34 protein-coding genes are annotated in these 43051 nt (G+C 73.1%); 20 read left to right on the forward strand and 14 right to left on the reverse strand.

The genetic code is table 11. The features are described 5' to 3' along the window. Positions 1-108: 108 nt before the first annotated feature. Positions 109-438, reverse strand: a complete 330-nt coding sequence (locus ACFWW9_RS24385; protein WP_390382160.1) for a hypothetical protein — start codon at positions 436-438, stop codon at positions 109-111. Between the two features lie 150 nt (positions 439-588). Between ACFWW9_RS24385 and ACFWW9_RS24390 the strand changes: the two genes are divergently transcribed. Beyond that, positions 589-3465 carry a hypothetical protein gene (locus ACFWW9_RS24390; protein ID WP_390382163.1) on the forward strand — a complete coding sequence of 959 codons (2877 nt, stop codon included), beginning with the start codon at positions 589-591 and terminating at the stop codon, positions 3463-3465. Here the strand turns inward: ACFWW9_RS24390 and ACFWW9_RS24395 are convergent. Continuing rightward, on the reverse strand, positions 3435-4427 hold the full coding sequence (locus tag ACFWW9_RS24395; RefSeq protein WP_390382166.1) for a threonine/serine dehydratase: 993 nt from the start codon (positions 4425-4427) through the stop codon (positions 3435-3437). The genes ACFWW9_RS24390 and ACFWW9_RS24395 overlap by 31 nt on opposite strands. 10 nt (positions 4428-4437) lie before the next feature. Beyond that, positions 4438-4878, reverse strand: coding sequence for a MarR family winged helix-turn-helix transcriptional regulator (locus ACFWW9_RS24400; protein WP_390382169.1), 441 nt, complete (start codon positions 4876-4878; stop codon positions 4438-4440). A 98-nt stretch (positions 4879-4976) separates the two neighbouring features. On the opposite strand from ACFWW9_RS24400, the gene ACFWW9_RS24405 reads away from it, so the two are divergent. The 3 genes from ACFWW9_RS24405 to ACFWW9_RS24415 all read left to right on the forward strand — a co-directional run bounded on the left by ACFWW9_RS24405 (position 4977) and on the right by ACFWW9_RS24415 (position 10470). Then, a complete protein-coding gene (locus tag ACFWW9_RS24405; protein WP_390382172.1) occupies positions 4977-5960 on the forward strand; it encodes a MucR family transcriptional regulator in 984 nt (327 codons plus the stop codon). Between the two features lie 61 nt (positions 5961-6021). Then, a complete protein-coding gene (locus ACFWW9_RS24410; protein ID WP_390382175.1) occupies positions 6022-10185 on the forward strand; it encodes a TIR domain-containing protein in 4164 nt (1387 codons plus the stop codon). Positions 10186-10194: 9 nt separating this feature from the next. After that, positions 10195-10470 (forward strand): hypothetical protein, encoded by a 276-nt coding sequence (locus tag ACFWW9_RS24415; protein ID WP_390382178.1) that lies wholly within the window; start codon positions 10195-10197, stop codon positions 10468-10470. Here ACFWW9_RS24415 and ACFWW9_RS24420 read toward each other — a convergent pair. Continuing rightward, a complete protein-coding gene (locus ACFWW9_RS24420; protein ID WP_390382181.1) occupies positions 10461-12032 on the reverse strand; it encodes an alpha/beta fold hydrolase in 1572 nt (523 codons plus the stop codon). The two genes, ACFWW9_RS24415 and ACFWW9_RS24420, sit on opposite strands and share 10 nt — an antisense overlap. A gap of 308 nt (positions 12033-12340) precedes the next feature. Between ACFWW9_RS24420 and ACFWW9_RS24425 the strand changes: the two genes are divergently transcribed. Next, the gene (locus tag ACFWW9_RS24425) at positions 12341-13510 is read left to right on the forward strand and encodes a phosphotransferase family protein (RefSeq protein ID WP_390382184.1); all 1170 of its coding nucleotides are present in this window, start codon (positions 12341-12343) and stop codon (positions 13508-13510) included. Here the strand turns inward: ACFWW9_RS24425 and ACFWW9_RS24430 are convergent. Next, the gene (locus ACFWW9_RS24430; RefSeq protein WP_390382188.1) at positions 13496-14044 is read right to left on the reverse strand and encodes a flavin reductase family protein; all 549 of its coding nucleotides are present in this window, start codon (positions 14042-14044) and stop codon (positions 13496-13498) included. The two genes, ACFWW9_RS24425 and ACFWW9_RS24430, sit on opposite strands and share 15 nt — an antisense overlap. A 166-nt stretch (positions 14045-14210) precedes the next feature. Between ACFWW9_RS24430 and ACFWW9_RS24435 the strand changes: the two genes are divergently transcribed. The 3 genes from ACFWW9_RS24435 (at position 14211) to ACFWW9_RS24445 (ending at position 17585) form a co-directional block, all read left to right on the forward strand. Beyond that, positions 14211-15101 (forward strand): LysR family transcriptional regulator, encoded by an 891-nt coding sequence (locus tag ACFWW9_RS24435; RefSeq protein ID WP_390382191.1) that lies wholly within the window; start codon positions 14211-14213, stop codon positions 15099-15101. 82 nt (positions 15102-15183) lie between these two features. Further along, positions 15184-16404 (forward strand): LLM class flavin-dependent oxidoreductase, encoded by a 1221-nt coding sequence (locus ACFWW9_RS24440; RefSeq protein WP_390382194.1) that lies wholly within the window; start codon positions 15184-15186, stop codon positions 16402-16404. Next, positions 16401-17585, forward strand: a complete 1185-nt coding sequence (locus ACFWW9_RS24445; RefSeq protein WP_390382197.1) for an acyl-CoA dehydrogenase family protein — start codon at positions 16401-16403, stop codon at positions 17583-17585. Before ACFWW9_RS24440 ends, ACFWW9_RS24445 begins: the two co-directional genes overlap by 4 nt. Here the strand turns inward: ACFWW9_RS24445 and ACFWW9_RS24450 are convergent. Next, positions 17575-19857, reverse strand: coding sequence for a molybdopterin-dependent oxidoreductase (locus ACFWW9_RS24450; protein WP_390382200.1), 2283 nt, complete (start codon positions 19855-19857; stop codon positions 17575-17577). The genes ACFWW9_RS24445 and ACFWW9_RS24450 overlap by 11 nt on opposite strands. Before the next feature lie 151 nt (positions 19858-20008). On the opposite strand from ACFWW9_RS24450, the gene ACFWW9_RS24455 reads away from it, so the two are divergent. The 6 genes from ACFWW9_RS24455 (at position 20009) to ACFWW9_RS24480 (ending at position 27161) form a co-directional block, all read left to right on the forward strand. Continuing rightward, positions 20009-21676, forward strand: coding sequence for an ABC transporter substrate-binding protein (locus tag ACFWW9_RS24455; protein WP_390382203.1), 1668 nt, complete (start codon positions 20009-20011; stop codon positions 21674-21676). A gap of 10 nt (positions 21677-21686) precedes the next feature. After that, entirely contained in the window at positions 21687-22661 is a 975-nt protein-coding gene (locus ACFWW9_RS24460) for an ABC transporter permease (protein ID WP_390382206.1), read from the forward strand. After that, entirely contained in the window at positions 22658-23500 is an 843-nt protein-coding gene (locus tag ACFWW9_RS24465) for an ABC transporter permease (protein ID WP_390382209.1), read from the forward strand. The genes ACFWW9_RS24460 and ACFWW9_RS24465 overlap by 4 nt, the downstream gene beginning before the upstream one ends. Next, complete coding sequence (locus tag ACFWW9_RS24470; RefSeq protein WP_390382212.1) at positions 23479-25089, forward strand: dipeptide ABC transporter ATP-binding protein; 1611 nt, start codon at positions 23479-23481, stop codon at positions 25087-25089. The genes ACFWW9_RS24465 and ACFWW9_RS24470 overlap by 22 nt, the downstream gene beginning before the upstream one ends. Then, positions 25086-26201 carry an LLM class flavin-dependent oxidoreductase gene (locus ACFWW9_RS24475; protein ID WP_390382215.1) on the forward strand — a complete coding sequence of 372 codons (1116 nt, stop codon included), beginning with the start codon at positions 25086-25088 and terminating at the stop codon, positions 26199-26201. Before ACFWW9_RS24470 ends, ACFWW9_RS24475 begins: the two co-directional genes overlap by 4 nt. Positions 26202-26414: 213 nt before the next feature. After that, a complete protein-coding gene (locus tag ACFWW9_RS24480) occupies positions 26415-27161 on the forward strand; it encodes a glycosyltransferase family 2 protein (RefSeq protein WP_390382218.1) in 747 nt (248 codons plus the stop codon). Here the strand turns inward: ACFWW9_RS24480 and ACFWW9_RS24485 are convergent. After that, positions 27136-27522 (reverse strand): nuclear transport factor 2 family protein, encoded by a 387-nt coding sequence (locus ACFWW9_RS24485; protein ID WP_390382221.1) that lies wholly within the window; start codon positions 27520-27522, stop codon positions 27136-27138. The genes ACFWW9_RS24480 and ACFWW9_RS24485 overlap by 26 nt on opposite strands. Before the next feature lie 69 nt (positions 27523-27591). Here ACFWW9_RS24485 and ACFWW9_RS24490 point away from each other — a divergent pair, with 69 nt between their 5' ends. The 5 genes from ACFWW9_RS24490 (at position 27592) to ACFWW9_RS24510 (ending at position 32437) form a co-directional block, all read left to right on the forward strand. Beyond that, positions 27592-28200: a PadR family transcriptional regulator gene (locus ACFWW9_RS24490; RefSeq protein WP_390382224.1), complete on the forward strand. Its 609-nt coding sequence runs from the start codon at positions 27592-27594 to the stop codon at positions 28198-28200. Between the two features lie 105 nt (positions 28201-28305). Next, entirely contained in the window at positions 28306-28515 is a 210-nt protein-coding gene (locus ACFWW9_RS24495; RefSeq protein WP_315929596.1) for a TOBE domain-containing protein, read from the forward strand. Positions 28516-28561: 46 nt separating this feature from the next. Next, entirely contained in the window at positions 28562-29374 is an 813-nt protein-coding gene (locus ACFWW9_RS24500; RefSeq protein WP_390382228.1) for an MBL fold metallo-hydrolase, read from the forward strand. A gap of 415 nt (positions 29375-29789) precedes the next feature. Next, positions 29790-30359, forward strand: coding sequence for a DedA family protein (locus ACFWW9_RS24505; RefSeq protein WP_390382255.1), 570 nt, complete (start codon positions 29790-29792; stop codon positions 30357-30359). After that, entirely contained in the window at positions 30356-32437 is a 2082-nt protein-coding gene (locus ACFWW9_RS24510; RefSeq protein WP_390382231.1) for a phage holin family protein, read from the forward strand. The genes ACFWW9_RS24505 and ACFWW9_RS24510 overlap by 4 nt, the downstream gene beginning before the upstream one ends. Here ACFWW9_RS24510 and ACFWW9_RS24515 read toward each other — a convergent pair. The 5 genes from ACFWW9_RS24515 to ACFWW9_RS24535 all read right to left on the reverse strand — a co-directional run bounded on the left by ACFWW9_RS24515 (position 32424) and on the right by ACFWW9_RS24535 (position 41010). Then, positions 32424-33956 carry an alkaline phosphatase D family protein gene (locus tag ACFWW9_RS24515; protein WP_390382234.1) on the reverse strand — a complete coding sequence of 511 codons (1533 nt, stop codon included), beginning with the start codon at positions 33954-33956 and terminating at the stop codon, positions 32424-32426. The two genes, ACFWW9_RS24510 and ACFWW9_RS24515, sit on opposite strands and share 14 nt — an antisense overlap. Before the next feature lie 68 nt (positions 33957-34024). Further along, positions 34025-35599, reverse strand: coding sequence for a S8 family peptidase (locus ACFWW9_RS24520; protein ID WP_390382237.1), 1575 nt, complete (start codon positions 35597-35599; stop codon positions 34025-34027). A 321-nt stretch (positions 35600-35920) separates the two neighbouring features. Continuing rightward, complete coding sequence (locus ACFWW9_RS24525; protein ID WP_390382240.1) at positions 35921-36823, reverse strand: DUF4231 domain-containing protein; 903 nt, start codon at positions 36821-36823, stop codon at positions 35921-35923. 93 nt (positions 36824-36916) lie between these two features. After that, positions 36917-39898: a TIR domain-containing protein gene (locus tag ACFWW9_RS24530; RefSeq protein WP_390382243.1), complete on the reverse strand. Its 2982-nt coding sequence runs from the start codon at positions 39896-39898 to the stop codon at positions 36917-36919. After that, the gene (locus ACFWW9_RS24535) at positions 39895-41010 is read right to left on the reverse strand and encodes a hypothetical protein (protein WP_390382246.1); all 1116 of its coding nucleotides are present in this window, start codon (positions 41008-41010) and stop codon (positions 39895-39897) included. Before ACFWW9_RS24535 ends, ACFWW9_RS24530 begins: the two co-directional genes overlap by 4 nt. 161 nt (positions 41011-41171) lie before the next feature. On the opposite strand from ACFWW9_RS24535, the gene ACFWW9_RS24540 reads away from it, so the two are divergent. Next, positions 41172-42026 (forward strand): toll/interleukin-1 receptor domain-containing protein, encoded by an 855-nt coding sequence (locus ACFWW9_RS24540; RefSeq protein ID WP_390382249.1) that lies wholly within the window; start codon positions 41172-41174, stop codon positions 42024-42026. On the opposite strand, the gene ACFWW9_RS24545 is transcribed toward ACFWW9_RS24540, so the two are convergent. Both ACFWW9_RS24545 and ACFWW9_RS24550 read right to left on the reverse strand, forming a co-directional pair. After that, positions 41950-42336 (reverse strand): hypothetical protein, encoded by a 387-nt coding sequence (locus ACFWW9_RS24545; protein WP_390382252.1) that lies wholly within the window; start codon positions 42334-42336, stop codon positions 41950-41952. The genes ACFWW9_RS24540 and ACFWW9_RS24545 overlap by 77 nt on opposite strands. An 11-nt stretch (positions 42337-42347) precedes the next feature. After that, entirely contained in the window at positions 42348-42971 is a 624-nt protein-coding gene (locus ACFWW9_RS24550; protein ID WP_390382258.1) for an NUDIX hydrolase, read from the reverse strand. Positions 42972-43051 lie beyond the last annotated feature (80 nt).

Consider the following 43051-nt stretch of genomic DNA (forward strand, 5'->3'; position numbering starts at 1 on the left):
TCTGTTTGGCCCGGCCCTTTTTTTGTTCCGGGGTGGTTTCTCTTGGGGGTGGCGGTGTTCCGTGGGGGGCTTCCAACCAGCGCCGGAGGAGCCGCGTCGACTCGGCGATTAGACCGGGGTGTAGGTCTTGAAGCTGATGTACGCGCCGAGGTCGCAGTAGACGGTCGACGTGCCGCCGGAACCCGACACGGGCCCGTAGTGCCAGTACTCGAAGCCGTTGTCGAACCGGTGGCACAGGATCGTTCCCTTGAACCAGCCGCCGGTGCAGGTCACGTCCTCGCCCCAGTGCCCGCCACTGCCCTGGAACTCGTGGTAGGAGCAGCTCCGGGAAGCGGCCGCTGACGGTTCGGCGGACGCGGGTGAGACGACGGCGAGCATTCCGCAGGCCGCGACGGCGAGTGACGCGATGCTCACGGCCGCGCGCTTGAGGTTGTGCACTTGAACCCTCCAGAGATTTTTCAGTGCTCGGTCCGACGAGACGTCGGGCCGATGTCGTCCTGTCTAGTCGAGTGCGGTTGTTCGGGGTCAGCGCGGTGACACCGAACAACGGAAGCCGAACAACGGAAACGGTCGAGGGGGAGAAACACCGTGCCCAGGGGGGAGCGTCCGCTGGACGCCGAGGACACCGCCTTGCTGCGCTTCGCGGGGGATCTGCGGAGGCTGCGCGAGAAGGCGGGGAGTCCGACGTACCGGCAGCTCAGCACATGCGCCAACTACTCGGTGAGCGTGCTGTCGGAGGCCGCGGCCGGGCGCAAGCTGCCGAGTCTCGCGGTGGCGTTGGCCTACGTCGAAGCGTGCGAGGGCGACACCGCGGAATGGGAAGGCCGGTGGCGTGAGGTCGCGTGTGGTGTGACTGGCCGAACGGTCGAGGATGAATCGGATGCGGGGGCGCCCTACGTGGGTTTGTCCGCTTTCCAAGAAGCGGACGCGGACAGGTTCTTCGGTCGTGAGGCGTTGGTCGCCGAGTTGTCGAAGAGAATGGCCGACCACCGTTTCCTCGGCGTTTTCGGTGATTCCGGATCGGGGAAGTCGTCGGTTCTTCGAGCGGGTTTGGTGGCCGCGCTGCCACCGTCCTGTCCGACGGTGGTGTTCACGCCGGGAGCGCGTCCGTTCGAGGAGTGCGCGGTCCGGTTGGCGGCGTTGACCGGCGAATCGCCCGCGGTGCTCCGGGAGGAGTTCCTGGCCGATTCGCGGAACCTGCACCTGCGACTCCGGCAGGTGGTGGTGGACCGGCCCGCAGACACCGACGCCGTGCTCGTCGTGGACCAGTTCGAGGAGCTGTTCACGGTGTGCGCGGATCCGGACGAGCGGACGCGGTTCATCGACGCCCTGGTGGTCGCGGCGAGCGCGGACACCAGTCGGGCCAGGGTGGTCATCGCGGTGAGGGCGGATTTCTACGGTCGGTGCGGGCGGTACCCGCGGTTGGTCGACGCCTTGCGCGACGCGCAGGTCCTGGTGGGGCCGATGACGCCGGACGAGTTGCGGGCCGCCGTCACCCGGCCCGCGGTCCTGGCGGGCAACAAGGTGGAGACCGCGCTGGTGGCCAGGCTCGCCTCGGACGCGGCCGGGCAGCCCGCGGCGCTGCCGCTGGTCTCGCACGCGTTGCTGGAGACGTGGCGGCGCAGGCGCGGCGTCCTGCTCACCGTCGCCGGGTACGAGGCCGCGGGCGGCATCCGGGACGCCGTCGCGCGCACCGCCGAGGCCGCGTACACCGCGCTGCGGTCTGATCGGCGGGAGATCGCCCGGCAGTTGTTCCTGCGGCTGACCGCTCTCGGCGACGAGGGCGCGGACACCAAGCGCCGCGTCGGGTGCGACGAGGTGGACCGCGACGACCCCGAGACCGCGCTGGTGCTCGACCACCTGGCGCGGGCCCGGCTGCTCACCCTCGGCCGGGAGGGCGTCGAGATCACCCACGAGGCCCTGATCCGCAACTGGCCAAGGCTGCGCGACTGGCTGGACGAGGACCGTGAGGGGCTGCGGATCCACCGCCAGCTCACGGAGGCCTCCCTGGTGTGGGAGTCGCTGCGTCACGATCACGGGTCGCTCTACCGCGGCACGCGGCTGGCGGTGGCGCGTGCCTGGGCGGACACCGGGAGGACCGCGCTCACCCCGCGGGAGCGGGCGTTCCTCGACGCCTGCGTGGCGGCCGAGGCCGACGAGCACGCGGTGGCCCGCCGTCGCACCCGGCGGTTGCGGCAGCTCGTCGCGCTGCTCGCCGTGCTGGTCGTGCTCGCCACGACCACGACGGTGCTGGCGGTCCGCGTGCAGCGGGACGCCACCCGTCAGCGGGACGTGGCCCTGTCGGAGAAGGTCGCCGGGGAGGCCGTCGCGCTGCGCCTCGGCGATCCGGCGCTGGCCGCCCAGCTGAGCCTCGCGAGCTACCGCCTCGCGCCGACCACCGCGGCGCGGGACGGCGTGCTCAGCACGTTCGCGACGCGGTTGGCGGGCCACACCCGCGAGGTCTACTCGTTGGCGTTCACCCCGGACGGCACCGTTCTCGCCACCGCCAGCGGCGACCGGACCGTGCGGTTGTGGGACGTCCACGACCGGCGGAACCCCGTCGTGCTCGGGTCGCTCACCGGGAACGAGGACTCGGTCACGTACGTGCGGTTCAGCCCGGACGGTCGGGTCCTCGCGACCGCGGGCCGCGACCGCACCGTGCGGCTGTGGGCCGTCGCCGATCCCCGGTACGCCTCGCCGTTGGCGACGCTGACCGGGCACGAGGACACGGTGTTCTCGGTCGCGTTCAGCTCCGACGGACGCCTCCTCGCGTCGGGGAGCTACGACCACACCGTGCGGTTGTGGGACATCGCGGATCCGGCCGCGCCCAAGGCGTTCCCGGTGCTGACGCGGTTGTCGGCCAGCGTCAAGCCGGTGGTGTTCAGCGGGCACGTGCTGGCCGTGGGCGGTGACGACCACCTGGTCCGGCTCTGGGACGTGGAGGACCCGTGGCACCCCGCGCTCCTGTCGACGCTCACCGGGCACACCTACTCCGTCGACGCCCTGGCGTTCAGCCCGGACGGCCGCGTGCTGGCGTCCGGCAGCGACGACCACACCGCGCGGCTGTGGGACGTCGGCGATCCCCGGCGGCCCGCTCCGTTCGCGGTCGTCACCGGGCACACCGACATCGTGGGCTCGGTGGCGTTCAGCGGCGACGGGCACGTGCTGGCTTCCGGTGGGTACGACCACACCGTGCGGTTGTGGGACGTCGGTGATCCGCGACGGCCCGCGCCGGTGGCCACGTTGACCGGTCACGACAGCTCGGTCGAGTCGGTCGCGCTGAGCCCGGACGGCCGGGTGGTGGCGGGCGCGAGCGCCGACCGCACCGCCGAACTGTGGGACACGGACTTCCGGGACGTCGTCGAGCACGCGTGCGACCGCGGTCCGGCCACGATCAGCCGAGCCGACTGGGAGCGCTTCTTCCCGGACGTGGCCTACGAGCCGCCGTGCTCGGGGGCCGGGTGAGGCGGGCGGACCCACTCGTGGAAGGCCGTCGGGTCGACGTTGGCGCCGCAGACGACCGTGACGACGTGGCGGTCGGCGAAGCGGGCGGGGGCCTCCAGGATCGCGGCCACGCCCAACGCCGCCGAGGGTTCGACGACCAGGCCCGCGTGCTCCAGGAGCAGGCGCATGGCCGTGGTGATCGAGGACTCGCGGACCAGGACGGCGTCGTCGGCGACGGCCAGGAGGTCGGTCAGGACCTCGGGGATGGGGTGGCGGCCCGCCACGCCGTCGGCGATGGTGTCGGTCGAGTCGGTGGTGACGACCCGGCGTGCGCGCCACGAGAGGGTGAGGGCGGGCGCGCCCGCGGGCTGCACGCAGACCACCTCGACGGCGGGGGTCAGGGTTTTCAGGACGTGGCCGATGCCGGTGGCCATGGCGCCACCGCCCAGGGCGATCAGGACGGTGTCGAACGCGGGGGTCGCGGCGGCCAGTTCCAGCCCGATGGTGGCCGCGCCTTCGCAGGTCTCGAGGTCGAGGCTGTCCTCCACCAGGCGGACGCCCCGTTCGTGGGCGATCCGCGACGCCAGGTCGCGGGCCGTCTCGATGTCGCCGTCGACGAGGATCAGTTCCGCGCCCAGCGCGCGGATGCGGTCCAGTTTGGTGGCGGGTGCCCGCTTCGACGCCACGACCGTCACGGCCAGGCCGCGGCGGCCACCGGACCACGCCAGTGCTTGGCCGAGGTTGCCCGCGCTGGCGCACACGACGGCGGTCTCGCCGCGGTCGACGAGGTTGCTGGTCACGAGTTCCGTGCCCCGCGCCTTGAAGCTGCGGACCGGGTTCGCCGTCTCCAGCTTGACGCTGACCGTGCAGCCCAGTTCTCGTCCCAGCGCGTCGCACGGGGTGAGCGGGGTGTCGAGGAACCGCTGGTCGATCACGGCGCGGGACGCGCGGATCCGGTCGAGGTCGAGGCGCGTCCTGGGCACGGCGGGAAGCCTACGGGCGGACCGGCTCGGGGAGTTCCGCGGTGATCTTCACGAGCAGGGCGTGCAGGGTGGCGCGCTCGGTCTCGTCCAGCGGGGCCAGGATCGTCCGCTCGACGGCGGTCATCGCGGTGTCGAAGCCCGAGATGAGGTCCGCGCCTGCCGGGGTCGCGTGGACGCGCTTGCTGCGCTCGTCACCGGGTTCCGTGCGGCGCTCGACCAGGCCGCGGCGTTCGAGGCCTTGGAGGAGGCTGGAGACGCTCGCGGGGCTGGTGCGGCTCACGCGGGCGATGTCGCGCTGGATCGCGCCGGGGTTCCGGACGAGGTAGCCGAGCACGAAGCTCTGCTCGTGGCTGAGGTCGCGTTCGCGGATCCAGTCCTCGCCCGCCTTGCGCTGGGCCCACATGATCCAGCGGAGCAGGCCCAGGCTGGTGCCGGGTTCGGCGTCGTCCATGATGAGAACGCTAACTGTTAGATATCTAACTGTCAATGATGACCTTTACCGTGGTCGATCGCTGTTCTAGTCTCAGTGTGACTAGCGGAGGTGGCACCGTGACGCTCACCGACCACGCCCCGATCGGGACGGTCGTGCACGAGGGCGACCGGGTCCTCTGCCACCTGTGCGGCCGCTGGTTCAAGTCCGTCCTGGCCCACCTGCGCGCCCACGGCCTGGACGACCTCGCCTACCGCGAGGCGTTCGGGTTGGAGCGGAACGCGCCGCTGGAGGGCGTGACCACCCGACGGCGTCGGGCCGACTCGCTGCGCCGCCGCCGTGCGACCGACCCCGTGGTCCGAGCGTGGTGCGAACTGGGCGAGCAACGGGCCCGCTCCGGCGCGCTGACCGAGGCCGCCGCCCGTGCCGCGCGCGGCCGCAAGCACCCCGAGCAGCGGCGGCGGAAGACGTTGCGGGCGCTCGCCGCGATCTCCCCCGAGGCCCGCGCCGACGGCGTCCGACGGCACTCCCTCCTCCGGCTGCGGACCGTCGCGGCCAAGGCCGCCGCCGAACTCGGGTTCCCGGACCTCGGCGCGCTGGTCGTCGACCGGGTGCTGGCCGGGCACAGCCTCGCCGCGGTCAGCCGTGAGGCCGGGTTGCACAAGGACTGGCTGTCCCGCCACCTCAGGGCCGTCGACCCCGCGACCGCCGACGCTATCGCCGACCACGCCCGCGCCGCGCGGCTCGACGCCCCGTGGCTGCCTGTCCTCGCCGACCTCGGGTTCACGACCGTGCCGGACTACCTGCGCGACCGGCACGTCGACCAGGCCTTGTCGGTGCAGGCCATCGCGACGGAGACCGGGCTGAGCCGCACCTCCGTGCGCACGGCGCTGGCCCGGCACGGCCTCGACCACGTCTCGCACGCGACCTCGCGCCGCCACGTCCAGGACCGCGCGGCCGAGGTGGCGACGCGGTTCGGCTTCCCGGACGTCGCCGCGTACCTCGCCGACCGCCGTGCCGCGGGCCTGAGTTGGAAGACCATCGCGGCCGAGTGCGGGCAGTCGCAGTCCTGGGTCCGCAGGCGGGCCGGGCTGATCCGCTGAGCGGGGTAACACGGCCCCTCCGAGCGTCGATGGATTCGTAGGCGTTAGGGGGGAGGTCCCCGTGGCGAACGTGTTCGTCAGCCACGCGGGCGAGGACCTGCGGGTGGCGGCCGAGGTGCGGGAGTGGCTCGTCGCGGACGGGCACCGGGTGTTCCTCGACCGGGACCTGCGGGACGGCATCGCGGTCGGCGAGGAGTGGGAGAAGCGGCTGCACGAGCGGCTGCGGTGGGCCGACGCCGTGGTCTGCGTCGTCACCGAGGCCTACGTGAGGTCCGCCTGGTGCGCGGCGGAAGTCGGTATCGCGCGGTCACGGGGGAGCAGGCTGCTGCCGCTGCACGCCGAGGCCGGGGTGGAGCACCCGCTGCTCACGTCGGTGCAGCACGCGGACCTGGCCCCGGATCCCGCCGCCGCCAGGCAGGCGTTGGCCGCGGCGCTCGGGCGCGTCGACCGGACCGGCGGGCTCGGCTGGGTCGACGGCCGGTCCCCGTTCCCCGGTCTGCGGGCGTTCGAGGCGGACCTGCACCAGGCGTTCTTCGGCCGCGACGAGGACGTCGAGGCGCTGGCCGGGCTGCTCCGCTCACCCGCCGAACGGGCGGACAACGCGCTGCTGCTGGTCGTCGGACCGTCCGGCTGCGGCAAGTCGTCGCTGGTCCGGGCGGGGCTGCTGCCCAGGATGGCCGACGAGCCCGGCGTGTGGACGGTGGCCGCGTTCACGCCCGGCGTGGACCCGCGGGCGACCCTGGCACGGGAACTCGCCGCCGCGGGCGGCCGGGACGTCGCCGGGATCCGGGACGACCTGGAGCGCGGTCGGGTCGTCGAGGTCGTGGACGACCTCCTCCAGGCGAACCGCGGCAGGCGGTTGCTGGTCGTCATCGACCAGTTCGAGGAACTGCTGACCCAGACGCCCCCCGAGCGCCTCGCCCCGTTCGCGGCGCTGCTCCGGACTGCGCTGGGCGGGCCGGTGGACGTGGTGGCCACCCTGCGGCCGGAGTTCCTGGACCGGCTGCTGCTCGACCCGGACCTCGGGTCGCTGCCGATGCGCACGCACGTGCTGCGGCCGTTGCGCCGGGAGACCCTGCGGACGGTCGTGGAAGGGCCCGCGCGACTGGCCGGGATCGAGGTGTCCGACGAGCTGGTCGCCCGGCTCGTCGACGACACCGGCAGCGGGGAAGCGTTGCCGCTGCTGGCTTTCACGCTCGCGGAACTGGCCGAGGGCGTCGGGGTCGGCGGGGAGCTGTCGATGGCGCGCTACGACGCGCTCGACGGCGTTCGGGGGGCGTTGATCCGGCAGGCCCATGCCGCTCTCGCCGAGGCCATCGCCGCGGGCGGGCGGGGCCGGGACGACGTGATCGCCGGGTTGCTGCGGGTCGTGACGGTCGACGAGCAGGGCCACCCCACCCGGTGGCACGTCAAGCGGGCCGACCTCCCGGCACCCGTCGTGGCCGAGTTGGACGCGTTCGTCGCGCGCAGGCTGCTGACGATCGACACCGTCGACGGCGAGGCCGTGGTCGGGGCGTCGCACGAGATGTTCTTCACCGCGTGGCCGCCGCTCGCCGAGGCGATCACGAAGACCGCGTCGGCCCTCCGCGCCCGCCGCTCGGTCGAGGAGGCCGCCGCGGGGTGGCGGGCGGCCGACCGGAGCGCGGAAGCCTTGTGGGAGCGGGGAAGGCTCGGCGCCGCGCTCAACGCGACAGGCGTGCGGGTCCGGGGTCGCGCGACCGTCGACGGGCTGGTGGACCTCGGCCCGGACGCCCGCGACTTCCTCGTCGCGAGCGTCCGCCACGACCGGTCGCGGCGGCGTCGGATCGTCGTCGCGACCTCGGCGCTGCTGGTGCTCGCCCTGGTGGCGGGCCTCGTGGCGTTCGTGCAGCGGCGGAGCGCGGCCGAGCAGGAGGCGCGGGCCCGTGAGCAGGCCCTGCTGGTCACGACCCGGCAGCTCGTCGCGAAAGCCGAGGCGGCGCTGGACTCGGACCCCCGCACGGCGGTGCGGCTGAGCGTCGCCGCCCACCGGATCCGCCCCGACGCCGAGACCTACGCGTCGGTGCAGAGCGCGCTCGCCACCACGCCGTACGCCGGGCAGCTGACCGGGGTGACCAGCCGGGTCCGTTCGATCGCCTACTCGTCGAACGGCCGGTACCTGGCGGTCGGGTTCGACTCCGGCGCGATCATGTTGTGGGACCTGGCCGACCCGTTGCGCCCTCGACGGGTCGGTGAGCCGTTCATCGCGTTCGACCACGCGGTGACCGTGGCGTTCGCGGCGAAGGACAGCAGGCTGGTGACCGCGGGCTCCGGCGGCGAGGTCGTGGTGTGGGACCTGACCGACCCGGCGCGTCCCGCTCGGACGGGCACGCCGGTCGTGGGGCAGAAGGAGACGGTGGGCAAGTCGTGGTTCTCCCCGGACGGATCCGTCCTCGCCACGTCGAGAGAAGGCGTTCCAGGGGTGCAGTTGTGGGACGTCGCCGATCCTGGGCAGGTCCGTCCACTCGGGACTCCGTTCGCCGCCGACCCAGCCAAAGTCAACGCTGTCGCGTTCTCTCTCGATGGCGGCACAGTCGCGGTCGCCCCTCGTACCAACGAGCTCCCAGTGACGCTCTGGGACATCCGTGATCGTGCGGTGGCTAGACCCCTCGCCGCTGTCGCTCCTAATCCCGCGGATATCGTTGGCTCCCTGTCGTTCTCTTCCGACAGCAAAACTTTGGCCGTGGGAGGTGACTTCCATGGCACTGTGTTGTGGGACTTGAGTGACCTAAACAACCTTCGCCCAGGTCGTGAGCCGATCCGCGTGGGATTCGGCTCGAAGGTCACCTTCGCACCTCATGGCGGTATGTTGGCCACGACCGGTGACCGGGACATGGGTTTGTTTGTGTGGGATGCCTCCTACCTGGACATCCCGAGCCGGGCCGAGCAGCTGATCGCAGGAGAGAACGATCTGATCGCGGTGTTCTCTCCCAAGGGCAATGTGATCGCGAGCGGAAGCGAGAGCGGTCGTGTGACCCTCTGGAATCTGGCTCGTGCCGGACGTCCCCATGCTCTGGGATCGCCTTTTATAGGGCATAACGGTCAGTATCCGGAGATCTATGCCCTGGCAATGTCGGAGGACGGCACGCTGGTTGCGACTGGGGCACGGGATACGTCCGCCGTCCTCTGGGATACGACAGATCCTGCTCGCCCGCGCAGAATTGACACCCTCACCGGACACAGCGGCGAAGGCGTCGACGCCATCGGGTTCTCGCCTGATGGGCGGATGCTCGCTACAGGTGATGGTAAGGGCGCAGTGATCCTGTGGGATCTGACAGACCGTGATCGCCCTCGCAAGTTGGGATCGCCGCTCACCGGGCCGACGAACATCATTCGGTCGCTCGTGTTCACCGCCGACGGCAAGACCCTCGTCGTCGGCGGCGACCAGGCCACGATCTTCTGGGACGTCCGGCAGCCCACCAACCCCGCCAAGATCGCCCGGGTGCTGGACCGGGAGCTCGTGCTGGGGATCTGGCGGGTGCGGGACGGCCGCGTGCTCGGCCTCGTCCTGGGGTCCGGGACGTACGCGAGCACCACCTCCATCGCCCCGCCGACGGTGGTGACCACGACCGAATCCGGGGGGCACGCGGAGGCCGGGAGCGCCAAGGCGCAGGAAGGAGGGCCGGGGGACCGGACCGGCACCCGCCTGTGGGACATCACCGACCCGGCGCACCCGCGTCAGGTGGGATCCGGCCTCGTCGGCCACGAGCAGGACGTGGGGACCGCGGCGCTGTCCCCGGCGGGCGACCTGCTGGCCACCGGCGACGCCAAGGGCGCGGTCGTCCTCTGGGACGTCAAGGATCCCGAGCACGCCCGGCGGCTCGGCGACCCGCTCCACCCGCACGGCAGCACCTCGTCGGTGAGCGTGGCGTTCGCGCCGACGACGGACCTCATGGTGACCGGCGGCATCGACCAGAACGCCTACCTGTGGGACCTCGGCAGCCGGATCCTGCCGCGCAAGTTCGGCACCTCGCTGGCCGACAACCTGGACACCGTCAGCCACCTGGTGTTCTCCGCGAACGGCGAACTCCTGGCCACCGCGGGCAGTCAGGGCGACGTCGTCCTGTGGGACATGCGCCCCACCTACGACCTGCGCGGCCACCTGGACGAGACGGCCTGCGAGGTCACCGGTGGTGGCCTCGACCGCGACCAGTGGACCCGCTACCTGCCCGACCTGGAGTACCGGGACACCTGCGCCGGTCGTTAGGGTCGCGGGGTGGACCTGACCGCCCGGTACCGGAAAGCGCTGCGGCAAGCGGACTTCGGTCGGCTGGACGCCGCCGAGGCCACCTTGCGGGAGGTGCTGGCGGCCGGACCGGGGGCCACGACGCGCGTCCGGGCTCTCGTGGTGCTCGGGGACCTGCTGTGCGGGACCGGTCGAGTCGCGGAAGCGTTGCCGCTGCTGGAGGAGGCGCTCGCCGGGCCGGTGGAGGACGACCTGCTCGACGTCGAACTCGACCGGGCCCGTGCGCTGCTGGCACATCACGGTTGAGGGGCGTCGGTGCAGGTGACGTCGGCGTCCGGCAGGTGGCCGGTGGTGAGGAAGTCGACCGTCGCGCCGTCCGCGCAGGCGGAACCGGCGTGGTAGACGTAGTGGCCGCCGTTGTCGACGCCGACGAACGCGGCGCGCTGGCCCAACGCCTTGCGCAGACCCAGTCCGGCGTCCCACGGCGTGGCGTTGTCGCGCTTGTTCTGGAGGATCAACGTGGTGCGCGGGCCGTTGTCGGTGACCGTGACGGGCGCCTCGACGGGCGGGGTCGGCCAGAAGGCGCACGCCCAGACGTCGGCGGGCATCCCGGCGGTCAGCGGCCACTTCGCGCGGTCGGCGGCGGTGCGGGTGGCGTAGTCGGCGAGGTCGCGCGACCAGGCCACGTCACCGCAGTCCAGCGCGAGGAACATCGTGGCCTGGTTGTCGGCGGGAACGCCCGGCGTGGCGGGGTTCTCGGCGAACACCTGCTTCAGCACCTCGCCGTCGGCGTCGGTGGGGCGGCCGTCGGCCAGGTCCGCCGCGGCCTTCCAGAACTGGGCCAGCACGGGCAGGGTCTCGTTGTGCAGCATCAGGCTGTGGGTGACGTTGCGCAGCAGGGAGCCGGTCAACGCCGCGCCCGCGATCGGCGCGGGCGTGCGGTCGAGGCGGTCGGCGAGCGCGAGGTAGGTCTGCGTGACCTCGTCGACCGTGCCGCCTAGGCCGAGGACGCCGTTCTGCGCCGCGGCGACCCGTGCCGCGTCGGGGAACCGCTCGGCCACGCCCTTGCCCCACTGGCCGACGGACTCGGCCCAGATCTTGGTGGGGTCGACGTTGCCCTCCAGGACCATCCGGTCGACGCGGTCGGGGAACAGCGAGCTGAAGACCGTGCCGAGGTACGTGCCGTAGGACTGGCCCCAGTACGAGACCTTCTCCTCGCCGAGCGCCTGCCGGACGCGGTCCAGGTCGCGGGCGGTGTTGGCGGTGGTGAAGTGCCGCAGGCGGTCGGCGATGCCGGAGCACTGCTGGGCCTGCGCGCGGCCGAGGTCGACGTTCGCGGTGGTGGAGCCGTCGGCGGCGGGGTAGGGGAACAGCCCGACCACGCTGGGGTCCGCGAGGCCGCAGCTCTGCGGGGTGCTGTGCGCGACGCCGCGCGGGTCGAAGCCGATCAGGTCGTAGCCCTCCAGCACGGACGCGGGCAGCGTGCGGGCGAAGTCGCCGGGGGTGTCGAGGCCGGGCAGGCCCGGTCCGCCGGGGTTGACCAGCAGGACGCCGTGCCGCTTGTCCGGCTTGGTGCTGGGCAGGCGGGAGATCGCCACGTCGATCTTCGGGCCGTCGGGCTGGTGGTAGTCCAGCGGGACCTGCACCGTGGCGCAGCTCAGCCGCGGGTCGCGGGTCGTCGCCGCGCTCACCTCCGGGCACCGGCCCCACGAGAGGCTCGGCGCGACGGCGCTCGGGGCCGCGCTCGCGGGAGCGGGCGTCGACTCGTCGTCGGCGTCGCACGCCGAGACCCCGGCCAGCGCCACGGCCACCAGTGCCGCCGCGACCTTCGGGAAGGCGCGATTTCCCTTGCCGTACCTGGATTTCACCGGTCGTTCCTCCGCTTTCGCCGTTGTCGATCAGGTCGAAGGCGAAGGTAGTGGCGGAGACCGGCCCGGCACGTCCCCTCGGTGGGGACAATCGCGGGTAGCTCGCTCGGGTGATGGCGCTCAGCTCCCGTGCCGACCCCGTCGGGGCTTGACAGCCGCCCAACGGGGTCGGTTAACCTCGTGCCGCGCGTTGGGTACGCGCCGGGACTCGCCGGAAGGCTCGAAGCCACCCCGTTTCGGTCAGGTCGACGACGGATGCCGCGCTCAGGTCCGTCCGTGCGAGTCCGGGCGGTGAGCGAGGTGCCCCCATGAAGACGTTGCCCGACAACCCCGATCTCGACCACCTGCGCCGTCAGGCGAAGGACCTGCTGGCCGGACTCCGGGACTCCGATCCGACCGTGCCGCTCGCCGCCGCGCAGGCGTCGCTGGCGCGGCAGTACGGGTTCCGGACGTGGACCGCCCTCAAGGCCGAGGTGGACCGCCTGCGCGGGCGGGTCGACGTGGCCGATCCCGTGCTGGCCCAGCGGATTGCGGTCCTGTTCGGACTGGGCGAGGTGACCGGTCCACTGAGGTCGGTGTCCCGGCCGGACGAGGTCGGACGGCGGTGGGCGCTGGACACCGACCGCGGCCGCTGGTCGCCGAGGACCGTCGACGACGTGTACCCGGTGACCGACGGCGAGGCCGACACCCGGTTCCAGGAGGCCGCGGCGCTGGCGGGCGTGACGCTGCCCGCCCCGGTGCGGAGCACGGCGGGCCGGGTGGTCGAGGAGATCGACGGCCACCGGTGGCGGGTCCACCGGTGGGTGAGTTCCGGGCCGCCGTTGGCCGCGCCGGTCAGCGCGGCCGTCACCCGCGAGGTCGGCGGGGTGCTGGCCGCGCTGCACGGCCTGCGCCTGCCGGTGGACGGGATCTGCCCGTGGAACGCCCGGCCGCTGTCCTCCGCGAGCTGGGAGGACCTGGCGGCGCTCGCCGCGTCGAAGGGCGCGGCGTGGGCCGGGCTGCTCGCGGCGGCGGTGCCCGCGTTGGCCGAACTGGACTCCTTCGACGACGAGCCGACCTCGGAACCGGTGCTGTGCCACAACAACATCACGCCGGGCAACGTCCGCGTGGGCGCCGGCGGTCGGCTCGTCGTCGTGGGCTGGGAGCACGCGAGCGGGCTGCCGCCGGAGTGGGAGGTGGCCGCCGCGCTGGTCACCTGGGCCGTCGACCCCGCGGGCGGGGTGAACGCCGCCGGGGCCGGCGCCTTGGTGGACGGCTACCGCGCCCGTGCGGGTGGAGTGCCGGAGTTGGGTCTCGGGACGTTCCGCGGCAGCGCCACCGCCCTGCGGAACTACGTCTCCGGGCAGGTCCACGGCGCGCTCGCGGCCGAGGGCGTCGAGGAGCGGACCTTCGCGGACCGCGCCATCCGCCACCTGCTCGCGCACCTGCCGTCCAAAGCGACCTACCGGCAGCTCCTCCGTGAGCTAGCGCGTCGGTGAAGTCGTCTTCGTGGCTTCAGTGTCGACCGAAAGAAGCGCCGGTCGGTGCAGGCCGAAACCGCTGCGGTGGAAGACCAGCGGGTGGGAGTGCTCGGCGTGGGCCACGGCGTGCAGGCGGAGCAGCACGATGGTGTGGTCGCCCGCCTCCACGTGGCGGTCGATCGTGGTGTCGAACCAGGCGATGCCGTCGGCGAGGGTGACCGCGCCGCCGGGGCCGAACGTCAGGTCGAGGCCGTCGAACCGGGTGTCGGCCCGGCCCGCGAGCTGGCGGGCGACGCGGTCGTGGTGGTCGGCCAGCACGGTCACGCCCACGTGGTCGGCGCGGCGCAGCGCGGGCCACGTCCGGGACGTCGTGGCGATCGAGAACGACACCAGCGGCGGGTCCAGCGACACCGAGGTGAACGAGCTGGCGGCCAGGCCGACGACCTGGTCGTCCACCCGCGCGGCGACGGCGACGACCCCGCTCGGGAACGCGCCGAAGGCGGCGCGCAACCGGGCGGGGTCCAGACCGCTCTCAACCCCGTGTCGGCTCATTCCGCACTCCTTCCACGCCGGGGTGTCCAGCGTCGCCCGCGGCGGGGCCGCGCGTCCAAGTGCGTTTCACGATGGCCACCCATGCGCGGGAGTGATGGGTTGGCAAGGGGTTCCCACATGCCGGTCGGGGTCTCGGAAAGGGCTCTGATCGGCTGTAATCGCACCCATGACGACCTCACTGGACCTCGAACACCTGCGCACGCTGATCGCGATCGCCGAGTGCGGCGGGTTCAGCAAGGCCGCGGCCGTGCGCCACATCAGCCAGCCCGCGCTGAGCCAGCACGTGCGGCTGCTCGAACGCGGCCTCAAGCGCAAGCTCTTCGAGAAGGAGGGGCGCACCATGCGCTTCACCCACGAGGGGGAGCGGGTGCTGGCGGAGGCGCGGCGGATCATCGGCGTCCACGACGCGTCGCTGCACCGCCTGGAGGTGGAGCGGGACCGGACGATCGTCATCGGGTCGACGGAGCACAGCGCGCAGCAGATCCTGCCGGAGATGATCCGGGCGATGCAGGCGGCGTTCCCGGACTGCGCGACCCGGTTCGAGATCGGCCGGTCCACGCAGCTCGGCGAGGCGGTCGGCAAGGGCGTGGTGGACTTCGCGTTCGTCCTCGACCCCAGCGGTCACGGCGCCGGGCACCTGGTGGGGCGGCTGCCGCTGATCTGGTACGCCGCACGGGGCTGGTCGCCGCCCGAGCCCGGCGGGACGTGGCCGCTGATCGCGTTCGAGGAGCCGTGCGGCCTGCGGGAGCGGGCGCTGTCGATCCTCACCGGCGAGGGGCACCACGTCGAGGTCGCCGCGCAGTCCACGACGTTGGAGGGCGTGCTCGCGGGCGTGCGGGCGGGTCTCGGCGTCGCCCTGCTGCCCAGCGCGGGAGGGCGTCCGTCGGGGTTGAGCGTGTGCGGCGACCTGCCGGACGCGGGCACGACCCACCTGCGGATGGTGGCCCGGCGCGGTCTCGCGGCCGAGGTGGAGGAGACGGCGCTGGCGGCGGGCGTGGAGTTCTTCGCGCAGCGGCCGCACCTCCAGCTCGTCCCGGCCGCGGCCCAGGGCGCGTGACCCCGTCCATAACGCCGGGCTATCGGAATCCATCGCGCACTTGTCTTGGACGCCCGTCCAGGGCCCGACCTACGGTCGGCTCGTGACCAGCGCACCCGCCTTCGGCCAGCAGATCCCCGAGACCGCCTCCCGCGAGGTCGAGTTCATCAGCCTGTCGCACCTGAACCCGTCGACCGAGCTGAACCCGATCCCGACCCGCGGCATCGACCTGAAGTACTTCCGCGAGTACGTCCGCTCACTGGAAGAGGGCGGGTACGACTACACGCTGCTGCCCTACGGCTCCGGCACCGCCGACTCGTTCGTCGTCGCGTCGGCCGTGGGGCAGCTCACCGAGCGGATCAAGCCCATCGTGGCGGTCCGCCCGAACACGACGTTCCCGCTCGTCGGCGCGCAGAAGCTCGCCACCCTCGACCAGCTCACCGAGGGCCGGGCGGTCGTGCACCTCATCTCCGGCGGCAGCGACGCCGAGCAGGCCCGCCAGGGCGACTACCTGCCCAAGGACCGCCGCTACGCCCGCACGTCGGAGTACATCGACCTGCTGCGGCGGGCGTGGACCGAGCCCGCGCCCTTCAGCCACGACGGCGAGTTCTACCGGTTCGACGACTTCGGCCCCGGTTTCGCGCCGTACGACTCGCCCATCCCGATCTCCATCGGCGGGTCGTCGGACGAGGCGTTCCAGGTCGGCGGCGAGAAGGCCGACGTCTTCAGCTTCTGGGGCGAGCCCCTGGTGGACCTGCGGTCCGAGATCGACCGCGTCCACGCCATCGCCCGCGCCGCGGGCCGCACGACGTTGCCCCGGATCTGGGTGACGTTCCGGCCGATCATCGCCAAGACCGACGAGCTGGCGTGGCAGAAGGCGCACGAGTACGTGGCCAGGATCGCCGACACGTTCAGCAAAGCCGCCTACGGCAAGCAGCGGCTCCAGACGCCGGGCACGCCCCAGAACGTCGGCTCGCAGCGGGCGCTGTCGTTCGCCGAGAAGGCGGACCTGTACGACCGGGCGTTGTGGACGCGGACCGCCGCCGTGACCAACGCGGGCGGGGCGTCGACGGCGCTGGTGGGGTCCGCGGAGACCGTGGCCGCCGCGATCCTCGACTACGTCGACGCGGGCGCGGACCTCGTCAGCATCCGCGGTTACGACACGCTGGCCGACGCCGTCGACTACGGCAAGCACGTGCTTCCGTTGGTGCGCCAGGAGATCGCGCACCGGGAGGCGACCGGCAGGCGTGGCACGCTCCAGGCCGAGCACCTCGGCAACTACGCCGAGGACTACCGGCGGCACGCGACGGCGGGCCGGGCGTGACGACCGCGCAGGTGCACGCCCTGCCCGTGCCGGACCTGTCCGAGGAGGCCCTCGCGGCGGTCACGGCCGAGGTCGCCGAGACGGCGGCGGGCTACGACCAGAGCGGCGAGGTGCCGGTGCGCGGGCTGGAGGCGGCCCATCGCGCCGGTCTGCTCACCGCCACCGTCGGACAGCGGTACGGCGGCGCGGAAGCCGGCGCGCGGGACACGGCCCGCATCCTCATCGCGCTCGGCGAGGGCGACCCGTCGGTCGCGCTGATCGCGGCGAACACCCTGATGGCGCACGCCTCCCAGGCCGCGTCCGCGCACTGGCCGACCGCGCTCTACGACGACGTGCTGGCCCGCTCGGCGCGGGGACCGGCCCCGGTCAACGCGATCCGCGCCGAACCCGAACTCGGGGCCCCGGCCCGCGGCGGCCTGCCGAAGACCACCGTCCGGCGCACGTCGTCGGGCTGGATCCTCAACGGGCACAAGGCCTACGCGACCGGCGGGACGGCGCTGGCCTACCACGTGGTGTGGGCGGTCGCCGACGAGCCGGACGGCGATCCGGCCGCGCCGCGGGTCGGGCACGTGATCGTGGCGGGCGACCTGCCCGGCATCACCTGGGTCGACACCTGGGACCACCTCGGGCTGCGCGCCTCCAACACCCACGACGTCGTCTACGAGGAAGTCGAGCTGCCCGCGGACGCGTTCGTGGAGATCCCGCGCGGCGCGGACGGCGTCTACCGGGACCCGGCGGCGGCCGCCGGGCCGGGCAGCTTCGGCCACCCGGCGCTCTACGTCGGCGTGGCCAGGGCGGCCCGCCGGGCGTTCGCGGACTTCGCCCGGTCACGGGTGCCCGCGGCGCTCGGCCGACCCATCGCCACGACCGAGCGGATCCAGGCGGTCGCGGGGGAGATCGACCTGCGGATCGCTCAGGCGGAAACGCTGCTGCACGGCGCTTTGCTGCGGATCGAGGCCGGGGACCCGACGATCGGCCCCCAGCTGTCGGTGCTCAAGGTGGCCATCGCCCGGTCGGTCGTGGCGGCCGTGCAGACGGCCGTGGCCGCCCTCGGCAACCCGGCGCTGTCCCGCCGCAACTCTCTCGAACGGCACCTGCGCGACGTCCTGTGCGTCCGCGTCCACCCGCCGCAGGAGGACACGGCTCTCGTCGCCGCGGGCAAACGAGTGCTCACGGCGTGAACAAGGGCGGTTCGTACGCGCGAACCGGTGGCACCGGGCCGTCGTAGCGGGTGATCGCGACCAGCACGTGTGCGCCGCTGGTGGCCTGGGTCAGCGTCGACGTGCCGACGTCCCGCGTGAGGACGTTGACGTTGCCGTTGACGCAGTCCGCGACCTCCGGCGCGCTCGGGTCGAACCACGCACCCGTGTGCATCTGGGCGACGCCGGGCAGCAGCACGTCGGTCACGACGACCCCCGCGAGCAGGCTGCCCTGCGCGCTGCGGACCAGCGCCACGTCCCCGTCGACCAGGCCGCGGACCGCCGCGTCGGCCGGGTTCAGCCGCACCGGCTCACGCCCGGCGACCTTCGTCGACCGGCTGGCCGCGCCCATGTCCAACTGGCTGTGCAGCCGGTGCGTCGGCTGGTTGCACAGCAGGTGCAGGGCGAACTCCGCCGTCGACGGCGAGCGCCACCACTGCGTCGGTTCCCGCCACACCGCGTGGCCCGCGACGTCCGGCAGCCCGAACCCCGCCAGCGTCGCCGAGTACAGCTCGATCCGCCCGCTCGGCGTCCCCAGCGGGCGCCCGGCGCGGAAGTCGGCGAACACCGTGTCCCGGTAGGGGTTCTGAGGCAGGTCGACCCCGCCGTCGCGCCAGAACTCGGCGAACGGCGGCGCGGGCGGTGACGCCGGGGCGGCCCGCCACTCCTCGTAGATCCGCTCCAGCCACTGCCGCGAGTCCAGGCCCTCGGCGAAGTCCGCGCCCAGCTTGTCCGCCAGCCGCGAGTAGATCCACAGCTCCTCGCGGGCCTCGCCGCGCGGCGGCACCGCGCGAGGGGACGCCCGCAGCCTGCTGTCGCCCGCACCCGCCGCCACGTCGTCGCGCTCCAGGGTGCTCGCCACCGGCAGGACGATGTCCGCGTGCCGGGCGGTCGGCGTCCAGTGCGTCTCGTGCACCACGAAGGTGTCCAACGTGGACAGTGCGCGTCGGAGCCTGCGCAGGTTCTGGTGGTGGTGGAACGGGTTGCCGCCCGCCCAGTACGCGAGTTTCGTCTCCGGGAGCCGGAGCGTGCCGCCGTTGTACGGGATCTCCTCGCCGGGCCGCAGCAGGAGGTCGCTGATCCGGGCGCACGGGATGAAGTCCGGCACCGGGTTGCGGCCCTGGGGGAACGTCGGCAGCGGCGCGCCCGCGACGCCCACGCCGTAGTCGCCCATCGACCCGAGGCCGTGGGCGAACCCGCCGCCCGGCAGGCCGATCTGCCCGAGGAACGCGGCCAGCGTGAGCCCGGCGAAGACCGGCTGCTCGCCGTTCTCCCCGCGCTGCAACGAGTACACGACGTTGACCAGCGTGCGGCCCGCCGCCATCCGGTGCGCGAGGTCGCGGATCGTGGCCGCTGGCGTGCGGCTGATCTCGGACGCCCACTCGGGCGTTTTCGGGACGCCGTCGGACTCGCCGAGGACGTACCGGCGGACCTCGTCGGCCCCGACGGTGTGCGTGGCGAGGAACTCGTCGTCGGCCAGTCCGTCGACGACCAGGACGTGGACCAGCGCGAGCATGACCGCCGTGTCGGTGCCGGGCATGACGCCGACCCACTCGGCGCCCAGGTCGGGGAAGGCGTCGTCGCGCTGGGCGGACAGGGCCACGACCCGCGTGCCGCGCCCGGCGGCCCGCACGAGGTCCGACCCGACGTGCCGCGCGTGCCCGCCGGGCACCACCCATGTGTTCGACCGGCGCGCTCCACCGAAGGTGACGAGCAGGTCGGTGTGCTCGGCGACGTCGGCCCACGACGCGGGCTTGTACCGCAGGTCCAGTGCTTCGCGCGCGCCGACGAGGTGGGGGAGCAGCACGGTGCTCGCGCCGCGGGAGTAGTCGTTGACCGACCGCGTGTAGCCGCCGATCGAGTTGAGGAACCGGTGGAGCTGGCTCTGCGCGTGGTGCAGCCTGCCCGCGCTGCCCCAGCCGTAGGAGCCGCCGAAGATCGCCCGGTTGCCGAACCCCGACCGCACCCGGTCCAGTTCACGGGCGAGCACGTCGAGCGCGGTCTCCCAGTCGACCTCGACGTAGGGGTCGGCGGGGTCGCCGCGCCGGGTGTCCGGGCCGGGGCCGCCGTCGAGCCAGTGGCGACGCACGCTCGGCCGCGCCACCCGTGACCGGTGGCCGTGGGAGTCGGCGACGTTCCCGATCGCGGGCGCGGCGTCCGGGTCGTCGGCCTTCGGCCGGGCGGCCACGACGTCCCGGCCGTCGTCGGACACCTCGACGAGGTACGTCCCCCAGTGCGCGCTGGTCTCTCCCACCACTCCGATGCTAGCCACGTGCCCACCGGGTGAAAGGGAGCCGTCGATCAGAGTCCTCGATGCATTCCCATCCCCATTTCGTCTTGGACCCCGTCCGCGACCCGCTCCTAGATTCGGGACACGCCTTCCACCGTCCCGAGGAGAAAGCCCCGTGAACACCTCCCGCGCGGCACGCCGCGTCCGACCCCCCGGCCGCACACCGCGGATGATCGCCGGCCTCGTCGCCGCCGTCGTCGCCCTGGCCGCTTGCGGGCCGGGCGTCGCGGCGAACTCCGGCGGGGGCTCGGGCGAACCGAAGCAGGGCGGGGACGTCACCTTCCTGATCGACTCGCTCGGCGACACCTGGATTCCCAACAACAGCGCTATCTCCAGCTTCCAGGGCCACATCTGGGGCCACCTCACCGACAAGCTCGTGTACGTGGACGAGAAGGGCGCGGTGAGCCCCTGGGTCGCGGAGAGCTGGGAGCAGAACGACACCGCGACGGAGTTCACCCTCCACCTGCGCAAGGGCGTCACCTTCTCGGACAAGACCCCGGTGGACGCCGCCGCCGTGCTGGCGAACCTCGACATCTGGGCCAAGGGCGACGCCGCCAGGGGCATCAACCCCATCGGCCTGTTCCCGAAGACCTACGACCACGCCGAAGCCGTCGACCCGGCCACGGTCAAGGTGTTCTTCAAGGCTCCAACGCTGGGCTTCATCCCGACCTTGGGCTACCACGGCTCGATCCTGATCTCCCCCAGGACGATCGCGCTGCCCGCCGCCCAGCAGGCCGACCTCGCCAACGACCTCGGCAGCGGCCCGTTCGTGCTGTCGTCGTGGAAGGAGGGCGACAGCGTCGTCCTCAAGAAGCGCGCCGACTACGACTGGGCTCCCGCGGCGCTGAAGCACCAGGGCCCGGCCTACCTGGACTCGATCACCTACAAGCTCGTGGCGCAGCCGTCCGTGCGCACCTCCGCCGTCCAATCAGGACAGGCGGACGTGGCCTACAACCCGTCACCGCAGGAGCTGAAGTCGTTCGCGGACCAGGGTTTCACCACCGCGACCCCGCGCTACCTCGGCTTCGTCAACGGCTTCGCGGTGAACACGAAGGTCGCGCCGTTCGACGACGTCCGGGTGCGGCAGGCCCTCCAGCACGGCATCGACCGCAAGGAGATCATCTCCACGGTCTACACGCCCGACTGGCAGGCCGCGCAGTCGTTGTTCCAGAGCAACGTGCCCGGCGCGACCGACCGCAGCGCGGACTTCGCCTTCGACGCGGCCAAGTCCGCGAGCCTCCTCGACGAGGCGGGGTGGACGAAGGGCTCCGACGGCGTCCGGGCCAAGGACGGCAAGCCGCTCACGCTGACGCTGTACGCGAACCCGTACCTGGCCACGTCGAAGTCGGTGGACGAGCTGATCGCGCAGCAGCTCGGCAAGCTCGGCTTCAAGGTCGACATCCAGGCGTTCGACGTCGTCACCTACGGCGAGCGGGTCAAGGTCAACAGCCCGAGCGTGGCCGCGTACGAGGTCACCCGGAGCTTCATCGACGCGGGCACGGTGGCCGGTGTCCTCACCGACGCCAACAAGGGCGAGAACTGGTTCGGCCTCGGGCAGAGCGACCCGAAGCTCGTCGCGCTGGCCACCGGCGTGACCAGCGCGCTGAGCGTCGACACCCGCGCCCCGATCCTCGACGAGCTCCAGGGTTACGTGTTGCAGCAGGGCTACTTCGTGCCGATCACGCAGATCGTGCAGCGGATCTACCTCCAGTCGCCCAAGCTGCACGGCGTCGCCTACAACGGCCTCGCCTACGCCAACTACTACACCGCCTGGCTCGGCTGACGGTGACGCCGTGAACCGGGACTACGCGAAGTACGCGGTCAAGCGGATCCTCCAGGCCGTCGTCGTCATCCTGCTGGCCTACGTGTTCACGTTCGTCGTGATCAGCGTCCTGCCCGGCGACCCCGTCACGAACACCCTGCGCAACCCGCAGAACGGGTTCACCGAGGAGGAGATCGGCCGGATCGTCTCCTACTACGGGCTCGACCGGCCGGTGTACGTGCAGCTGGGGGAGTCGTTGTCCCGCTTGGTGGTGGGCGATCTCGGCGTCTCGCTGCGGTCGGGGCTCCCGGTCGACCGGCTGATCGGCGACGTGCTCGGGTCGACGCTGCTGCTCGCCGGGTCGGCGCTCGCCGTGGCGCTGGTGCTGGCGTTCGCCATCGGCTTCGGCACGCGGTACCTGCCCAAGCGGTACGGGCAGGGCGTGCTGCGGGCGTTCCCGTCGCTGTTCCTGTCGGTGCCGAACTTCGTGATCGGCCTGGTGCTCATCACCGTGTTCGCCTTCCAGCTGGGGCTGTTCCGGGTGATCGACTCCGAGGGCGGCTGGGCGACGTTCTTCGCCGCGGTCGCCCTCGGCATCCCGGTGTCCGCGCAGGTGGCCGAGGTGCTGATCGCGAACCTCGACCACGAGGCCGGGCAGGAGTACGCGTCGGTCGCCCGATCCCGAGGGCTGGGCCAGGCCCGGCTGTTCCTGCGGCACCTGCTCAAGCCGTCCTCGCTGCCGGTCGTCACGGTCATCGCGCTGACCGTCGGCGAACTCCTCGGCGGGGCCGTCATCACCGAGCAGATCTTCGGCCGCACCGGCATCGGCAGCCTCGTGGAGCGGTCGGTGACGACGCAGGACCTCCCGGTGCTGCAGGCGGTCGTCACGCTCGCGGCGGTGATCTTCGTCGTGGTGAACCTCGTCGCCGACCTCGCCTACCCGCTGCTCGACCCGCGGGTGCGGCTCGGCGACGCCAAACCGCGCGAGCGGGAGGACGTGTCATGAGCGTTGCGGCCCTGTCCCGGCCACGGGTGGCGTCCCGCCGCGGGCAGGCGTCCCGCGTCCCTCCCACGGTCGCCGTCGCGTTCGCCGTGCTGGCGCTCGTGCTGTCGTGGTCGTTGGTCCCCGGCCTGTTCACCGGCCAGGACCCGGCGCGCGGTGTCCCGGCGGACAAGTTCCAGGCCCCGAGCCTCGCGCACCTCTTCGGCACGGACCACCTGGGCCGCGACCTGTTCGCCCGCGTGGTCCACGGCACGTCGTCCTCGGTGACCAGCGCGCTGGTGGCGGTGGGCATCGGCGTCCTGGTCGGCGGGCTGATCGGGCTGGTCGCGGGGTTCGTCGGCGGCTGGGTGGACAGCGTGCTCGCCCGGCTGGTGGACGTGCTGCTGGCCATCCCGTCGTTCCTGCTCGCGGTGGTCGTGGTCAGCTCGCTCGGCTTCGAGACGATCAACGCCGCCATCGCCACCGGCGTCTCGGCGGTGGGCGTGTTCGCCAGGGTCATGCGGTCGGAGGTCCTCAAGACCCGCCGCGCGGTCTTCGTGGAGGCGTCCTACCTCCAGGGCGGGTCGCGGTGGCACATCCTCGTCCGCCACGTGCTGCCCAACGCCTCGCGCTCGGTGCTGATGCTCGCCGTGCTCCAGTTCGGGCTGTCGATCCTGATCATCGCGGGCCTCGCGTTCCTCGGGTACGGCGACCCGCCGCCCGCGTCCGACTGGGGCCTGCTGATCTCGATCGGCAAGGACTACCCGCTGGCGCCCTGGCTGGTCCACGCGCCCGCGCTCGTCACGATCGCCACCGTCCTCTCCGTGAACAGGATCAGCCGATGGCTCCGCAAGACCGACTGACCCCGCTGCTGCGGGTCGAGGGCCTGTCCGTGGCCTACGGCGACACCCGTGTCGTCACCGACGTGAGCTTCGCCCTCGGCCGCGGCGAGAGCCTGGCGCTCATCGGCGAGTCCGGCTCGGGCAAGTCGACCATCGCCCGCGCGGTGCTCCGGCTGGGGACCGGCCGCGCGAGCGGGTCGGTCGAGTTCGACGGCCACGACGTCCTGGCGCTGCCCGAACGGCGCTTCCGGCCGTTGCGCGGCAGGCGGATCGGCTACGTGCCGCAGGACCCCGGCACCGCGCTCAACCCGGTGCGCACGGTCGGCTCGCAGGCCAGGGAGGCCGCCGCCCTGCTCGACGAGCCGGGCGGCCACGAGGACCTGGTGCTGGAGACGTTCGCGCGGGTCGGGCTCGACGACCCGCGCCGCGTCTACGACTCCTACCCGCACCAGCTGTCCGGCGGGATGCTCCAGCGGGTCCTCATCGGGCTCACGGTGCTGCCGCGGCCCGCGCTGATCGTGGCCGACGAGCCGACCTCCGCGCTGGACGTCACCATCCAGAAGCGCATCCTCGACCTGCTGTCGGACCTGCGCCGGGACCTGGACATCAGCCTGCTGCTCATCACCCACGACCTGGCCGTCGCCGCGGAGCGCGCGGACTCCCTGGTCGTGCTGAAGGACGGCGTGGTGCGGGAGGCGGGTCCCACCGCGGAGGTGTTCTCCGCGCCCGCGTCGGAGTACACCCGCGGGCTGCACGCCGACGTGCCCGCGCTCAACCCCGACCGCTACCTGCGCCTGCGCTCGGTCCCCACACCCGGTGAGCGGCCCAAGATCGAGGTCAGCGGCGTGACGAAGTCGTTCACCGTCGACGGCCGGTCGCTCGTCGCCGTGGACGACGTGTCGTTCTCGGTGCCCGCGGGCACCACGCACGCGCTGGTCGGCGAGTCCGGGTCGGGGAAGACGACCACCATCCGGTTGCTGCTCGGCCTGGAGGAACCCGACCGCGGGGCCATCTCCGTGGCAGGGGAGGAGGTCGCGGGCCGGTCGCACGCCTCGCTCCGGTCGCTGCGCCGCCACCTGCAACTGGTCTACCAGAACCCCTTCACCTCCCTCGATCCCACGTGGACGGTCAAGCGCCTGGTGGGGGAGTCGTTGGACCGCTACCGGATCGGCACGCGGCGGGAACGGGCCGACCGCGTGCGTGAGGCGCTCGACTCCGTCGGGTTGGCGGAGGACCTGTTGTCCCGCAAGCCTTCCGCCCTCTCGGGTGGCCAGCGGCAACGGGTGGCGCTCGCCAGGGCGCTGGTGCTGCGGCCGGACGTGATCGTGCTCGACGAGCCGACGTCGGCGCTCGACGTGAGCGTCCAGGCGGGGATCGTCGAGGTGCTGCTGGCGTTGCAGGCCGAACTCGGCCTCACCTACGTGTTCGTCTCGCACGACCTGGCGCTCGTCCGCCAGCTCGCGCACACCGTCTCGGTCATGCGGCAGGGGCGGATCGTGGAGAGCGGGGAGGTCGGGGCCCTCTTCGACGACCCGCGCCAGCCGTACACCCGCGCGCTCGTGGACTCGATCCCCGTCGGCGCCGGGACCGTCGCAGGAGGAGTGTCGTGACGACCGCGCAGCCGGTGACCGAGGCCGTTCAGCCGCCGTTCCGGCGCGGGCCGAGCCTCGGGTTCAACACCCGCGTGTCCTTCAGCGACGACCGCGGCCCGAGGCAGGGGCTGCGGGACGGCGTCGAGCTGTTCACCGCGGCCGAGGCGCTGGGCTACCAGTCCGGGTGGGTCTACCAGCGGCACTTCGACCACTACCTGTCCTCGCCGCTGCCGTTCCTCGCGGCGGTCGGCCAGCACACGCGTCGCATCAGGCTGGGCACGGCCGTACTGCCGATGCGGTACCAGGACCCGGTCCTGCTGGCCGAGGCCGCGGGCACCACGGACCTGCTGGTCGGGGACGACCGCCTCGAACTCGCCGTCGCCACCGGGGCCAACGCCACCTTCGACGCGGTCTTCGGGGCCGTGGACACCGACGCCCGCACGGAGGCCCACCGGCGTCAGGCGCGGTTCCTCGCGGCGGTCGGCGGCGAGGTGCTGCACACCGTGGACGGACCCGGCCAGGGCGCTCCGGTGGGCACCGAGCTGCGGGTCACCCCGCACAGCCCCGGTCTGCGGTCGCGGATCCGGCAGGGCGCGGCGAGCGTCGGCAGCGCGCTGCGGGCCGCCGAACTCGGCATCGGGCTGATCACCGGGACCGTGCTGCACGACCTGGCCGAGGGCGAGACCTTCGGGCAGTACCAGGCACGGGTCATCGACGCCTACCGCACGGCGTGGCGGCGCGCGCACCGCACCGAGCCGCCGCCCGTCGCGGTCGCCGCGTCGATCCTGCCCGCCACCACGGCCGAACTGCGGGAGGTCTACGCCGCCTACGACCTCCAGCGCCGGACCGAGGGCATGCACGCGTCCCGGCCGAAGGGGGCGCTGGAGCCGGTGGTCACGGGCGACCTCCCGGCGGGGGTGCGGATCAGCCCGGTGTTCCACGGCGACCCCGACGAGGTGGCGGAGGCCGTGCTCGCGGACCCCGGACTCGCGGCGGCCGACGAGGTCGTGCTGTTCCTCCCGCCCGCTTTCGGACTCGCGCGGAACGTCCGCCTGCTCACCGATCTCGCGCACACGGCGGAATCGGCGCTTGGCTGGTCTCCCGAGGGCCGTGGCGAAACAACGCCATAAAGGAATGCTGGGACATAAGGCCAGGTGAGGGAGCTTTATTGAATTCATCTGGAATTAACAACGGGCATCGAGGAATCTCTTAAGGATCCGTTGGTTTTCGGCGACACCGATTCGTGGTCGACTTGCCGCGAATAGCTCGGCTCCGCCAGCCAGCGTCAACGACGTCGCTTTTCCGGCACCGCGCCGATCGTCGTCGTTCCCCCTGGAGGGTCCATGCCCAGCGTCTCGCGCGGCTCCGTCGCCGAACGCCCCCGGTCCGCCCGGCCGTCCCCGACCGGGTCGGTCGCGGTCGGCTACCTCGACCCCGGCACGTGGTCGGCCTGCTTCGGGTTGAGCTACCGGGACCTCCTGGTCGCCGACCTGGCGGGCGCGCGCCGGATCACCGGTGACGAACTGCGGGTCGTGGCGGGCACCGGGGACGTCCCGGCGGGCCGGAACCTGATCTGCCGCGGCTTCCTGGCCACCGACGCGGAGTGGCTGTGGATGGTGGACTCCGACATGGGGTTCGCGCCGGACACCGTCGAGCGGCTGGTCGAGGCGGCGGACCCCGTGCGGCGGCCGGTGGTGGGGGCGTTGTGCTTCGGGCTCGCCCACCGCGAGACCGGTCCGTTCCACACCCTGCGCCACGACATCCGGCCGACGCTGTACCTCAAGCACGGCACCGGTTTCCGCGCGGTGCTCGACTACCCCCGCGACCGGGTGGTGCGGGTGTCCGCGACCGGCGCGGCGTGCCTGCTGGTCCACCGCGACGCGCTGGAGGCGGTGCGGCGGCGGGCCGGGCCCGTGTGGTTCGACCCGATCGCGCCGTTGTCGGAGGACCTGTCGTTCTGCGTGCGGCTCGCCGAGGCGGGCATCGCCACGCACGTGCACACCGGCGTGAAGACCGTCCACCACAAGGGCGGCGGCTACCTCGACGAGCAGGCCTACGACGCGGTCAGGCGCTCGTCGCCTCGCGGCTGATCCGCTCGAACTGGGCCGCCATCGCCTCGGACAGGGCCAGCGCGGCGGACAGCGGGCGGACCATGACGGTGAGCTCGTCGATCAGGCCGTCCTCGTCCAGGTGCAGGAAGTCGCAGCCGTGGACCTCCTTGTCGCCGACGCGGGCCCGGAAGACCAGGGCGTGGTCGCGGCCGTCGCCGATCTCGCGGACGTAGTGGAAGTCCTCGAACACGCGGGTGACCCCGCGCAGGATCGCGGCGGTGATGGGCTTGCCGGGGTAGGGCGCGAACGCGACCGGGCTGGTGAACACGACGTCGTCGGCCAGCAGCGCCTCGATGGCGTCGTGGTCGCCCGCCTCGACGGCGGCGCGGAACGGGTGCATCGGTCCTCCATAGGCAATTAGTTGACTAGTCGTGTCGAAGATTAGTCACGGAAATGCTAGGTTGTCCAGATGGCGTTGCGCTACGCGGTGCTGGCCGCGCTCCTGGAAGGCGAGGCGTCCGGCTACGACATGGCCAAGCGCTTCGACGCGTCCGTGGCCAACTTCTGGACCACCACGCCGCAGCAGCTCTACCGCGAGCTGGAGCGCATGGAGGTCGAGGGCGTGATCTCCGCCCGGCTCGTCCCGCAGGAGCGCAGGCCCACCAAGCGCTTGTTCACCCTCACCGAGGCCGGTGAGCGGGAGCTGAGCGCGTTCACCGCCGCGCCCGCCAAGCCCGCCGCGCTCCGCGACGACCTGCTGATCAAGGTGCAGGCCGTGGACGTCGGCGACCCGGCCGCCGTCGTGGCCGCCGTGCGCGAGCGCGAGGAGTGGTCCCGCGCCAAGCTCGCCCGCTACGACCGGCTGCGCGCGCGGCTGCTGGACGGCCGCACGGAGGCCGAGTTCCTGGCCTCCGACGACCGGATCGGGCCGTACCTGACGCTGATGGGCGGCCGCGAGCTGGAGGAGGCGACCATCCGGTGGTGCGAGCGCACCCTGGCGGTGCTCGCCGCGTCGACATTCGTGCCTGCCTCCGGGAACGACCGGTCGCGCCCGCGTCTGCGGCGGCCGCACCCGTGATCGTCGGCGCACGTGCGGTCGAGCGGGAAAACCGTTGGCGGACAAGCGATCCCGCGTCGCCGTAGGCTGGCGGGGTCGTTCTCGCCAGACCTCTGAGGAGTACTCGTGCGCTTGTCCACCCGCAACCAGCTGACCGGCACCGTCGCCTCGATCAAGGACGGCGCGGTCATGGCCGTGGTCACCGTGGACCTCGACGGCGGCCAGCAGGTCACCGCGTCGATCACCATGGACGCCGTGGCCGACCTCGGCCTCCGGGTCGGGCAGCCGGTGACGGCGCTGGTGAAGTCCACCGAGGTCATGATCGGCGTCGAGTAGCCCTCGACGTCTGCCGTTCGGCGCGGTCGTTGCGATACTGGGCCGCGTGCACCCACTCGGCCTGCGGTTCGTCGGTCACTCCACGGTGCGGCTGGAGGTCGCCGGGCGGGTCGTGCTGACCGATCCGGTGCTCACCGACCGGGTCTCGGCGCTGTCCAGGGTGACGGCGCCGAGCACGGCCGCCGACCGGGCCGACGTCGACCTCGTCCTGCTGTCCCACCTGCACGGCGACCACGTGCACCTGCCGTCGCTGCGGCTGCTGGGCGACCACGTCCGGGTCGTCGTTCCCCGCGGCGCGGGGGCGTGGCTGAGGAGCAAGGGGATCCGCCGGGTCGACGAACTCGCCCCCGGTGAAGTGCTCGTCGACGGCGACCTCACGATCACGGGCGTGCCCGCGGCCCACTCCGGGCACCGCTGGGGCCCCCGGTCGACGCGCGGGCCGCAAGCCGCCGCGATGGGCCACCTGATCGACGGCGACGGGGTGCGGGTCTACGCCGCGGGCGACACCGACCTGTTCCCGGAGATGGCCGGGCTGACGGGCGTGGACATCGCGCTGCTGCCGGTGTGGGGCTGGGGCCCGACCCTCGGACCGGGCCACCTGACCCCCGCGCGAGCGGCCGACGCGGTCGGCCTGCTGACACCGAGGGTCGCCGTGCCGGTCCACTGGGGCACGCTGGCACTGCCCGGCCTGGTCCGCGCACCGGGCCGGATGGGGGCGCGGATGCGCCGACTCCTGGTCGACCCGCCCCGCGAGTTCGCGGCCGCCGTCACCGCCTCCGGCTCCACGACCCGCGTCCTGATCACCGAACCCGGCGACGACGTGGCCCTGCCCGGCACCGTGCGGGGGTCGCGGGGGTGAGCGGGGTGTCGGTGGGAGGGCCGCGTCGGGCGGTGACCGGGGTGATCGGCCGCTTCGCGGCAGGACTCCGTGGTGGGCGTGCGGCTTCGGAGGCGCTGTCCGGCACCTCGCGGGGACCGCTTGGGTTCGCGGTGGCGGGAGTTCTCGGCAGGTTGTCCGATGCTGTGCGGGTGAGCGGGGTGTCGGTGGGGTGGTCGCCCACGCTCGTGGGCGGGGTTCGAGTTGGGTGGTGCTCGGCGCGGTGGGAGACGGGCCGGTGTGCTGCCCGCCGCTGTTCGAGGGGTGCCGGGGTGCCCGCGGTGTCGCCGCCGGGGTTCGTGCTGCTGTCCCGTGCGGTGCGCGGGGGTTCACGTCGTGTGTCTAGTGTGGACGGTGTGCCGTCCGGCGTGGTGTGCGGGTGAGCGGGGTGTTCGGGGTGGACTGGGCTGATCCGTCGGCCATCGGGTATCCGGTGCTGTTCGGCGGGGTGTTGTTGGGGTCGGTGGTGCCCGTCGTGCCGACCGGGGTGGTGGTGGGGGCCGCCGCCGCGCTCGCGACGAGCACCGATCGGCTGAACATCGTGCTGGTTGTCCTGGTGGCGATGGCGGGGGCGCTGATCGGCGACCTCGTCACGTTCGCGGTCGCCCGCGGTGGGCGGTCGGCCATGCTGCGGTGGTTCTCCCGGCGGCAGTCGGCGGAGAAGCTGGAGGCCGCGCGGGTGCGGTTCGAGGCACGGGGGTGGCAGGTGGTGGTGATCGGGCGGATGGTGCCCGCGGGCCGGATCCCGGTGCTGCTGGCGGCCGGGGCGCTGGGCTACCCGTGGCGGCGGCTGGTGCCCGCGGCGGCGGGCGCGTGCCTGCTGTGGGCGGTGGCGTACGCGGCGCTCGGCGTGGTCAGCGGCGGGTTGTTCGACCACCCGGTCGTTGCCACGGTGATCGCGACCGGGCTGGTCCTGCTGGTGACGGCGGTGTCGGCCCTGGTGGCCAGGAGGCGTGAGGCCAGGTGAAGCCGGAGAGCGGTGCGGGGCGGTTGTTGCGCGGTGGTCGGGTCGTCGCCCGGCTGCTGCTGGTGTGGCTGCTGGTGGCGGTCGTGCTGCACGTGCTCGACGAGCTGCTGGACGACTTCTCGTTGCCGCAGTGGTGGCAGCCGACGGTGTTCGCGCTGCTCTACGGCGTGCTGAGCGCGGTGGTGTGGCCGCTGGTGCTGCGGGTCGCGCTGCCGGTGGCGATCTTCACCCTGGGCATCGGGTCGCTGGTGCTGCTGGGCGCGGGGCTGTTGGCGCTGTCGTTCGTGGTGCCCGGCGTGGTGGTCGCGAACCTGCGCACGGCCGTGCTCGTGGTGATCGCCGTGTCGGCGGTGGGCGCGCTGGTCAGCAGCCTGCTCGCGGTCGACGAGGACGAGGTGTTCTTCCGCCGGGCCGCACGCCGGTTCCGCCGGGCCGAGGACGGCGGCGAGGACGAGCCGCCGGGCGTGCTGCTGTTGCAGATCGACGGGCTCGGCTACGACACCGTGCGGCGGGCCGTGCGCGACGGCGACCTGCCCACGTTGGCGAGCTGGCTGGTCGAGGGCAGCCACGCGCTCACGGACTGGCACTGCGACTGGAGTTCGCAGACCGGGGCGAGCGTGTGCGGGCTGCTGCACGGCTCCAACGATGACATCCTCGGTTTCCGCTGGTACGAGAAGGACCGCGACCACGTGATGGCGTGCGCGCACCCGGCCGACGCGGCGGAGATCGAGCGGCGGCACTCCGACGGTCGCGGGCTGCTGTCCGGTGGCGGGGCCGCGCGCAGCGGGCTGTTCACCGGCGACGCCGAGCACGCGAGCATGACGATGAGCGCCGTCCCGCTGCTGACGCCCGCCCGTCGGGCGGCCCGGTCGCGCAACGCGGCGGGCTACTACGTGTACTTCGCCAACCCGGTGAACCTGGTCCGCACGGTCGGGTCGGCCGTGGTCGACATCCTGCGCGAGGTGTCCGCGTCGATCCGGCAGCGCCGGGCGGGCGTGCGGCCGAGGGTGAAGCGCGGCGGCGTGTACCCGTTCGCGCGGGCCGCCACGACGGTGATCACCCGCGACCTGGTGGTGTCGGCGATCATCGGCGACATGCTGGCCGGGCGGCCGGTCGTGTACGCGGACTTCCTCGGCTACGACGAGGTCGCCCACCACACGGGCATCGAGCGGTTCGACGCGCTGGCCGTGATCCGGGCGATCGACCAGCAGATCGGCCGCCTGCACCGGGCCGCCGAGCTCGCGCCCCGCCGGTACCGGCTCGTGGTGCTGTCCGACCACGGCGTCACGCAGGGGTGGGCGTTCGCGGACCGGTTCGGCGAGTCGATCGAGGCCCTGGTCGGACGCCTGTGCGGCGCTCCGCCACGGCCCGGCGACGGCAAGAAGGCCAAGCCCACGCACACGTGGCAGCTCAACGCGGCGCTGGCGGAGGCGGACGGCCCGATCGCCCGCGGCCTGCGGGCCCGCGCGGGCAAGACCCCGGACCGGCACCGGACGCCGGAGGGGACGCCCGGCCTGGTGACGCGCGCGGCTCCCGGCGTGGTCGTGGTGGTGTCCGGCCACGTGGCGATGGTGTCGTTCACCGAGCACGAGGGCCGCGTCGACCTGGAGACGGTGGAGCGGGAGTTCCCCGACCTGCTGCCCGCGCTCGTCGACCACCCCGGCGTCGGGTTCCTGCTGGTCCGCAGCTCGGAGTCCGGGCCGCTGGTGCTCGGCCGCGACGGCGTCCACCGGCTCGACACCGGGGTCGTCACCGGCGAGGACCCGCTCGCGGGCTACGGCGTGCACGCGGCCGACCTGGTTCGCCGGACCAACGGCTTCGCGCACTGCCCGGACCTGCTGATCAACAGCCGCTACAGCGAGTCGACCGACGACGCGTCCCCGTTCGAGACGCACGTCGGCTCGCACGGCGGCCTCGGCGGCGGCCAGTCCCGCGGCTTCCTGGTCCACCCCGCCGACCTGCCCGCGCCGGGCGAGATCGTCGGCGCGGAGGCGCTGCACCGGGTGATCCGCGGCTGGCTCACCCACCTCGGTCACCCGGAACCCGCGGCGCGGGACGTGGAGGTCAGAGCGGGTTGAGGCCGGGGACGCGGTCCTCGATCAGGAACGACGCCTTGGTGGACACCTCCGCGCCGGGGCGGGAGACGTGGTCGAGCCCGCGGAAGTCGGCGCGGAAGCCGTCGGCCGTGAGGTGGGTGCGGACGTAGCCGCGGCGGTTGTTGAAGTACTTGATGTGGGGGTTCTCGGCGAACCACTCCGGGGTCTCCGGGTAGTCCTCCGAGCCGTCGCCGCCGGAGGTGATGGACGTGCCCGCGAGTTCCGTGCCCACGGTGCGCGACGACGGGTCGTCCCAGCGCTCCTTGATGTCCACACCCCACGCGGCGTGCACGTCGCCGGTCAGCACGACGGCGTTGCGGACGGACGAGAAGCCCGCCACCACGCGGTCGCGGTCGGCGGCGTAGCCGTCCCACGCGTCCAGGTTGGTCTCCTGCACCGGGCCGCGCGTGTGGTCGTACTGGGAGAAGAACACCTGGTTGCCCAGGACGTCCCACCGGGCGACGGAGTCGCGGAAGCCGCCGAGCAGCCACGACTCCTGCTCCGGGCCGAGGATCGTGCGCTGGGGCTCCAGGCGTTCGTCGCACACCTTGATGCCGTCGCCGCACGGCTGGTCGTCGCGGTACTGGCGGGTGTCGAGCATGTGGAACGTGGCCAGCCGGCCCCACCGGATCCGCCGGTACAGCTGGAGGTCCAGGCCGTGCGGGGCCTGCCGGATCGGCATGTTCTCGTAGTACGCCTGGAACGCCGCGGTGCGCCGCCGGGGGAAGTCCGGCTGGGGCTTCTCGGGTTTCGAGTAGACCATCCCCGCCCAGTTGTCGTCGACCTCGTGGTCGTCCCACACGACGCTCCACGGCGCGACGGCGTGCGCGGCCTGGAGGTCGGCGTCCGACTTGTACTGCGCGTACCGCTGCCGGTAGTTCGCCAACGTCGTGGTGCGCGGCCCGTCGACGCCGCGGACGTTGCCGTTCGGCGCGACGTGCACGCCCGCCTCGTACTCGTACTGGTAGTCGCCGAGGTGCAGCACCAGGTCCGGCTCGTCCTCGGCCAGCCGCCGGTACGCGGTGAAGTACCCGTGCTCGTACTGCGCGCAGGAGGCGAACGCCATCGTCAACGGGGTGGTCAGCGTCCACGGCGAGGGCGCGGTGCGGGTCCGGCCGGTCCGCGACAGGTGGCCGTCGGTGGCGAAGCGGTAGAAGTACTCGTGCCCGGACTCCAGCCCGGCGACGTCCACGTGCACGCTGTGCCCCAGTTCGGGCCGCGCCCACTCCGTGCCCCGTCGGACGACCCGGCGGAACCGCTCGTCCTCCGCGAGTTCCCACTTCACCTCGACCGGCCGCGACGGCATCCCGCCCATCCCGTCCTCGGCCAGCGGCACCGGCGCGAGCCGCGTCCACAGCACCACGCCGTCCGGCGTCGGGTCGCCGGAGGCGACACCGAGCGTGAACGGGTCCACCAGGCGCGCGGACCCCGCGCCCAGCGCCGTGAGGGCCAGTCCTCCGACCAGCAGGGTGCGGCGCGTCAGGGTGCTCATGCTTTCCATACGGTTGAGCGACGTCGCCGGTTCGCCTCGGGCCGGTCTCCCGTGGAAGACCGGCCCGAGGCGACGCGTCAGCGCAGGGTGTAGCCCAGCAGGCCCTCGGAGGCCTGGCCCTCGCAGTTCGGGTCGACGGAGTCCATGTGGTCGCCGGTGCCGCGGACCACGCAGCGGTACAGCGGACCGCTCGGCAGCGTGCCCGAGGCGGCGTCGAGGAAGTAGCCGAGCACGCCGAGCGCGACGCGGCCCTCGCAGCCGGGGTCGTAGGAGGTGAAGTAATCGGTGTTCACCCGGCAGCGGTAGAGCGGGTGCGTGCCCGCGACCTGCGTCGTGTACGCCAGGCCGAGGCTGCCCTCACGGGTGTAGCCGCCCGGCGCGCCCGTGGTCGACGTGAGGTGGTCGCGGCCGCTGACGTACCGCGAGACGTCCACAGTGGACGGACCGGACGAGCCGGAACCGAGGAACAGCAGGCGGTTCGGCGAGCCCGCGCCCGCGTCGGCGATCTTGTTCGGCGTCGAGTCGCCGATCAGCGCGCCCTGCACGGCGGCGGGGGAGTCGCCGGGGTGCGTCGCCAGGTAGGCCGCCGCGACGCCCGCGGTGTGCGGGGTGGCCATCGAGGTGCCGCTGATGGTGTTGGAGGCGTTGTCGTCGGTGTTCCACGACGAGGTGATGTTCACGCCCGGCGCGTACAGGTCGGTGCAGGTGCCGTAGTTGGAGAACGACGCGCGCCGGTCGGTGATGTCCGAGGCGTTGACCGTGATGGCCTCGGCGACGTTCGCGGGGCTGAACCCGCAGGCGTTGGCGTTGGAGTTGCCCGACGCGATGGCGTAGGTGACGCCGGTGCCGATGGACGTCCGGATCGCCGCCTCCAGCGGGGCCGTGGCCGCCGACGCCGGGGCGCCCAGGCTCATGTTCGCGACGGCGGGCTTCACGGCGTTGCCGGTGACCCAGTCGACGCCGCTGATGACCTGCGCGAACGTGCCGGAGCCGCCGCAGTCCAGCACCTTGACCGCGACGAGCTGCACGCCCTTGGCCACGCCGTACTGGGAGCCGCCGACCGTGCCCGCCACGTGCGTGCCGTGCCCGTTGCAGTCGGTGTTGTTGCCGTCGACCGCGTTGTAGCCCCAGGTGGCGCGGCCGCCGAAGGTGCTGTGCGTGGTGCGGATGCCGGTGTCGACGATGTAGGCGTGCACGTTCGCCGCGGTCGTCGGGTAGGTGTAGCTGCCGGACAGCGGCAGGTCGCGCTGGTCGATCCGGTCCAGCCCCCACGACGGCGGGTTCGGCTGGGTGTCGACGGCGCGCACCTCGGCGTCCTGGCTGACCGACGCGACCGCCGGGTCGGCGGCGAGCTTGCGGGCGTTCGCCGCGCTGGTGCTGATCGCGAACCCGCGCAGCGCGTGCCGCCAGGTCGCGTTGACCGTGCCGCCGTACTTCTGCGCGAGCCCGTCCACGGCCTGCTGGATCGTCGACTGCCCGACGGCGGAGTCCTTGAGCACGACCACGTACCGGTCCGGCACGACCTTCGCGCCCACGGCGGCCGCGATCGTGCCCTCCGGGGCCGCGGCGGCCGTGCCCGCGACCGCTCCGGACAGCGCGAGAGCGGTCGCGGCTCCGAGGGCGACGGTCGTTAATCGACGGGACGAGGTCATGGGGACTCCTCCAGTGCCGGGCGAGTTCGGTGGCACCAGAGCGTGGCAGGGGAAGCGCGGACCCGACATCGGCCGGTCGGATTACCCGTGTCCGGCGCGCGGCACCCCGTTGGCGGAACTCGGTCGCGCACAGCGAGAACACGCCTTGGACCACTTGGGCCAGTCCGCTCGTCGTATGCGGACTCCTTGCCCCGCAAGGGATCCGTCTGCGTCGGCGCATGGGGCGAAGTCGAGGGAACCGCACATCCGTTGGCGTTGCGCCATGTGGGTACCGCGGTGTGCCGCACTCGTCGGCGTGAAGAACAGCGGGAAGCCGAAGTGTCAGGTCACCAGCCGCGACCGGGACGCGCGCCACATCGTGTGCTCCCGGCTCACCGCCTCCTCGGAGTCGGCGACCTCCTGGGACCACGCCCGCTCGTCCTCCACGCCGTCGAGGTGGGCGCGGGCGAGGACGAGTTCGGCGGCGGCGAACGCGTACGCGCGGGCAAGCGTGGAGAACTGCCTCAGGTTCATCCACGCCGTGCCTGCCGCGATGAACGCGGCGACGACGCCCGCCAGGTCGAGCGACACGAACCCGAACGCCTTGGCCAGCGCCGCGCCGATGCCCAGCACCTCGATGACCAGCAGCGCTTTGCGCCACCGGCCCGCGCGCCGCCGGTTGAACTCGGCCTTGCGGGAGTACCACCGCTGCTGGTCGCCGATGCGCGACCGCAGGTAGACGGCCTTGCGGGTGCCCAGGTCCGCGGCCCGCAGCAGCGTCATCCGCTCGGTGATCACCGGCCGGTCCGACGACGGGATACAGGTCGTCGGGGCGTCCTCCAGCAGGCTGGACAGCTGCTCGGTGAACCGCCGCTCCACGCCCTCCTCGTCGACGCCCTTCGGGAAGGGGGTCGCGCCGACGCTGAACCGCCACGCGAGGCTCTTGGCCGACTCCGCCAGCGCCCGCCCGTCGTACCAGCGGTCCTCCGGCCGGGAGGCCTTCACCGTCAGCTCGGTCACCAGGATCGCGGTCAGCGCGAGCGCCGTGCCGATCGCCGCGAAGTCGATCCCGCTCCCGCCGACCTTCCACGTGACCACCCCGGTCGCCGCCGCGACGATCGCGAAGACCAGGCTCAGCCGCACGGTCCGCGCATACTCCCTCTGCCCGCGCAGCGAGGCCGTGTCCGCCGACTCGAACAGCCCCGGCAGGTCGGCGTCTTCCAGGCCTTCGACGGGGTTGGCCATCCGCGCACCTTCCTGAATGGACATCACCAGCAGATCCGTCCGGATCCTAACCGCCGAGCACGCCTCCCGGATCTTGAACGGCGGACATGTGCCCTAGCACTCCTCGGCCGCGAAGAGTCCGCAGAGTTGCCGCTTCAGCGCGGGAATCCCGACCGGGATCGCGATCTCCGCCGACGCCGACGGGCTGCCGCCGGTCCGCACGCCGATGGACAGCCGGTCGCCGACGCGGCGGGCGGAGAACCCGTCCACGTCGTGCGGCGCGATCGAGGTGAGGAGGACCGGGTCGGAGGCGAGGAGGCGACCGGTGTCGACGTCGAACACCTCGAACCCGCCGTCGGGGCTGAGCGCGAGGACCAGCGACCCGCCGTCGACGACCTGCGCGGCGGCGATCCCCGGCAGCCCGGTCGGGATGCTCAACGCCGTCGTCCACGTCTCGCCGTCCCGGCGGTACAGGGTCAGGTGCCTGCCGCGGACCTCGTGGACCAGGGCCAGCCGCCCGGTCGGGTCGAACGACACCACGCCGTTCTCGGCGGGCAGCGGCGGCCCGTCCACCGTGGTCGGGCCGGTCGTGTCCCCGCGCGTCCACGTCGTGACCGACACCCGGCCCGCGAGCCGCGTCACGAGCCGCCCGGACGTGCCGCCGACGTCGTAGTCCACGACCTCGCGCCCCTGGTCCCACACCACCTCGGAGCCGTCACGGCAGTCGACGACCGTCCCCGAGCCCGTTCGCGCGGTGGGGATCTGCGCCTCCGCGTCGGCGGTCGAGCGGGTGAAGTCCTTGCGGGGCAGGTAGGTCACGGGCTTGCCCGCGCAGACCGCCGCCGCGGGCGTGACGGTCGCCCCGTCCACGAGCAGCGGTCGTTCCGGTCGAGCCTCGACCAGCACCGCGCCGGTCCCGTCCGGTTTGGCCGCGACCAGGTCGGTGCCGCGCTGGACCGGGATCCGGCTCACGTCGCCGGACGTGCCCGAGTTGAGGAACTCCTCGGCCCACACGCGCAGCTCGCGCTCGCCGAACGCCACCACCGCGCCGCCTTCGGTCCGGGTGACGTCCCACGGCCGGGGCAGCGAGGAGGTGGGCAGCGTCGACAGGACCTCGATCGGGAACCCCGCCTTGAGCACGGCCACCTGCGCGCCGTTCGGCGACACCGCGACCGAGTCCGCGACCAGCGTCGCGCGGAGCAGGACGGGGGCGTCGGCCTGCGTGTACGGCAGCGCGGTCAGCGCGTCGCCCGTGGCCACGACGTCGCACCCCGCGGTGAACACGCCGTGGCCGGGGACGTCGACGGCCTCCAAGGTCCCCTCGACGAGCACCGAGCCCGACTCGGACATCCCCAGCAGCACCTTCCCGAGCAGCCCGCACCGGCCGACGACGGGGTTCGTGCCGTCGGACGCCGGCTGCCCCACGCCCTTGCGGACCGGGGTGGTCGTCCACCCCGCGGTGTCGGTCGGGGCGGTCACGATCGTCGCGGTGTTGTGGTGCACGGCCGCGAACCTGCCGCCGGACAAGGGTTCCAGGGTCGTGGCGAAGCGCCGTTGGAAGCTCCCGGCGGCGTCGGCGAGCGTGGTCGTGCGGTCGTCGCGGGTCCAGCCGACGACCCCGTCGTCGGTCAGCCACGCGAGATCGTCCCGGCCGGGGACCAGCGCCACGTCCGCCGCTACGTCGGGCACGGTGACCTGGCGCAGGGCCGCCGCGCCGTCCTGGAACACCGCCACGCCCCAGTGCGTCCGGTCGAACCCGACCAGGAAGCCCTGCGAGTCCGCGGAGCTGACGGAGACACCGGGTGTCGTCGTCACGGGCACGGGTCCCGCGGCGGTCACCAGGGTGACGCCCGAGGGGCCGACGACGGCCGCCGTGCGGGACTGGAGGTCCGCGGCCACGGCCGTGACGCCGTCGATCCGCTCCGCCTTTCCCCGCGTGGTCACGGAGTAGGCGGTGCCCGCGCTGTGCAGCACCACACCGTCGGCGTACTGGTGGACCTCGCAGTCCGAGCCGCCGTCGAGCCGGGTCGTCGTCGCGGCGGCCAGGTCGACCACCACCGGCCCGGACGCGGCGCACGCGACGAGCCGGTCGTCGCCCAAGCGGACGACGTCCCGCAGGTCCGAGGCGTCGACGGTGGTGTCCACGGCCGTCGCGCCGGTCGCCACGGTCCACCCGTGCACGTGCGACGTGCCCGCGTCACGGCCCTTGCCCCACGCCAGCAGTTGGGTGCCGTCGGTGGTGAACCGCGCCCCGTCGGCGGGGTGGCCGGTGTCCGGGTAGACCACCGCCCGTTTCAACCGGCGGTTGGCCTGCGACACGGCCAGCATCGCCGACCGCACGGTGGGGCTGCCGCTGGTGTTCGCCGCCCGCAACGCCCGGCCGATGGCCAGGGTCGGCGAGTCCGCCGCGGCCAGCAACGCCTCGGAGGCGTCGGCCTGCGCGAGCGCCTCCCGCTCGTTGCGCCGCGCCTCGGCCGCGCTGTCGTTGGCGCGCACGGCGTTGACGACCGCGAAGGCGACGGCGACCGCGAGCACCACGGCGACGGCGGAGATCGTCCGCGTCCGCCTGCGTTGGAAGATCGCCTCCTCCTGGAGGTACTCGGCGGGGTCGACGTCCATCAGCTTCGAGCACAGGCCCGCGATCCCGTCCCGGCTCCGCAGCAGCGGGCGGGCGGTGTAGTCGACCCACTTCTGCTCCACGGTGAACAGGTCGCGCAGCGGGGCCGGGATCCCTTGCGGGGAGCGGAATCCGGACGTGCCCCAGGCCAGGTCGAGCCGCTCGTCGACCCGCACCAGGAACAGCCGGTCACGGGTGCCGCCCGTGGCCAGCCAGTGCTCGATCTCGGCCGCCACCCATGGCGACTCGACGGTCTCGGTGTCCAGCACCACGACGAGGCACCGCGACTTCTCCACGGCGGCGCGGATCTCCGCGGTGAGCGACCCCGGCCGCAGGTGCGCCGTGTCGAGGAAGACCCGCAGGCCGTCGTCGCCCCGGTGCCGCTTGGCGACGGAGTACAGGTCGTCGCGGAGCCTGCGCGCGGCGAGGTGCGACGACCGCTTGTAGCTGATGAAGGCGTCGTAGCCCTCGTCGGTCATGGCCTGGGGCAATCCGCGGGGCGGGGCCTGCCGAGCGTGATCTGGTGGTAGCCGCCGAGCCGGGTCTCGACGCCGCCGGAGCGCCGCACGAGCGCCGGGTTCTCGTGGTCGCCGTTGGCCGTCAGGACGTCCTCGCAGCCGGGGCCGTTCCACCGCGTCGCCGCCTGGCCGGTGCTGTCGGCCACGGTCCCGGTGGCGGTGTCGAAGTCCCGTCGCCAGACCTCCGGCTTCGGGTCGCAGGTCTCGCCCTCCGGGGGCGCGTGCAGCTGGCCGGTCGCCGACAGTCCGCCGCCCCGCCAGACCAGGTCGGTGAGGAAGAACCAGGTGTAGGTGCTGGAACTCCGCGCCTTTCCGGGCAGCGCCGGGGTGAAGGCGCGCACCCGCAACGAGTCCGTGTCCACGACGACCGGCGACGAGAGGGTGATGCAGGCCCCGCTGGACCCGCCGACCCCGACGGCGATGTGCCGCCCGTCCGGCGAGACGGCGGACCTGCCGAGGACGCCGTCCACGGACGCGGACGCGAGGAGCTTCCCGTCGAGGCCGTACCGCGCCACGATCGACGGGCCCCGGCGCACGCCGCCGTCCCTGGCCAGATAGCCCACGGTGATCGCGGAGGCGTCCGCCGCGAGGGTGACCGGCGAGGCGGTGTTCTCGCCGGGGTAGTCGGTGGTGGACCGCTCCTCCAGCCGCTCGGCCCGCACCACCCGGCTCGGCGTGAGGTCGTGCCGCAGGAGCAGCAGGTCGAACCCGTTGCCGGGCGTGTAGTTCTTGCGGGTGGTGACGACCAGGTCGGGCGTCACGGCGATGCCCGAGCAGTCCGCGCAGTCGACGACCACCGGCGGCACGTGCGGCCGCACGACGGCGAGCCGTCCGCCCGCCAGCACCACCGCGCCGGTCGCGTCCAGCGGCACGGCCAACGCCCCGGTGTACCCCGCGTCCCGCCCGTCCAGGCCGGACACCGGTTCCAGCCAGTCCTGGCCGACCAGCGCGACGCCGTCGGCGCCCGCCACGACGGCGAAGTCCGGGTCGCCCGCGGCGGGCGTGGCGACGCCCGCGACCTGGCACGCCCCGAGCAGGAGCGCCGCGAGCCCAAGTCCTGCAACGGTTTTCACGGTCCGACCCCCTCTCCCCGTGAAGGGAATCGCGGGCGGTGGAACGGCCGTTAGCCCGGTGCGACGTTCGGGTGAACCTCCGGTCGTTCGGTACCGGCCGGGGCGAACCGCGCGATACACGGACCCCGGCGGGCGTCCCGCCGTCCGAGCGAAGGGATTCCGTGGCCACCGTCTTCATGTCCTACGCCCGCGAGGACCAGGAGTTCGTCCGTCGGCTGGTCAAGCGCCTCACGTTGCGCGGCCAGGAGATCTGGGTCGACTGGGAGGACATCCTGCCCTCGGCCCAGTGGATGCGGGAGATCTCCGAGGCGATCGACGCGAACGAGGTGTTCGTGTTCGTCATCAGCCCCGACTCGGTCGCGTCGGAGGTGTGCCGCGCCGAACTGGACCTCGCGGTCGCCGGGGGCAAGCGGATCGTGCCCGTCCTGCACCGCGAGACGCCCACCGAGGACGTGCCCCGCGTGGTCGCCGGCCTCAACTGGCTGCTGCCGCCACCCCCGGACGACTTCGCCGAGCTGGTCGACGCGCTGGTGCTGGCCGCGGACCTGGACCTGGAGTGGGTCCGGTTCCACACCCGGCTGCTGGTGCGGGCCCGCGAGTGGCGCGACCACGACGGCGACCCGTCGTACCTGATGCGGGGCAAGGACCTGGAGGAGACGCAGGGCGTCCTGACCACGGCGGAAGGACGTGAACCTCGGCTCAGCCCGTTGCAGACGGCGTACGTGGCCGAGAGCGAGGCCGTCGCCCTGGAGCGGCAACGCGGGGAAGGGCGCGGGTTCGCCGTCACGAGCCTGGTGTTCGGGGTGCTCCAGGCCGCGGTGATCTACGTGTTCGCGTTCGACGACATCAGCGAGACCGGCCTGATCCGGCTCGCGCCGCTGTGGATCTTCTCGATCGCCTTCGGCGGCAGCGGTTTCGTGATGGCACGGCCGACGCCGGTCAAGATGGGGTCGGTGGGTCTGGCGGCCGTGGCGCTGGCGGTGTTCCTCTACCTGACCGTCTGGCCGGCGCTCTAGGGTCGTCCAGCACCCGCGGTCGAGGCCGGTGGGTCGCGCGGCGGTAGAGCAGGGCGCCGCCGCCGACGAGGAGCACGGCGACCAGCGTCAGCAGGGCCGCGACCATGAGGATGCCCCTCGCGTCGGCCAGCGCGTGCTCGGCGAACGTGGTCAGGGTCCTCGCCGACACCGGGGCGTCCGGGGGCTGCGGCTCGGCGGCGCGGGCCAGCAGGGATCTCGCCCGGCTCCGCTCGTCGGCCTGGCGCACCCACGACCGGCTGGCCGCGACCGCCGTGAAGAGGCCCGCCGCGATCAGGAGCAGGGCGATCACCCGCCGCCGCCTCACGGCGACGCCCAGCGCCACACCAGCGGCGGACGGCCGCCCTTGGGCAGCGCGGCCGCGTGCTGGGCCGTGCGCTCCAGGCCCGGCACGCGGTCCATCGTGCGGCCGAGGTTGGCGGGGTAGGGGCGGTCGCCGGTGAGGGACTCGGTCACGTCCAACGCCTGCGCCGTGGTGAACTCCGGCCCGAGCAGGCCCGCGGTGAACACCGGGTCGCGCCACAGGCGGTCGGCCAGCAGGGGACGGCAGTCGGCGACGATCCGGTCGTGGTCGAACGCCAGCGGCGGCACGTCGTCCAGCGGCGTCCACGTCGGCGTGCCGTCGTCCTGGCGGGCGGGGTGGACCGTGGCCCACAGGGCGATCGACAGCGTCGGCCCGCGCGGGTCGCGGGACGGCTCGTCGAACATGGCGAGCTGGCCCGTCGCGGTCACCGCCTCGTCCGGGACGCCCAGCTTGCCGGTGACGGCCCGGCGGGTGGCGTCGCGCAAGCGTTCGCCCCGGCCCAGCAGGACTCCGGGGAGCGCCAACTCGCCCGCGCTGCCCTCGATCTCGGCCAGTTCGCGGTGGCGCATGGTCTCCGCGCGGGAGGCCAGCGACTCGCGGACCTTGGCTCCGTCGTCCGCCACCAGGGCGAGCGAGGCGGAGAGGTCCTTCAGTTCCTCGACGCCCAGGTCCTCCCCGAGCTGCCCCAGCGCCTGCCACTGGC

Source organism: Umezawaea sp. NPDC059074, from assembly GCF_042738955.1.
Taxonomy (GTDB): domain Bacteria; phylum Actinomycetota; class Actinomycetes; order Mycobacteriales; family Pseudonocardiaceae; genus Umezawaea.

Excerpts from the sequence above, each read along its gene's own strand:
- ACFWW9_RS24400 (WP_390382169.1), bottom strand. The coding sequence starts at position 4,878 with ATGGACGACGCCGAACCCGGCACCAGCCTGGGCCTGCTCCGCTGGATC.
- ACFWW9_RS24425 (WP_390382184.1), top strand. The coding sequence starts at position 12,341 with ATGAAGACGTTGCCCGACAACCCCGATCTCGACCACCTGCGCCGTCAG.
- ACFWW9_RS24430 (WP_390382188.1), bottom strand. The coding sequence starts at position 14,044 with ATGAGCCGACACGGGGTTGAGAGCGGTCTGGACCCCGCCCGGTTGCGC.
- ACFWW9_RS24435 (WP_390382191.1), top strand. The coding sequence starts at position 14,211 with ATGACGACCTCACTGGACCTCGAACACCTGCGCACGCTGATCGCGATC.
- ACFWW9_RS24465 (WP_390382209.1), top strand. The coding sequence starts at position 22,658 with ATGAGCGTTGCGGCCCTGTCCCGGCCACGGGTGGCGTCCCGCCGCGGG.
- ACFWW9_RS24470 (WP_390382212.1), top strand. The coding sequence starts at position 23,479 with ATGGCTCCGCAAGACCGACTGACCCCGCTGCTGCGGGTCGAGGGCCTG.
- ACFWW9_RS24480 (WP_390382218.1), top strand. The coding sequence starts at position 26,415 with ATGCCCAGCGTCTCGCGCGGCTCCGTCGCCGAACGCCCCCGGTCCGCC.
- ACFWW9_RS24485 (WP_390382221.1), bottom strand. The coding sequence starts at position 27,522 with ATGCACCCGTTCCGCGCCGCCGTCGAGGCGGGCGACCACGACGCCATC.
- ACFWW9_RS24490 (WP_390382224.1), top strand. The coding sequence starts at position 27,592 with ATGGCGTTGCGCTACGCGGTGCTGGCCGCGCTCCTGGAAGGCGAGGCG.
- ACFWW9_RS24515 (WP_390382234.1), bottom strand. The coding sequence starts at position 33,956 with ATGGAAAGCATGAGCACCCTGACGCGCCGCACCCTGCTGGTCGGAGGA.
- ACFWW9_RS24520 (WP_390382237.1), bottom strand. The coding sequence starts at position 35,599 with ATGACCTCGTCCCGTCGATTAACGACCGTCGCCCTCGGAGCCGCGACC.
- ACFWW9_RS24525 (WP_390382240.1), bottom strand. The coding sequence starts at position 36,823 with ATGGCCAACCCCGTCGAAGGCCTGGAAGACGCCGACCTGCCGGGGCTG.
- ACFWW9_RS24530 (WP_390382243.1), bottom strand. The coding sequence starts at position 39,898 with ATGACCGACGAGGGCTACGACGCCTTCATCAGCTACAAGCGGTCGTCG.